We start from the raw sequence: 56,795 nt of genomic DNA, 5'->3' as shown, positions 1-56,795 counted from the left end.
CTCCTTCGGGCCGATTCCCGGCCCGCCTGATTAAGTGAAGACTCTCCCTTTCGGAATATCACTTAAAATTTTTTAAATAAATTTTTCGAAGCAAATCATATCACATCCTGCGCGGCTGTCAAGCATTATATCGGAATCTCCTCCTCTCTTTCCCGCAGTTTTTATCAGGCCGGAGCATGATTCCGCCGCCCGGGACAAAGCCTCCCGCATCGGAGGCCGGCCATAAGATGGGCGCCGGCCTCATTCCGCGGCATCCGTTGTATCACGCTTGATTAAAACGGGAGTTATCACCGTATGGATCGGCTTCCTGCTGCCGGATCGTTTTCCTCTTTTTTGTTCGCTGATCTGCTCCACAAGCATCTCTACAGCGGTTTTTGCAATCTTATCAATTTGCTGTCCGACCGTACTGGTTGGAATGACGGCTTCCTCCGAGATCGGAGAATTATCGAATCCGATAATGCGGTAGTCCTCCGGCAAAAAACCATGTAAGCGAATCAATCGGTTTAAAAATATATTGGCATAGGTGTCATTAGCGAGAAAGATTCCCTTCCGTTTTCCCTCATATTTCTCGTTCAGATAAACTGCAATTTTCCAAAGAGCCTCCCGATTGGCCGCGTAACTGTCTCCCAGATCCCTCAGAATCAATTCATGGGGAAGACCATGCTCGATGCAGGCATCGAGGAAGCCCTGAATACGCCCGTGGGCGGGAACCGCCTCAGGGACATCGACATTGATATGGATCAAAATATCGCAGTGGCATTTCCCGAGTAAGCTGGCGGCCTGCACGCCCCCCATATAATTATCGGTATTGACGCTGCTCGTATATTCATCCTCGCGCTCGATCGTCACGATGGGAATGCCGTAAGAAGCCAATTCCCCGGAGGAAATCGTGTGGCTCAGCACGATCATTCCCTCAATATTGTAAGCCAGCAGCTCCTGAATGCACCTCCGCTCGATCGCCTCATTGGAATTCCCCGCAAAGACTAAAAATTTATAGCCAAATCTCTCGTAGGAGGAAAGGATCTGGTTTAATATTTCAGAGTAATAATGCAGATACAAATTCGGAACGATAACGCCGATAAATTCACTCCTTCCGTTTGCCAGTATTTTAGCGACCTTATTCTGTCTGTAATTCAGGTCTATCAATGCCTGTGCTATGATTTCCTGGTTTTTTGAAGTCAGGGAATCCGGATTGTTAAAATAGCGGGAAATCGTGGTTTTGGAAAAATTGGTATACTGCGCGATATCATCAAAGGTGACTTTTTTGCAATTCATAATGGAATGCTCCTCCGTTTTCGTTCTTACCCTCCCAAAGCAAAAATCCCGCGTGGTCCCGCCGCCCCGCATTTCCCGCCGTGCCGCGGTCGATTTGCATCTTTTGCAAATTATCTCAGACAGCAGCTCGAAAGGCGGACCGGGAAAATGAGAGCGGACGGAGCGGCCGATAGGAAGAGGCCGGGCGATATCCCGGTCCGCGGGCAGCGGACGGCGGGTTTTTGAAGCCGGAGCCATTATAACAAAGCCCCGACAGCTCCGCAAGAAATGCCAGGCGCCGCCGTGTTTTTCCCTATGCATTCTCCACAAAAAAGCTTCCACGATCTTATAGAGAATCACGAAAAGAAAAATCGACTTGACATCTCCATACCGCAAAAGATAAGATAAAAAAAATCATAAAGTAACCGGTTACTTTATCGTCCGTGATCTTGAAGCAAAAGGAAAGCATACCAAGAGGAGGGATTACTGAAATGGAGGCAAAAGCAAGCTCAGGCAGCAGAAAACGAAGCACGGGGCAAAAGCTTCTCTATGTCAAAAGAAATTGGCAGCTCTATATCTTCTTCCTGATGCCGGCATTACTCTTGACCGCTGTCTTCAAATATCTGCCCATGGGCGGGATTCTGATGGCATTTGAAGACTACAATGTACGTCTTGGACTTCTGGGAAGCGAGTGGGTGGGGCTGGATTATTTCAGGAGGTTTTTATCTTCCCCGGATTTTATTTCCTATCTCTTAAACACCCTGAAGCTGAGTCTCTATGGTCTCTTATGGGGATTTCCCGTCCCCATTATCCTGGCGCTTTTGTTAAATCAGATACGAAGTGTCGGCATTAAGAAAAAAATTCAGCTCCTGATTTATGCGCCCAATTTCATTTCGGTCATTGTTTTATGCGGAATGATCAGGATGTTCCTGTCTCCTATCGGGCCGCTGAATCAGGTCCTGGGAACAGAGACAAACTGGATGACCATGCCGGGGGCATTCAGAACCATTTATATCGCCAGCGGCATATGGCAGGGTGCGGGATGGGCGTCCATTATGTACACGGCGGCCCTGTCGAATGTAAGTAAAGAGCTGGAGGAAGCGGCGACGATAGATGGCGCAAATATTTTGGAGCAGGTATGGTATGTGCAGCTTCCCGCCATAAAGAATATCATTGTGATTCAATTCATCCTGTCTGCCGGCAATATCATGAGTGTGGGCTTTGAAAAGGCGTATGCGCTGCAAACGGGCATGAATCTCCCGACATCGGAAATCATCTCCACCTATGTATACAAGATCGGTCTCTTAAATGGAGATTATGGATATTCCACGGCAGTGGGCATTTTTAATTCTCTTATCAACGTGATCTTGCTGCTTTTTGTCAACGGAATTGTGTCAAAGCTGAATGACGGGGAAGGCTTATAGAAGAAGGACAGGAGAAAAGAGATGAGAATGCAGAAAATCGGTGTAAAGAGAAGTTTGTCGGACAGAGTGATCCTATTTGTCGGCTTCAGCCTCCTGGCGCTGTTCACAGTGTCCATCCTTGTTCCTCTCGCCTATGTTGTAATCGCATCCTTCATGGATCCGAATGTACTGAACAACCAGGGGATCAGCTTCCGTTTAAAGGACTGGTCCTTGGAGGCCTACAGAAGAGTATTCGCGGATGCCATGATATGGAGAGGATTCGCAAACTCCTTCTTTTACTCTGTGACGGCGACCGCGATATCGGTATTCGTCACGCTTCTTGCGGCTTATCCGATGTCAAAAAAAGATCTGGTCGGGAGAAGGTTCTTCAATGCCCTCTTCCTGATCACGATGTTCTTCGGAGGCGGTCTGATTCCCACCTTTATCTTGATGAACCGGCTTCGCCTGGTAAATACGATTTGGGCGCTTCTCCTGCCGGGGGCCTTCAATGTTTGGAATATGATCCTGGCAAGAACCTATTATCAGTCAATTTCCAAGGAATTATGGGAAGCAGCACAGATTGACGGGGCAACCGAGATCCAATACTTTTTAAAAATATTGATTCCTCTGTGCAAACCGATTATCGCGGTTCTCGCGCTGTGGGGATTTGTGGGGATGTGGAACAGTTATTTCGATGCCATGATTTACTTAAATGATGCAAAGTTGCAGCCGCTGCAGCTGGTACTTCGTTCCATCCTGGTGCAGAACACTCCGCAGTCGGGCATGATCGCGGATATTCAGAGCACGGCGGAAATGGCCAAGATGGCCGAGCTGCTGAAATATTCCACCATTGTTGTCTCCAGTATTCCGCTCCTTGTCATGTATCCCTTCTTTCAAAAATACTTTGATAAGGGCATTATGGCAGGTTCCATCAAGGGCTGAAAAAACGACCGGAAGGAGAAGGCAAATGAAAAACAAGGCAAAAATATGGGTCTGCATGCTGCTGGCGCTTAGCTGCCTGTCCTCTGCCGCCTGCGGCAAAACCGCGGTGGGGCAGGCCGACAGCGACCCTCAGACCCCCGTCGAGGAAGTGACTCTCCCCCTGAAAAAGACGGAAGAGCTGTCCTTTATCACCAATGCACCGGCCAGAACGGAGCAGGATCCCAATAAGAAGACGATATTTATCAGATTGGAGGAGCAGACAAACGTACATATTGATTGGACCTGCTATGTCTCTGATCAATTCAGCGATAAGAAAAATCTTGCTCTTGCGCAGTTCGGCGCCCTGCCGGACGGTCTCTTCGTCGCGGGGATGAGCGACTACGATCTGCTTCGATATGCAAAGCAGGGGATTATTATTCCCCTGGAGAAGCTTATTGATAAGTATATGCCCCATTTGCAGTCCGTCTTCGAGAAGTACCCGGAATACCGGGTAATGTGCACCGCACCGGACGGTCATATTTATTCCTTCCCATGGATTGAACAGCTTGGATCTGGAAAGGAGGCCATTCAGGCCATCGGCAATATCCCTTATATCAATAAGAAATGGATGGATTATCTCGGACTTGAAATGCCCAAAACGACAGCTGAGCTGGAGGCCGTGCTGATCGCCTTCCGCGATCATGCCGGGGAGCTGGAGAAGAAATTTGACATTACGGGCGATGTGGTACCGATGTCCTTTATCATCAATAACGGAGATCAGGATCCGTCGATTTTAATCAATGGCTTCGGAGAGGGCTACGGAGATACCGCGGATCACTTTGCGGTCAGCGATGATGGAAAGGTCCTCTATACTTCCGTGCAGGAGGGCTATAAGGAGGGAATCCTCTGGCTGCATCATTTGGAGGAGGAAAATCTGATCGATCCGGAGGCCTTCACGCAGGATTGGTCCACTTACGTGGCAAAGGGGAAAAATCACAGATATGGACTCTGCTTTTCCTGGGACATTGCGAACATCGATAACTATGATGATTATGTAATGCTCCCGGCTCTCGCGGGACCGGACGGGCTTGTGAATATTACAAGGCAAAACGGAAGCGAAACCAGCGGATTTGACAGAGGGCGCTGTGTGCTGACCTCAAATTGCAGAAATACAGCCCTGGCGGCCTCATGGATCGATCAGATGTATATTCCGATTCAGTCGGCACAGAATAACTGGGGAACCTATGGTGAAAAAAACAAGGCCAATATTTTTGAGATGAGCAGGAATGCCATGGGAGAGCCCATGCTCAAACACATGGATCTCGGAGATCAGTCCCCCGTGGAAATCCGCGAAAATCAATCGGTCAATGGACCTCTTGCGATCCTGAACGATTACTATAATGTGTATGTAACGGAGCCCGACGACGCCAAGTGGCGCCTGGACAATATGCATGAAACCTATCTTTCCGCCATGAACAGCAAATATGTATTCCCGAATGTATTTATGAGCATGGAGGATACCAATAGAGTCTCACAGCTTGACATTGATATCAAAAAATATGCCGAGCAGATGAAAGCAAGCTGGATTTTGAACGGAGGAATCGAAAAGGAGTGGAATGACTATCTTCAGAAGATGAACGATTACGGACTGCCGGAGTATCTGGAAATCAAGCAGAAGTACTTTGATGCCTATCTGCGCTCTGTACCGGGTAGATGATCCGCGGCCCCCGCATCCGTGAGAGCTTCGCAGCCGCTTGAGGATTCAGGCTTGAGCAGGCGGCCCGGATAAAGCCCTGCGCGCCCCGCTGCACCGGGCCGCAGGGCGCTCCTATCCCGGTATCTGCAAAAATCTCACAGCAATCGTCACAGCAAAGGAGAATCAATAATCACATGAGTAAGATCCTGGAAGAAGCCAGAGCCTATGAAAGAGCAGAAAACGCCGGAATCTCAGAAGAAGGAAGGCCGATATTTCATTTTTCCAATCCGGTGGGCTGGATGAATGATCCCAATGGATTCTCCGAATACAGGGGAGAGCACCATTTGTTTTTTCAATATCATCCCTATGCGACCCGCTGGGGTTCTGTACACTGGGGACATGCGAAAAGCAAGGATTTTATCAAGTGGGAATATCTCCCGGCCGCTTTGGCGCCGGACCGCAGCTACGACAGCTCCGGCGTGTTTTCCGGAAGCGCCCTGGAGGATGAGGGGCAGCAGCTGCTGATTTACACCGGTGTGGAAGAAAGAGTCCTGGAAAATGGCGAAAAGTCCATCCGTCAGCATCAATGCATTGCGCTTGGAGATGGTCTGGACTATAAAAAGCACGAGAGAAATCCTGTTGTAAGCGCGGCTATGCTGCCAAAGGGAAGCAGCATGGAGGATTTCAGAGATCCGAAGATATGGAAGGAGGACGGCAAATACTACATGGTTGTCGGAAGCCGCTCCGCCGACGGAAGCGGACAGATCGCACTGTTTTGTGCGGACAGCCTCGACAACTGGAGCTTCGCGGGCATTTTGGACCAAAGTAAAAATCAAATTGGGAAAATGTGGGAATGTCCGGATTTTTTCTCCCTGGATGAAAAGCAGGTATTGATGATTTCCTTTCAGGAAATGGAAGCGGAGGAACTGGAATTTCACAATGGAAATAATGCGGCGTTTCTGATCGGGAGCTATGAGAAGGAGGGGATGCGCTTTACAAGAGAAAAGCTGCAGAATGTGGACTATGGACTCGACTTCTATGCCCCTCAGACGATGCTGACAGAAGACGGCCGAAGAATCATGATCGGGTGGATGCAGTCGTGGGACAATCCGATGTATCCCGATACGCAGTCCTGGTCAGGGATAATGTCAATCCCGAGGGAATTATCACTGCGAGACGGAAGAATCTGCCAATGGCCGGTGCACGAGCTGGAAGCTTATCGAAGGAATCTCATCTCTTATACGGGGCTTTGCATGGAGAAGGAGCGGAAATTGGACGGCATCCGGGGGAGAAATATTGACCTGGAGCTCGTTCTCAGAGGAAAGGAGTACAAAAATTTCAAAATCAAGCTGGCAGCGGACGAAAGGCGGTATACGGAAATTATCTATGACAGGGAAGCGGAAATCCTCAGCTTCGACCGCACTTATTCCGGGCTGCGGAGAGATCTCCTATGCACGCGCAGTATGCGTGTGAAGAGCAAAGAGGATGTCTTAAGGCTTCGCATCCTGGTGGATTCCTATTCTGTGGAGATCTTCGTGAATAACGGGGAGCAGGCAATGAGCTCTTTGATCTATACCCCTCTGGATGCTTCCGAAATTCGTTTTTCGAGCAGTGGAAGAGCTCTTATGGATATAAGAAAATATGAGATCAATTCCCTTTTAGCGTAAAAGCCGAAATTGAAACAGGGCCGGGAAGGCCGATCTGTATCAGCGAAAAGCGGATGCCCGGGGCATCCGCTCACAGCGGGAGTATCTCCCCCGTGACGAGATTCCTCCGCTCCCGCAATGCGAATTCCCCGTTTCGAAGCTCCAGTATCGTGGCCCCGCAGTTCGGGGAAACCTTTCCGTTCCAAAAGTCCTTGTCCGAGAGGTCCAAAAGGACGGAGAGAAAGGCCCGGATCATGCCTCCGTGGGAGACCAGCATGAGGCGCTCCTCCATCCCCTCTCTCGGCAGGATCTCCTCCTCGAGAAAGGATGCGGCCCGCTCCTTGATCTCAGCGATCGATTCCGCGCCCTCGACCGGAATATAGTTTCCGGGATCCTCGAAAAAGCCGAGCATGCGTTCCCGAAGCTCCTTCTTATCCTGCCAGTCCCGTTCCTCCGCCTCCGATCTCTCAAACTTCTCCCCGGGCAGTCCCCGCTTCGTCTCGTAGAGCTGAATCCCCTCTCCGATCCCGAAGGAAAGCTCCGTCAGAAGCCGATTCGCCTCGATGGGACAGCTCCGCTCTCCCCGGAGAATCTCCGCCGTCCGCTTCGCGCGAAGAAGAGGGCTGTGGATGATCCGGTCAAAGGAAAGCTCCCGGATATTCCTCTCCGCCTTCCTCGCCTCCGCAAGTCCGGTATCATTGAGAGGGATGTCAGACCTCCCCTGCAGACGCCTCCTCCGGTTCCACTCCGTCTCCCCATGCCGTATCAGATAGATTTCCATCCCTTCCGACTCCGTTTCTATATCCCTTCGCTCCGTATCGGCGTAAAGCTCCCGATCGGACCATCTGATATCCGACGGCTCTACCTCGGATCCAGCGCCTCGAAGATGCCGTTTCGCCCTCCCCAGAGATAGACGATATAGCAGTCCCCTCCGGAGATATCCGTCTTGAAATGATGCTTCCTCCCGGGGAGGATCGCAAGCTCTCTCCCCGTCTGCGCGGCGACATTGTACTGCTCCCCCGTCTTTGAGAGAGCAGCGTAATAGAGCTTCAGCTCCTCTTCGCTCTGCGCGCTTCTGAGAAGGATGAGGCCGAGATACTGCATGCCGTTGCCCCTCCCAAGAAGATGGCCGGAGGCGCTGTAGCTCTCCAGCCTCTCCGCCCCCTCCGGGAGCGGAAGCGCCTCCACCTTCCGGAGATTCCGCCTCGCCGCCCCGTCATTTGCGAGGGGACAGATCAGGAAAAAGAAAAGAAGCAGGAGGAGCGCCGCGGCAATCCCCCCGAAAATAAGGCGCATAAGGCGCTTGGGAACCCGTATCATGCCTTCCTCCTAGCTAATTGATATCCTCCAGCTTTTCCACGCGCCCCTCTTTCGAGAGAACGGCGCGGATTCGCTTTCCGATCACAATACCCTCTGAGAGAGCGCTCCTGTCCGTATCATCATCCAGCGATAGATTATAGCTTTTTCCATCCTCGCCGTCGATCACGACGCTGTTCATGGAGCCGTCCCGCACCGTGCCGCTGATGCTCTTCCCCTTCGGCAGATCCTTTGGCTTTCGGCTCTCCTCCGCGGAGCTTGACGCATCCTTTGGCTTCCGGCTCTCCTCCGCGGGAACGGACGCCCTTTCCCCGCCCGCAGAGGATTTCTCTCCCCCGCTTTCGGACGAAACGCTCTCTCCTCCTTCCTTCGAAGCTTCTGTCACAGAAGAAGAGGCCGTCTCATCCTTCCCCGGCTCCCGTTTCCCGCAGGAAAGGGAGCAAAGCAAAAGGGAGGATGCGGCCAGGACAGATAAAAACCGGAATATGGACCGTCTCTTTCTCATGATGATTCTCCTTCCCCGTCTGAAGCGGGCTCCCCCGGGATCCCTGTCTTCCCCGCCATAGAGGTCTCCCCCGGGTCCCAGCACACAATCCGCCCCTCCGCAAGGGATTTTCTCACATCGATCGTCCTTTGATTGGAGGAGCCCTTAAAGAGGAGGGAGAGATCCTTTTTCGCAAGGATAAAGGGCCCGTCCACCAGCACATCGATCGCCCGGAGGAGCTCCTTTGTCTCCGGCAGCTCCTTCCACATCCAGCCGAGAATATCCCGATCGTAGAGGTAGCCCGTAAAGCACCAAAGATCCTTCTCCGGGAAGCGTCTCTTAAAGTCCCGGACGAGCGGAAGAAGCCCCGTCTGGTTTTTGGGATAGAGAGGCTCTCCCCCGAGGAGCGTGAGACCCTGATAGACCGGATTTTCGAGGGCAGTCAGGATATGCTCCCTTGTCTTTTCCGTAAAGGGCTTCCCGAAGTTCTCATCCCAGGTCTCCTCGTTGAAGCAGCCGGGGCAGTGATGCGGGCAGCCCGAGACGAAGAGACTGAGCCGGACTCCCGGCCCGTCCGCGATATCAAACTCCTTGATCCCCGCGTAATTCATCCCTCCTCCGGTCTCACTCCTCTCCCCTTGATTCTATCCATTTTTCCGGATTTTATCAAGGGAAAACGGCCTGATTCGGCCCGATTTTGCTCACAGGTGCAGCACCCTGTCCTTGATCTCCTGGGTCCTCCCCTGATTCCAGAACTGTGTCCCAATATAGCCGCAGGTCCTCCTCGCGACGGACATCCTCTCCTGATCCCGGTTTCCGCAGTTCGGGCACTCCCAGATCAGCTTCCCGTAGCTGTCCTCGATGATCCGGATCTCACCGTCATAGCCGCAGCAGGCGCAGTAGTCCGACTTGGTATTGAGCTCCGCATACATGATGTTTTCGTAGATAAATCTCATGAGCGAGAGCACCGCCGGGATATTGTTCTGCATATTCGGGACCTCGACATAGCTGATCGCGCCGCCCGGGGAGAGCTTCTGGAAATCCGCCTCGAATTTAAGCTTCGAGAAGGCGTCGATCTTCTCCGAGACATGGACATGATAGCTGTTCGTAATATAGTTTTTGTCGGTGACGCCCGGAATATGTCCAAAGCGCTTCTGCAATGCCTTTGCGAACTTATAGGTCGTGGACTCCATCGGCGTGCCGTAGACCGAGTAGCTGATGTTCTCCGCCTCTCTCCATTCGCTGCACTTGTCATTGAGCCTCTGCATGACCTTAAGCCCGAACTCTCTCCCCTCCTCCGTGGTGTGGGATTTTCCGAGCATGCGGACGCACATCTCATAGAGCCCCGCGTAGCCAAGAGAGATTGTGGAATAATTTCCGAAGAGGAGTCTGTCGATCGTCTCCCCCTTCTTCAGTCTCGCGAGCGCGCCGTGCTGCCAGAGGATCGGCGCGACATCGGAGAGGGTCCCGAGCAGTCTCTCGTGGCGGAGGCGGAGTGCCCGGTGGCAAAGCTCCAGGCGCTCATCCAGAAGCTCCCAGAAGCGCTCCATCTCGCCCTGGGCGGAGCAGGCGACATCCACGAGGTTCAGGGTGACGACGCCCTGGTTGAATCTCCCGTAATACTTGTGCTTTCCGTCCTTTCCGAGCCCCTCCGTATCCGGTGTCAGGAAGGAGCGGCAGCCCATGCAGGGATAGACATCGCCTCCCTTGTACTCCTTCATCTTCTTCGCCGAGATATAATCCGGCACCATGCGCTTTGCCGTGCAGCGGGCGGCGAGCCGGGTCAGCTCCCAGTAGGGGGAGCTCTCGGAGATATTGTCCTCGTCCAGCACATAGATGAGCTTCGGGAAGGCCGGCGTGATCCAGACCCCCCTCTCGTTCTTTACGCCCTGCATCCTCTGTAAAAGCACCTCCCGGATGATGAGAGCGAGATCATCCCTGGTCTTTCCCTCCGGCGCCTCATCCAGATACATAAACATCGTGACAAACGGCGCCTGGCCGTTGCAGGTCATCAATGTGATCAGCTGATACTGGATGGTCTGAATCCCGCTCTTGATCTCCTCGGAGAGCCTCCGCTCCACGATCTTTTCGATGATGCTCTCCGTCAGGGGCTCCCCGCATTCCGTCCGCTCGGCGATCACCGAGGCGCGGATCTTCCTGCGGGAGACATCGACAAAGGGCGCAAGATGCGCGAGCGTGAAGGATTGCCCGCCGTACTGATTTGAAGCGACCTGGGCGACGATCTGCGTCGTCACATTGCAGGCCGTGAAGAAGCTGTGGGGCTTCTCGATCATGGTCTCGCTGATCACCGTTCCGTTCTGCAGCATATCCTCCAGGTCGATGAGGTCGCAGTTATGCTCCTTCTGCGCGTAGTAATCGGAGTCGTGGAAGTGAATCACGCCCTCCTCGTGCGCCTTTACGATATCCTCCGGAAGCAGGAGCCGCTTCGTGAGATCCCGGGAGACCTCCCCCGCCATATAATCTCTCTGCGTGGAATTGATGACCGGATTTTTGTTCGAATTCTCCTGCTTCAGCTCCTCATTGGCCTGATCGATCAGGGATAGGATCTCATCGTCCGTCGTGTTGGACTTTCTCGCAAGCTCCCTCTTATAGCGGTAGCGGACATACTTCTGCGCGACCTCATAGCCGCGCATCTCCATAATGGCGGTCTCCACCATATCCTGGATGTCCTCGACATTCACGGCGTGCTTCGAGCTTCCGATCTGCCTCGCGACCTTCTCTGCGGCGCCGCGGATCTGGTACTCGTTCATCTGATAGACCAAAGCTACCTCGTGATTCGCCTTCTGAATCGCATTCACGATCTTTTGGATATCGAATTTGACCTCCTGCCCGTTTCTCTTGATGACATTTGTCCTGATCAAAAGCTCCGCTGCCATTTGCCCTTTCCCTCCTGATTCTTTCCTGCTCTGTCTCTTTTTCCCTTTTCCTCCGGGAATGTTCCGAAGCGGCAAAGAGCCCGAAATCCCGCGTCCCCGCAGGATTTCGAGCCCTCATCTTTACAAAATATAGTGATATTTCTGTCAATCCGCTCTATATATTGTGTTTCTCTCCTGCCTCCCTACTATACGACAAAGCCGGCAAAAAGGAAAGCCCCCGGCGTTCTAAAACTTTCCTATGGCGAAATTCGGCGGAGCAGGTATCTTCCTCTTCACGGCTTTGTCCTCCGAAGGTTCGTCTCCAGAAAGCGATTGTAGCCGATCCAGCCCCCGCCCTCCGTGCTCTTTCCGGACTTTTCCGCCGCATCCAGCGCCTCCCGCATGGTCTCCAGCTTCGCATCCGCATTATCGGCGAAGGAGAGCGCGAGCGCCTCCATGAGCGCGGGCTTTTTGGGAGAGCCATAGGCGAGCTCCCCGTGGTGAGAGAGGATGCAGTGTCCGAGCTCCGTCAGAAGGGGCTCCGGGAAATCCTCTATGCTCCGGGCGGCCCGCATCACCATCTCATAGCCGATGACGATGTGCCCGAGCAGCTGCCCCTCGTCGGAGTAATCATTTCTGGGGAAGGGCGTGAGCTCCCGCACCTTTCCGATGTCGTGGCAGAGCGCCGCGCTCACGAGGAGGTCCCGGTTCAGATCCGGATAATGCCCCGCGTAGAAGTCGCAGATGGAGGCGACGGAGAGCGTGTGCTCAATGAGCCCTCCCACATAGCCGTGGTGCACCGCCTTCGCCGCAGAATGCAGCGTGAATTCCCGGAGAAAGGCCGCATCCTTCAAAAAAAGTGTCTCCAGAAGCTCCCGGAGTCTGGGCTCCCGGAGAGAGTGAATGTATCGGATCAGCTCCTGCTGCATCTCCTTCAGCCCCCTCCCGGAGACCGGGAGATAGTCCCTCGGGTCGTACTGTCCCTCCTCTGCGACGGAGAGCCTTTGGATGCTGAGCTGATTCACGCCGTTATAGATGGTGACATTTCCCTCTACATGCACATAGTCCATGATCTCAAACTCATGGATCCCGGGGGAATTCGGCTCCCAGATCTTCGCGTCGATCGTCCCGCTCCGGTCCTGGAGCGTCACGTTCAGATACTCCCTCCCGCTCTTTGTCAGGGCCGCATTCCGCGCCTTCACCAGGTAGATATCGGAGACACGGAGTCCATCGTGAAAGTTCTCAATCCATCTCATTTCTTATCCTCTTCCCTAACGGCTCATCCGCTTCAGCGCTCCCCGAGAGAGAGCTGAAAGGAAATCTCGCGGTAGCCCTGCCCCTTCTGGCGGAGTACGGTGAGCTCCGCATTCTCTCCCGGGTGAAGCTCCTTCATCATCTTCTGGAGGTCCTGCGGGGATTCGATCCCTCCCCCATTCAGCTTCGAGAGAATATCGCCCGACTGTATCCCGGCGAGGAAGGCGGGGGAGCCCTCCTCGCAGCTTCTGATATAAATCCCCTTCGGGATCCCCCTTTGCTCCATCTCCGGCGTCACCTTCTGGAGCTTCAGTCCGAGGTAGGGGAGCTGCTCTCCGTTGCTGAGACGCTCCAGGCTTCCCACAAGATCCGAGATTCCGAGGATCTCATGATAGCCGCCTCCTCCCTCTCCCTCCGGGAAGAGGATCCCCACGAGCTCTCCGGAGCTGTTTAGGAGATAGGTCCCGAGCTTCTCCTCCTGTTCCAGATTGAGCTGAATGTTCTCCACCGTCCTGTCTGTCGAGGGATAGTCGTAGGAGAGGTAGGAGACCAGGCCCCTGGCGGAGGAATAGAGGAAGCCGGAGGGCGCTCCGATGGCGAGGAGAGTGTCCCCCCTTTGCAGGAGCCTGGAGTTTCCGAGGGGGATCGCCTTGGTCTCCTCCCGTTCCTTTTCGCTCAGAGAAGCGATCGGAACAGAGAGGATCGCGAGACGATCTGTCCTGTCCCTCGCCTTTACGGAGGCCTCGTGCCCCTCCTCCCGGAGCACGGAGATGCTCAGATTTCCTCCTTCCCGCACCGCATCGATCGGGCAGAGGACCAGGAGCTCATCCCCGGTCTTTGCGAGGATGATGCCGGCCCAGCTGTTCTCCGAATCCATGCTCTCTCCGAGGAAATCCGTCCCGCTCTCCCTCCTTCGGACCTCTGCCAGGGATTTCTCGGCATCCGAGGAGACCTTTTTCAGGTTGGAAATCATCCTCTCATAGGCGGAGACCGGGAAATCATAGCTTTCGATCTCCGTGCGTATCCTCTTCTCCAGAGCTTCCGATTCCGTCTCCTCCCTGCTCTCCTCGCTCGACTCCTCCCTGCTCTCCTCACTCGACTCCTCCGACTGCAGCTCTACGGACTCCGGAGTCTCCGTTCGAAAGAGCTTTGCGAGGCGGGGCTCCGAGAGCGCAAAGGCCAGGGCCGCGACAAAGCCGAACAGAAGGGCCGAGCAAAGGAGCATGAGAAGGCGGAGAAGGCGCTTTCCCCGCCCCGCTCTCCGACCCACGATTTTCTCCCTGATGAAGTCTTTCTCTTTCATGATTCTCCGTCCTCATGGTCCGCCGCCGTCAGCGTGAAGGTGAATTCCGTCCCGACTCCCTCCGTAGAGACACAGTCGATATTCTCGCCGTGCGCGTGAATGATGGACTTTACGATGGAAAGTCCGAGCCCCGTGCCCTGCTTGTCCCTTCCCCGGGAGAGATCTGTCTTATAAAAACGATCCCAGATCTTCGTCAGATCCTTCTTCGGAATCCCGATCCCACTGTCCTTCACGGAGACGAAGACCTTTGTGCCCCGAAGCCCGCTCCGAATCCCGATCACGGAGTTCTCCCCGGAGAACTTCAGCGCGTTGTCGATCAGATTATAGAGCACCTGCTGTATCCTGGCGTGATCCGCATAGACCGGCTCCCGCTTCTCCGAGAAGGTGAGCTCGAAGGTGATCCTCTTCTTCTGACAGCTCATCTCAAAGCTCTCGCAGACCGACTTTATGACCTGATTGACATCGAAGCTGCTCCGAATCAGAAAGCCCTTCTGCTCCACGGAATTCAGAGAGAGGAGGGAGCCTGTGAGCTTCTCCAGTCTCTCCGTCTCCACGATCAGGCGCTGCAGATATTTCCGCTCCATCTCCGGCGGGATGGTTCCGTCGAGAATCGCCTCCAGATAGCCCTTGATGGAGGTGAGCGGAGAGCGGAAGTCATGGCTCACATTGGCGATAAACTGCCTCTGGTACTCATCCGCCTTTCCGATCTCCTCCGACATAAAGTTCAGTGTCTCCGCGAGGTATCCCATCTCGTCCCGGGACTTCACCTCGATCCGATAGGCGTAATCCCCCGCGGCGTATTTCATGGCTCCCGTGGTGATGGAGCGGAGCGGGCGGAATACGATGAAGTAAAAGACGAGGAGGATGAGGAGAGAGAGCAGAAAGAGAATCAGACTGGTCCGGTAGATGATCGCGAGAATCTCCGATTCCGAGCGCCGAAGCTCCCGGGAGGGAAGGTGGATGAGCACATAGCCTCCGGTGAAATATTCCCTCGTGATCGGGGCCGCCACACTGAGCACCTCCTCGGAAAACATCCCCCGGTAATCGCCGATGGTCCAGCGCCTCCCTCCGGGGATCGCCTCATCGAAATCCGGAATCTGCTGATCCTTCCGCTTCTCCGAGTCAGAGTCTGAGATGATCCGTCCCTTCCTGTCCACAAGCCAGATGTCCACCCGGAGAAAGGCCGCGACCGCCCTCATCTGCTCATTGATGAGCTCCTCGGAGAGCCCCGCCTTGTTCTGATCCGAATAGGCGGTCGCGATCAGCGTCGCCTCCGAGTAGAGATTGTTCGCCTGCTCCCGGAAGAGATAGCGCTTCGTCATCGGGGAGGCCGCGAGCGCGCTGATCAGGAAGCTCAGAAGCCCGAAGACCAGGTAGGTGAGCAGAAACTTGAGGTAGAAGGATCTCTTCATGCCTGCGCTGTCCTGAATTTGTAGCCGATCCCCCAGACCGTCGCGATCTCCCAGGCACCGTTTCCGGAGATCTTCTCCCGGAGGCGCTTGATGTGGACATCCACCGTGCGGGAATCCCCGGCGAACTCATAGCCCCAGATATGGTCCAGGAGCTGTTCCCTCGTAAAGACCTGGTTCGGAGAGCTCGCGAGAAAGTAGAGGAGCTCCAGCTCCTTCGGAGGCATCTCCACCGGCTTTCCCCGGTAGAATACGGAATAATTGCTCTGATTGATAATGAGCTCGGGGTACTCGATATAATTTCCGCTCCGAAGCCCTCCCTCCGGCTCCGCCCTTCGGACAGTCTCCGCGCTCTCCCCGGGGAGAGCGGCGTCTCCTCTTTTCTTCGGGCAGCGCCGAAGCACTGCCTTCACCCTGGCCACCAGCTCCTTGGAGTCAAAGGGCTTTATCATATAGTCGTCCGCCCCGAGCTCAAGCCCCAGAACCTTGTCGAAGGTCTCCCCCTTGGCGGAGAGCATGATGACCGGCACAGAGGACCTCATGCGAAGCCTCCTGCAGACCTCGTATCCGTCGATGCCGGGCAGCATCAGATCCAAAATGATGAGGTCCGGCCGGTACTCGGGAACGATCCGGAGCGCTTCCTCCCCATCCTCCACCATGCGGGTGTCGAAGCACTCCTTCTCCAGATAGAGAGAGATCAGCTCCGAAATAGAGCTGTCATCATCCACGATCAATATCCTCTGCTTCTCCGTCAAGCTTCTCTCCTCTCTCGCAAAAAGCGCGCCTCCGATCCTCCCTACTTCTTAAAATAGGCGATCGTCACCCCGTCCGAGCCCTCCCCGTACTCCCCGAGGCGGAAGGATTCGATATGCGGATCCTTCCGGAGCATTCCGTGCACCATATTCCGAAGGGCGCCCGTCCCCCTCCCATGGACGATGCGGACCTCCGGGAGATGGGCGAGGCAGGCATCGTCCAGATACTTAGAGAGCTCCGGCATGGCCTCCGCCGTCATTTTCCCGATCAGCTTGATCTCCGGAGAGATCCGAAGGGCCTTCTGCACCCTCATCCCTCCGGAGGATTTCTGTCCTCCTCTCTGTCCGGACTCCGTCTGCAGGGCCGGGGCCCGCTGCAAAAGCTCCAGATCCTTCAGGGCGACCTTCGTCCGGATGATGCCCGCCGTCACAAAGAGCATCTCATCCCGGTCCGGGAGGGTGGAGACCCGCGCCGTCAGATTCAGGGGCAGCACCCGCACGATGTCACCGATCCTGATCTTATTTTTGGAGAGCGGCCTCGCCGGCCCCCTCGCCCTCTCCGTCTTCCCGAGCTCCCCCTGCAGCTCCCGAAGCTCCTGCTTCAGTCCGGAGCGGAGCTTCTCCGCTTCCAGCGTGGAGCCGCCGCTTTGCTCTCTCTTCCTGAGCTCCTTCACGATGGAGTCCGCCGTCTCCTTCGCCTCCGCGAGGATCGAAGCGGCCTCCTCCCTCGCGCGGTTTAAGATCTTGTCCCGGCCCTTTTCGACACCCTTTGAGGACTCTCTCGCCCTCCGCTTGTACTCCGCGATCTCCTCGCGATAGCGCTCGATCTCCTGCCTCTCCCGCTCTGCGGTGATGCGGCTCTCCTCCAGGCTCGCGATCACATCCTCAAGCTTCACATCCCCCGCTTCCAGGCGCCTCCCGGCGTCTTCGATGATCTCCTCCGGGAGTCCGAGCTTCCGGGAAATCGCAAAGGCATTGGATTTTCCCGGCACACCGATCAGGAGCCGGTAGGTAGGGCTCAGACTGTTTAAGTCAAACTCGCAGCCTGCATTTTCCACGCCGGGCGTAGAGAGGGCGTAGACCTTGATCTCCGCGTAGTGCGTCGTCGCAATGCTCCGGATCCCTCTCTCATGAAGAGTGTGGAGGATCGCCATCGCAAGCGCCGCCCCCTCTGTGGGATCCGTCCCCGCGCCGAGCTCATCGAAGAGACAGAGGCTCTCCTCATCCGCCTCCCGCAGGATGCGGACCGTATTGCTCATATGGGCGGAAAAGGTGGACAGACTCTGCTCAATGCTCTGCTCATCTCCGATATCGGCGAAGATTTCCCGGAAAAGCGCGAGCTCCGAGCCCTCCGCCGCCGGGATGAAAAGTCCCGCCTGCCCCATGAGCTGGAGAAGCCCTGCCGTCTTTAAGCAGACCGTCTTTCCTCCCGTATTCGGTCCCGTGATCACAAGCATCGTGAAGTCCGAGCCCAGTCGGATCGTAATCGGCACGACCCTGTCCCCCGGGATCAAAGGATGTCTCGCCTCCCGGAGGGAGAGCGCGCGCTTTTCGGAAAAGCGCGGCCTCACGGCCTTCATCCCCAGAGAAAGCTTTGCCTTTGCGAATACGAAGTCGAGATGCGAGAGAAGCCGGATATTCTCCGAAAGCCCCTCCGTATGCGGGCTTAAAGAGGCGGAGAGCCTCTCCAGCAGCTTCTCGATCTCCCTCTTCTCCTCCGCCCTCAGCTCACGGATCTCATTATTCCGCCTCACGATGCTCTGAGGCTCGATGAAAAGCGTCGCGCCGGTCGAGCTCTGATCGTGGATCATGCCGGGAAAGGAGCTCTTGTATTCCGCCTTCACCGGAAGGCAGTATCTTCCGTCCCGCATCGTAATGACGGAATCCTGAAGCATCTTCTGCGAGCTCGCAAGGAGGGAGGAAAGCTGAGAATGAATCTGCTCCTCCAAGGAGCGGATCCGTCTCCTCACGGAGGAAAGTCCCGCGCTGGCGTCATCTGCGATCTGCTCCTCCGAGAGGATGCATCTCTTGAGCTCCCGATTCTCCGGAGAAAGCGGCAAAAGGGCCCGGAAATATCCGATCAGGCTGTCCTCCCGCTGTCTCTTCTCCCTCTCCTCCGCCGCTCTCTCTGCGGCATTTCTCGTATAATGTCCCCTGCCCCCGCTTCTCTTCTCTTCCCCCTTCTCTTCCGCCTTCTCCTCTGCTCTGCCGTAGCTCCTCGCCCTTTCCGTAAGATCCAAAAGCGCGGAAAACTGCAAAAGCTCCGGGATCGAGAGAGAGGACGCGATCTCCAGGCGCTTAAGAGAGGCGGAGAGCTCTCTGAGTCCGGAGAAGCGGAAAGGGCCATAGAGCCGGATCCGATCCAGCGCGTCCTCCGTCTCCTGCAGCCTTCTCTCGATCTCCGAAGACTCCGAAGCGGGGCGAAGTCCCTCCGCAAGCCTCTTTCCCTCCCCGGAGTCCGCCCTTTCCGAGAGAGCCGAGAGAATCTTATGAAATTCCAGTGTCCGATATACCTTTTCGTTCATTCCGCTCTTTCCGGCGATATCCCTTCTCCCAATATCTCTTCTCCTTTAAAGAAGCCGGAGAAGTCTGTTCAAACAAACAAAAGCCGCGGGGCAAAGCCCAATTCTCTAATCGTTTTCCAGCATCAGGCGGGCACAGCCATAGATTCCGGCGTCGTTTCCGAGCGTCGCCAGCATGATCTCCGCCTTCTGCTCGGGCTTCAGAATCGGCGTATACTCCTCGTAATACTTTCTGAGCATCTCGAGCAGGAAATTCCCCGCCTTCGAGACGCCGCCTCCGATGACATAGACCTCGGGGTCCGCGATCATCGAGACCTGGGCGAGGACGATGCCGAGGTAGCGCATGCTGCACTCCACCGTCTCCCGGGCGATGATGTCCCCTTCCTTTGCGCAGTCGAAGACATCCTTCGCGCTGAGCGCCTTCCCGTAGACCCGGAGCTTTGAATGATCCTTCCGGCGGGAAAGCCTCCGCTGGGCCTCATGGACGATGCCTGTCGCACTCGCGACCTGTTCCAGACAGCCCCGTCCCCCGCAGTTGCAGCTCTCCTCTTCTTCCTCTCTCACATGGATATGGCCGATCTCTCCCCCGGCGCCGTGCGCCCCGGTCACGATGCGGCCGTTCATGATAAGTCCCCCTCCGACACCGGTTCCGAGCGTCACCATGAGCAGGTTCTCGTGCCCTCTGCCGCCGCCCTGCCACATCTCCCCGAGCGCCGCCACATTGGCGTCATTCCCGCAGGCGCAGGGAATCCTCCCGCCCATGAGCTCCCTGAGCTCCTTCGCGGGCCAGCGGTCCTCCCAGCCCAGATTCACGCAGATATGCACATATCCGTTTGGCTCGACCGGCCCCGGCACACCGATCCCGATCCCCGCGATATCTTCTTCCTCGATGGTCTTCTCCGAGAGATGCTTCTTCAGCTCATCCGCCACATCTGGGAGGATATAGCGGCCGTTCTCCGCCTTTCGGCTGGGCACCTCCCACTTATCCAGAAGAAGCCCGTTATAGGTAAAAATCCCGCACTTTACCGTGGTCCCCCCCACATCGATACCGACACAATACTGATTCATAGGCCCTCTCCGATCTGCTCGAAATGCTCCGCCTCTCTCATACTCTTTCTCCGCTCCCTCTCTCCCGAAAAGCCGTCAGCGGAGCCGAACGCTTTTCAGGATTCCGTCGCTCCCCACTAAAATGCTGCCTCCAAAGGGGCCGAAGGAGGATGTCGCGCGCACGCTCTCGATCGGGAGATCCAGCTCTCCCCGGAAGCGCAGCCTGCCGTGGATATCATAGATCAAAAGCGCCGTGTCATGGTAGAGAAAGACCTTGTCCCCGTCTATGGAGAGCCCCTCGGCGCCGAGGGAAACGCCCCGGTCCAAAAGCTCCCTGCCCTCGAGATCATAGACCTTCAGGCGGTAGGGCTCCGTCTTTTTCTTCTTTTCCTTTTCTTTCTCTTTTTCCTTTTCCTTCGTCTTTCCCTCTGTCTCCGCCGCGCTGCTTTCCTCTCCCTGCGGGGTCCCGCTCTCCTCCCGAGAGGGATCCGTGCTCTCCTCACTGCTCTCCGCTTCGGATCTTCCGCTGTCCGTGATCAGCGCAAGCGCCCTGTCCCCCCAGGCAATCGCCCGGATCGTGGATTTCTCCTGCACCGATAGCTTCTCCACCGGACTGGACGGCTGCTTTGTCGAGTAGAAGAGGATGCCGCCGTCGTGGAAGGCCTCCGCATGTCCCGCATCGGAGAAATGAACCCTCCCCGCAAGGTGTCCCTCGAGGCCGTTCGTAAAGCCTCCGACCACACGGCTTGCGCCGGCGTCCCTCCCGGTCTCCGAGAGATTATAAAAGACGATCTTATTTTTCAGGCTGCCGTTTTCCAGGAAAACATAGGAAACCATGAGCTCCGTACCGTCCGGCGAGACCGAGAGATCCAGAGGATAGCCGTCCCCCTTCAATACGGACTTGATGCTGATATCGAGAGCTCTCCCCTCCTTCGTAAAGACGCTGATATAGCTTGCGTTCCGGTCCTCCAGGACCGCGTAGACCACTCCCTTCCCGGAGACCGTCAGCTTTGTGATCGGAAGGCTCGTCTTCGCGGAGCCCGTGGGGCCGGACTTGGCCATGATATAAATGGCATTTCCACCCTGCTCCGCCACTGCCGCAAAATCACCGTTTACCGAGACAAAGGGCTGATTCATTTCGAAGGCCTGATTCCAATGCTGCTTCCCCTTTAGTCCGAGATAGCTTGCTCCATCCCTCGTGATCCGGAGCATCCCCTCTCCATAGGGCAGATAGCTCTCATAATTATTGTCCGTATCCCGGCGCTCCGCCCGGAAATCCCTGCTCCAGTTTACAGAGCTTCGGCGGTAGCAGCGGTAGAGGAGAAAGTGGAGAAAAAGCAGCAGGATAAGAAAAAGGACAAGTCCCAGAAAGAAAAAGCATATCGCGCGAAGCCTCCGCTCCCCGGCGGCCAGCTGCCTCCGCTTCTCCTTATCCCTGGACTCCTTCTGCCGGTCTCTCTCCTCCAGCGCCGCAAAGTCCAGCATCCTCCTGCGAAGCTCCTGCTTTCTCCTCTCCCTGTTCGTCTCCGCCATAGGCGATTCTTCCCCCGCTTAGTTCTGATACAGCGCTCTCGGATATACTCCGGCCTCTACCAGCTCCCGGATCGAGCGCTCAACCAGCGCCTTGTCCTCCGCGTAGGTCACGCCGAACCAGCGGTCGTGGTCCTCCAGCACGCGGACTCTCGCCTTCCCCTCTCTCATCAGCCTGTCGATCTCCTGCGGGAGGAGATACTCCGACTTCATCTCCTGCCCGTGCTCCCGGAGCCAGTTCGGGAAGTTTTGGATCAAAGTATCCAGGAATTTCTCCGGCAGTCCGAACATATTCATCGATACGATGGCCTTCTCCGGAACGAGGACCTCCTTCCCCGAAAGATCAATGCCCCGGATCACGCCGTCCTCTCCCTTTTTGATGTCATAGGTCTCCTGAATCTCGGAGAGATAAGAGCCCTCCCCCATTTTGCAGATGCCGCGGTTTACGCTTCCGTTGTCAGAGAGCGTATTTCCGATGATATAGCCCGCCATGCAGATATCCGCATAGGGCTTCGTCTCATCCATCTCCTCCACGAGATAATCATGAATCAGGCGAAAGCCCTCTCTGCCGTAGAAGTCATCCGCGTTGATCACGGCAAAGGGACAGTCGATCTGCTCCCGGACCTGGATCAGGGCGTGCGCGGTTCCCCAGGGCTTCGTCCTCCCCTCCGGGAGGGAAAAGCCCTCGGGAAGCATCGTCGTCTCCTGAAAGGCATAGCTGCAGTCCGCTGCCTTCGCGATCCTGTCCCCTATGATCTCCCGGAAGTCCTTCTCAATCTCCTTTCGGATGATAAAGATGATCCTGTCAAAGCCCGCCTCCAGAGCGTCATGCACAGAGTAGTCCATGATGATCTCCCCCGAGGGGCCCAGTCTGGCAAGCTGCTTGATTCCGCCTCCGAAACGGGAGCCGATCCCCGCCGCCATAATAACAAGTGCTGTCTTCTTCATCCTATCCTCCTTGAAAGACCTTCCGATAACTCCCTGTGCTCTGCCGGGAAGCAGTTTGTATTCGAGAAAAGTATAGCTGAATTCAGCGGATTTGTCCATCTGACGAAAGCGCCGAAGAGGCATGAGGCCGGATCCCCGCTCTCTGTTTTAACCAGCAAAAAGCCTCCCCGCTCCGGGGAGGCTTTCCCTGTATGCTCTTTCTTCTCCTTCTGTCTTCTTCCCCTGCCTTTTCCGACTTCCGATTCCTCCGCTTGCTTCGGTCTCTTCGAGCGCCGCAGTCAGAAGAGGATAGGCTCGGGATCGGGCGTCCCTTTATCGGAAGGTCCAGTCGCCGTCCGCCATGACGAAGTTCTGCTCCACGGAGAGCTTATTCATCCAGTGGCGGGTCAACGCGATGGTATAGGTCTGCTGGTCCTCCGTAAAGGCCTCGTCCCTCTTATCCCAGAGGGACTGCGGCGTCGGCCAGAGGGCGTACTTTGCTCCCACTGCGCTGTAGAAGGCGAAGGAGCCGCCGTGCTGCCCGTGATGAGCCAGCTGCACGACATCGGCCTTCAAAGCTGCGGCCCCGCGGTCCTTCAGAAGCTGCTCCGCCGCCTCATAGGGGAGGTCTCCGGTGATGAGAATCTTCTTCCCGTTGATCGTGAGCATATAGCAGATCGAGCTGTTGTTCCCGGTATCAATATCAAAGAGATAGGGCTGATTCAGGATCTGGACATTGACATTTCCGATATCGAAGCTTGTGCCGGCGGGAGAATTGTAGTGGACCTTGCTCTGGTCATAAGCCGCGATATCGTCATAGCTCTCCTGGATAACCGGAAGCCGGTACTGCTGCTCATGTGCCTTATAGAAATCCATTGGCGCGAAGCTGTAGTAGATCTCCCCGAGGTCGATCTTCGCGAAGTCCTTCGGGTTTCCGCTCCTCTGCTGCTCCAGCATGACATCCAGTGCCCCCACATGATCCACATGGGGATGGGTTAAAAGCCAGACGGCGACCTTTCCGCCGTTTGCCTTGATATACTCCCCGAGATAGGGGGCGTTCGTCTTGAAGCCGCCGTCCACGACGATGATCCTCCCGTCATTGGACTTCACCACGATGGCGAGCTGCTGTCCGCTCTCCTTTCCCTTAATCATGGTGACGGTAGCTCCCCCGAGACCGAGCTCGTAACTGTTCTGCCGAACCCCCTGATTCATGATGATCGGAGCGGACTTCTTCTCCGCCGTTCCCTCCGATGCGCTCCCTCCCGAGCCCGCCTGGGCGCTCTGAGCGCTCTCCGGCACGGAGCTTGCAGAGACGATATTCGCGCTGCCCTGCTCCGCAAATGCCGTCACGGAATTTGTGAGGAGAAGGAGCGCTGCGCTGATCGAAAGAAGTCTTCCCGTCATTTTCTTCATCTATTCTTTACCTCCTGCTCTTACTGCCAGACACCGTTCGCGTTCACATGATAGCCGTCCGGAGTCTGCGTATCCGCATACATCGCCCCGAAGGGAAGAGAGGAACCCCTCTCAGGATTCAGATAATACCAGCTCCCGCCGATATTTCTCCAGCCGCTGAGCATCCTGCCCAGCTTCTGCGTCGCGTCCGTATCAAGATAATACCATTTGCCGTCGATCTGATTCCAGCCGGTGAGCATCTTTCCGTTTTGGTCCAGGAGGTACCAGTCATCCCCCTCCGGATTGATCCAGCCGGTCTGCTTCTGATTTCCCTTCAGATAGCTCCAGTCCTCACCGACCTTTTTCCAGCCGTCTCCGCTCGCAGGACCCGCTGCGGAAGAATTCGCGCTCGTCCCGTCGCTCGATACGGCGGCCCCATTGGAGCGGGCCGTGACCAGGTCAAAGCGGATCGTGTCATCGAAGTTCGCGTCCGTACTGCCGTCGCTCTCCACATACTGGCTGTTTGCGACATAATGCCCCTGCTTGTCCCCGCCGTGCTTTGCGCGGACGGAGATATGATCGACCTCCTTGCCGCCGTTTTGATAGGATGAGACCGAGATCTTCGGCGTCGTCACATTCTTCTTCGCCGTCTTCTCGTCCCCGTCCTTCGAAGCGTAGTAGATGACGACATCATAGCTCGCCGCATTGTCCACCTTGCTCCACTTATAGCTCTTGCCGCTCTGCTCGATCCCGCTCACATTCTTCAGCACATAGAAGGGATAGGCCTTCGCCTTGATCTTCAGCTTATCCGGAGCCTTCGACTCGATGCTGACCTCATAGGAGCCCTTCACCTCCGCGACCACATTGTCGGAGAAGCTGTTTCCCTCCGTCGGAGTGAGCTCGATCGTATAGGTAAAGGGCGTCTTCAGATTCTGGTTCTTCTGATTTTTCTTCCCACTCTTTTGCTGCGTGCCTCCGACGGTGCTGCTGTTCTCCTTCACATTCTCTGTGCCATAGCTTGCGACCTTATAGCTCGCATCCAGCGGCTTCGGCTCCTGCCTCCCATAGGACTGCCCCGGCTGGATATCCTCATCCCCCGAGGGGCTCACGTCAAGCTTTACCATCTCAATATTCTCCGCGAAGGCGGGCATCGCGGAAAAAACTCCGAGCATCGCCGCCGCGATCAAAACCTTTCCGAACTTCATAAACTCTCCCTTCCGAGTTCCGCTCATCTCTCTCAAAAACAGCTTTCCTCTCCGATGTCGGTTCAGGCGAGCCAGACACCGGACTTATCAAAGCGGTAATTTGCGCCGTCGATCTTTTTCGTGCCGTCTGCGGCCATCACGCCGTCATCCCCCAGGTAGTACCAGTTTCCGGATATCGTCTTCCAGCCGGTCGCCATCGCGCCGTCATCCCCCAGATAGTACCACTTCTTATCGAGCTTGGTCCAGCCGCTCACCATCCGCCCGTCGGAGCCAAGGTAAAACCACCTGCCCCCGACATTGGCCCAGTTCGTCGCCATCACGCCGTTTGGCTTCAGAAAATACCAGTTTCCACCGTCTCTGACCCAGCCCGTCTGCATCACGCCGTCCCCGTCCATATAGTACCAAAGCTTCGAGACCTGCTTCCAGCCGCTCACCTTTTTTCGCTTCTCATAATAATACCACTTGCCGTTTTTCTGCGTCCAGCCGTCGGAGACTCCATTGCCGTCCGCCTTATTATTCATGTTGGCGGCGCTTCCTCCCCCGGAATTCCCGGAGACCTTGCCCGATCCGCTGTTGCTCCCCGTGGCCGGAAGGCTCCCCTTCTTCGCGGAGCCGCCGCTCCCCGCGTTCTTTCTCGAGGGACTGCCCCCTCCGTAGGCCTTCCAGGAAAACTCCGTCGTGACATTTCCCTTGATGCCCTTGACCGTCCCCGCCTCTCCGGACTGCCAGATCGTTGTATTCGATCCCTTCACCGGGCGGTAGACCCTGTCCTGCGGATAAGCCGCAAACCAGATATCATAGGGGATATCCGCGATATTCATATACTCCGTGAGCCAGGTCCGGTTCGCATAGACGATGGGCGTATAGCCCGCTGCCTTCACCATCGCGCAGTACTTGTTCGCCATGGCGGTGAGGATCTCCGGCGTCGCCCCCTCGGAGAGCATATCATTGACCTCCGCGTCATAGGCGACCGGATACTGCAGCTTATACTTTTTAATCTTCCGGATCGTGAGATTCGCCTCAGCCACCGCTTCGTCCATATTTTTCGCCGTGGAGCAGAGATAGGCACCGACCTTCAGACCGGCTGCCTGAGCCCCCTTCACGTTCTGATCGAAATAGGGGTCCTCCTTCAGGCCGTAGGCCAGACGGACAATGACGAAGTCCAGACCGTCCGCCTTTGCCGCCTCCCAGTCGATCGCGCCATTGTCATTTTGAAACTTCGAAACCTCTGTGCCCTTCTCCAGATAGATGAGATCCGAACCGTCCTCATTGCTGTAGCCAAGCCACGGGTTCGAAAAGGCATCCGCATCCGACTTCGTGCTCCCGCCCCCGTTCGTCCCGGAGGGGACGCCCTCGGCAGAAGGAGCCGCCGCATCGGGGGTGCCCTGAGCGGAAATCGCGCCGCTCTGATCCGATGCCGCGCCCTGGCTCTGGGGAGGCGACACACTGCTCTGAACGGATGCGCCATCCTGAGGCGGAGAAGCACTGCTCTGAACGGATGCTCCGCTCTGAGGCGGTGACGCGCTGCTCTGATCCGATGCCGCGCCGCCCTCTGCGGGGATTGCCGCATTCTCACTCCCCTGCGTCGGTCCCATCAAAACCCCCGGCCCGCCGGAAGGCGAAGGACCGTCCGCAAAGCCTCTTCCGGGAAATGCCGCGCTCAAGCAAAGCCCCAGGGAAAGGAGGCAGAGCGCTCTTTGATTTCTTCGCATGGTTTATCCTCTCTTCTTCTTTGTACAGGAGGAGCTTATCAGCTAAAATATGCCGAATCAATAGGCTTTCCCCAACTGTAATGAATCGTCAGAAAAAAGAAAGCACTCTTCCTCTTCCCCTGAAAAACGGATCAGAGCAGCTTCCTTCCATCGCTTGCACCAAGCCGATCCGCTCCTGCATCGATCAGCTCCCGCGCAAACCTCGGATCACGGATTCCCCCCGAGGCCTTCACCTTGAGCCGGCCTCCTACAGCGGCCTTCATAAGCTTCACATCCTCTATCGTCGCCCCGCCTCCGGAAAATCCCGTCGAGGTCTTCACAAAAGCCGCCCCCGCCTCCTCGGACAGGCGGCAGGCCCGCCTCTTTTCCTCCTCAGAGAGAAGGCAGGTCTCAAGAATCACCTTCACGATTCCGGGCCTCGCGGCCTCCACCACGCCCCGGATATCCTCTCTTACAGAATCGTCTCTTCCGTCCTTCAGCGCCCCGACATTCAGGACCATATCGATCTCCGCCGCGCCGGCCTCCACCGCTCTCTTCGCCTCAAGGGCCTTCGCCTCCGGGAGCGCCGCTCCGAGCGGAAAGCCCACGACGCAGCAGCAGAGCACGCCGCTTCCCTTGAGCTCCTTCGAGACCAGCGCCGCATGGCAGGAATTCACACAGACCGAGTGAAAATGAAAGTCCCTCGCCTCCCTGCAGCAGCGCCTCACATCCTCCTCCCGGGCGTCCGCCCTCAAAATAGTATGATCGATCCGATCCGCGATGCTCTCTTCCATCTCTCTTTTCTTCCTTTCCCTTTCCCTATCCTATGCCCTGTCCTATGCCCTTTTATCTCATTTCTCAGGATCCTGATTTTTGCGCCGCCGAAAGGGGCGGCTGCTGTGCAGCCGCCCCTTTCCTCCTAAAAGCCGCGGGAGATGACGAAATCAAACCACTCTCCGAATCGCCCGGATCGGCTTATATGTCGCGGAAACCACCGTGATTCCTCTCTTGGTACTGAGCGCACTCAGCATCCTCCCGTTTCCGAGGTAGATTCCGACATGGCCGGAATACGCGAGGATATCGCCCGGGACCGCCTGCGCGAGACTTTCCACCTTCTTCCCCACACCGGCGAGCGCACCGGAATAATGCGGAAGGGAGATCCCGAAATGCCCGTATACCGCCATGACAAAGCCGGAGCAGTCCGCACCGTTTTGGAGGCTCGCCCCGCCGTAGCGGTAGGGACGCCCGATATACTGGGAGGCAAAGCTCACGATCTGGCTCGCAAGCGGAGCATTGCTGTCATAGTTCTGCGTATCCGCGGCGGAGCCGTCCTCATTATAGAACATCCCATTGTCGGAAAAGATCAGAAGCGGCTCCGTGCTCGCCTGAATGACATTTCCCTCCTGCGCCGTATGAGAAAGCGGGTCCGCATTCTCAAAGGAAAGAAGATCTCCCTGCTTTGCCGCAGTGCTCTGTGCATTTGCAGTGCTCTGTGCATTTGCGCTGCCCTGCGCGTTCGCGCTGTCGATCGACATCGGATCAGAATCCGCCTCATATACCAGGGCGGCTGCGTTATCCTCCGCAGTGTCTGCATAGGCAGGCATAACCGCGGCAAAAAGCGCGCCCGCTCCGATCATCGCGGAAACTGCACTGCGATAGATCCTCTTCCATACTCTGCTCCGCTTTCCGGCATCCCTTCCTGCGAAAAGCAGGTGTATCGTTTTCTTCATCGACAACCTCTTTCTCCTGAAACCATGCTTATCCTTCCTTTCCGCGCAGAAAACGCACTGCAGCTGTCCAGTGGATGGGATAAAGGATATGGCGCAAATATGGCCAAAATAAAAACTCGATCTAAAAACAATCTAAAGTTTCTTACGGAATAAATCTGATTCTTTTAAGATTTCAGGATATCAATTCTCCTCCTCCTTGATCCTCACAAAGCGCGCGCCGACGCCGTAGACCGTGACGATGGGAGAGACCTCCATAAATACATCCGGATGAGAGCCCGCGAGATAGTTCCGGAAAACGGCGGACTGACTGGGAGAGCAGATCGTGGTGAGCATCTGCTTCTCCTCCTTCGTATAGGCGCCGACCACCTTGTGTACCGTCACTCCCCTGCCCTTTGACATGATGAAATCCGCGATCTCTCCGCTGCTCTTCGGGTCCTTGCTGATGATGGAGACCTTGTAGAGCTTCTGGCGGAATCCAAAGAGCATGTAGTCCATAATATAAATGGAGATCACATGATTTACAAGAGCGTAGAGCGCCACATCCTTTCCGAAGACCAGCCCAAGCATAATGATGATGCAGCCGTCCAGAACCAGCATAATGCGGCTGAGCGGCAGCTTCCGAAGGACTCTCCGGTTCAGGATGCGGGCAATGGTATCGGTCCCCCCGAAGGTGACGCCCGCCCGGAGCACAAGTCCGGAGCCAAAGCCGTAGAAGAGCGAAAAATAGATGCAGACCAGAAACATCTCGCCCTCCACGAAGACGAAATGCAGCTGCCTCGTCGCGATCAGAAGCGCCGGGTACAGGATCGAAACAAAGATGATCTTCGCAAACTCCGCCCGCTTCAGGGTCAGGAACGCGACCAGAAGGATCGTCAGGCTGAAGACATAGTAGATATAGCTGTAATTGATCCCGGTGAATTTCTCGATCATCTGCGAGATTCCGGTCACTCCGCTTGTGGAGAGCTGATTCGGAATCAGGATGCAGTTGATGGCAAAAGACGTGATCAGGCAGCCCGCGATGATTTGCAGAATATTGATCAGCCCGTGATACTTCTTAAAAAACTCTTCCATATTGATGTCCCGTACTTCCCGGGCTCCCTCTCCTTCAGAGACAGATCCCGCAAATTCCCCGCCGCCGGAAAAGAGGAAATGCCGCTGCAGCGACATTTCCTCTCTCAGATTCCCCTGTCCGGGAAAATCCTGCTCCTATCTTATACTCTCTTTACTTCTTTTCGTCAATGACCAGACTGTTCAATTTATGATCCAGGACCCAGAGAATCGCCGCGAGGACGATCAGGAGCGCCGCGATGCCGAAGTTCGCACCCGCGAAGGGAAACTTTGAGATCAGGTTGTAGAGCGGACCATAGGAGAGTCCCGCGATGAAGATCGCGAGCGTCCAGACCGCCATCATGGCGGAGAGCATCCTCGCCGGGGCAAACTTCGAGATGAAGGAGTTCCCCAGCGGAGAGAAGGTCATCTCACCGGTGGAAAGCGCGATGCCGAAGAGCACGACCCAGATCAGGCTCGCCTGTCCCCCGCCCCTCGTCACATCCGCGAGGGCAAAGATCGCAAAGGCGATGCCGAGGATTCCCATGCCGAGCGCCGTATGCTTGAAAATGCTCAGGCCGCCGCCCGGTCTCCTCGCATCCTTCGCCCAGATGGAGCCGAGCACCGGTCCCAGAAGGATACAGAGCAGTCCGTTCTCCGAGTCGAAGAAGGAGGTCGGGATCTTATAGCCAAAGAGCATCCAGTTCATGCGGACCTCGTCCGCGCTCGCCCAGTAATCGTAGACGGGGAGGTAGGCCAGGTACCAGAAGATCCAGAAGATGGCGGAGAAAGCGGAGACCGCGATGATCGCCGCGACCCTCTGCTTCTCGATCCTGGTAAGAGGACGCGCCTCTCCCGCTTCCTTCTTCTCCGTCTGGGCAGCCTTGGCACTGTTCTCCGTAAGCTTAAAGGGCTTCGCACCGGCCTCTCCCAGCACGCCCCAGCCCGAGAAGAACATCACGGCATCAATGAACATCGCGACCGCACAGACCAGGAAGCAGATCCGGTAGCCCTGCGTTCCCGCGAGGATGCCGATAAAGGTGGTTCCGAGGAAGGAGCCGATATTGACCATGGAATACTGCGTGGAAAACGCCTTGTCGAGATCCCTGGGATCCGAGAAGAGACGCCCCGTGATGGAGTTTGTCTGCGGCTTGAAGAGGCCGGTACCCACGGAGACAAGAGCGATCATGATCGCAACACCGGTGAGGCTGTGTGCCTGCCAGCCGAGGAGGTAGCCGATCCCCATCAGAACCATTCCGACCGGAACCAGATACTTGGCGCCGATCAGGTGATCCGAGATATAGGAGCCCAGCAGCGGCGCAAGATAAGTGAAGGCGACAAAAAAGGACTGATAGCTGGCCGCGGCATCCTTATGGGCTCCGAGCCCGCCCTCCATCGCCGTTGCGACAATGAACTGAAAGATCAGCCACTTCGCCGCGTAATAGGCGAAGCGCTCAAATGTGAACGCGAAATTGCAGACCCAGAATCCCGCGCCCCCCTTTCTCTTTGTGACAGTAGTTTCCATGAACCCCCCTTCTCGCCGCGCAAGGCGGCCTTTCGAAAAGCTGTTTCCTCCGGATCAGCGTCTGCGGAAAGGACAGAAAGCCCGACACAGACCTGACTCATCGCCTTTCCCACTCTAGCACAAAGTCTATGTTTCTTCAATATTTTATTTCGATATAATTTATATTTTATGGGCAGATTGTACTAGCCCGATGGAAAAGACTTTTTCTCTTCCATGTGCTTTCACAAGAACGCTTGTCGTATCTCTCTCCCTACTTCCCGAAGACCTGCTTCCGAAGCCGGATCCCGGTGGGACTCGCCGCAAGGCCGCCGAGCGCCGTCTCCTTCAACGCCGGAGCCATGCTGTCCCCCACCGCCTTCATCGCCGCGATGCACTCATCGACCGGAATCTTCAGATCAATGCCGGAGAGCGCCATGTCCGCGGAGGAGAAGGCAATCATGACACCGGAGGCATTCCTCTTGATGCAGGGGATTTCCACGAGCCCCGCCACCGGATCGCAGACCAGCCCCAGCTGATTCACGATCGCCATGCCAAGCGCATAGCCGCACTGTGTCGGCGTCCCTCCGGAAAGCTCCACAAGAGCCGCTGCCGCCATACCGGAGGCGGAGCCGCACTCCGCCTGACAGCCCCCCGACGCCCCGGCGATGGACGCCGTATTCGCGATGACCATGCCGAAGGCCCCCGCCGTGAAGATGGACATGACGACCTCCCTCTTCGGGATATCCCTGTCCTCGTACATGGAGACCAGGCAGCCGGGGAGGATGCCGCAGCTTCCCGCGGTCGGAGTCGCCACGATCCGCCCCATCGCCGCGTTGCAGTTCGAGACAGACAGCGCCCTTCCGAGAGCTCTCGTGAGAAAGCTTCCGCACAGTCCGCCTCTCCGCTCCTCCGCATAGCGGAGCATCCTCTCTCCCTCTCCGCCGGTCAGGCCCGAGGTGGAGCGAAGTCCCGCTGTACTGCCCTTTCGAACGGACTCGCACATCACATCAAAGCTTTCCTCCATCCTGGCGTAAAGTTCTTCCTCCGGCTTCTCCAGCTCCTCCGCCTGATCCCTCAGGCAAAGCTCGCTGAGCCTTATCCCATCCCGCTCCGCGGCATCGATCAGGCTCTGAATGGAATCATATCGAAGCATATCCCTCCCCCTAGCTCGCCCGGATCAAAAGCGCCTTCTCCACATCCCGAAGGTTCTGGATCGCCTCTACCATCTGATCGGGAGGGACCTGGTCGATCTCGATCGTCATGAGCGCAAGCCCCCCTCTCTCCCGGCGGCTCAGGCGGAAATTCCCGATATTGATATCCCGATATTCCTCATAGATCAGATTCGTGACGGAGGCGATGAGACCGGGGCGGTCCCGATGCAGAACCAGGATCGTATTATTCTCCCCCGTAAAGTCCACCCGGAGCCCATTCACGAAATCCACCCGGATATTTCCCCCTCCGATGCTGGCTCCCTGCACGCTCCCCTCGGCGCCGTCCCTTGTGAGAAAATGAATTCTCGCGGTATTCGGATGCGCATCCGGGATATCCGTCTCGACGAAGCGGTAGGGAATGCCGCGTTTTTTCGCGATATCCAGCGCGTCACGAATCTCTTCCGAATAGCTGTGAAATCCCATGATCCCCGCAAGGAGCGCTCGATCCGTGCCGTGCCCCCGGTAGGTGCGGGCGAAGGAGCCGGAGAGCTCGATCGTGAGCTCCTGAAAATCCGCTCCGCCGGAAAGCTTGTTCACCACTCTTCCGAGCCGCACCGCGCCGGCTGTATGAGAGCTGGAAGGGCCGATCATGATCGGCCCGATAATATTAAAGACGTTCATATTTCTCTTCTCCCGCGTCACAGTATAGCGAAAAATCCGGGCCTTGTAAAACAAAAGATGGCGCGGCTTTACCTCCGCTTAAAAGCGGAGAACGCCCCGCGTAAGGGCATTCTCCGCTTGATGATTCCCGAGCGGCGGCGCAGCTTTATAGTATTCCGCCGAGGGAGAGGAAGAGGGGGGCGAAGACGAGGGAGATAACGGTCATCAGCTTGATGAGGATGTTGATGGAGGGGCCGGAGGTATCCTTAAAGGGGTCCCCCACGGTGTCTCCCACTACCGCCGCCTTGTGCGCTTCACTTCCCTTTCCGCCGTTATGTCCGCCCTCGATATATTTCTTCGCATTGTCCCAGGCGCCGCCGGAGTTGGACATAAAGATCGCCATCATGACGCCGGAGGCCAGAGCTCCCGCTAGCAGCCCGCCGAGAGCCTCCGCTCCGAGGACCAGACCGACCGCGAGCGGCGCCGCCACCGCGAGAAGCCCCGGGACGATCATTTCCTTCAGAGCGGCATTGGTGGAGATCGCGACGCAGCTCTTATAATCCGGTCTCTCCGTGCCCTGCATAATGCCGGGCTTCTCCCGGAACTGCCGGCGGACCTCCTCGATCATCGCAAAGGCCGCGCGGCTGACGGAGCTCATCGTAAAGGCGGAGAAAAGGAAGGGAAGCATCGCCCCGAGCAAAAGCCCGATCGTGACGCGGCTGTCCAGGACATTGATGCTCTGCAGCTGCACTGCCTCCGCATAGGCCGCAAAAAGCGCAAGGGCCGTGAGCGCCGCGCTCCCGATCGCAAAGCCCTTTCCCATGGCGGCCGTCGTATTCCCCACCGCGTCGAGCTTATCCGTGATGCCGCGGACCGACTCCTCGAGTCCCGACATCTCCGCGATGCCGCCCGCATTGTCCGCGATCGGACCATAGGCGTCGACGGCGACCGTCACGGCCGTGGTGGAGAGCATTCCGACCGCGGAGAGCGCGATCCCGTAGAGGCCGAGCTCCCGATACGCGATAAAGATCGCGACTGCGATCAGAAGGATCGGGATCGCCGTGGAGCGCATGCCGACCGCGATGCCGGAGATGATATTGGTGCCGGCCCCGGTCTCCGACTGGCGCGCAATCTCCTGCACCGGCTTATAATCTCCGGAGGTGTAAAACTCCGTCACCGCTCCGATCAAAAGTCCCGCCACAAGGCCGGATACCACCGCGAGCGCCGCCTGGAAGTTCCCGAAGAGAAAATTGCTGAAAAAGAAGGCCGCGACGATTACGCCAAGGGCAGAGACATAGCTTGCAAGCTTCAGGGCCTTCTGAGGCTCATTCCCCCCGCGGATGAAAAAGCTTCCGATAATACAGGCGAGCAGACCGAAGGCCGCAAGAAGCAGAGGATAGAGCACCCCCGCATCCTGAAAGTAAACCGCCCCCAGCGTCAAGGCAGAGACCAGCGCTCCGACATAGGACTCGAAAAGATCCGCTCCCATGCCGGCGACATCGCCGACATTATCGCCGACATTATCCGCGATCACAGCGGGATTTCTCGGATCATCCTCCGGAATCCCCGCCTCGACCTTTCCGACCAGGTCCGCTCCGACATCGGCGGCCTTGGTATAGATTCCTCCGCCAACCCTCGCAAAGAGCGCGATGGAGGAAGCTCCGAGGGAGAAGCCGGAGAGCACATTCACATCCTTTGTGATGAGGAAGACCAGGCTGACTCCCAAAACGCCGAAGCCCGCGACGCACATTCCCATGACAGAGCCGCCCGCAAATGCAAGCTGCAGGGCCTGATTCATCCCGCTCCTCTCGGCCGCCGCAGCCGTGCGGACATTGGCCTTCGTCGCGGTGCTCATGCCGAAGTATCCCGCCAGGGTGGACAGAAGCGCTCCAAACACAAAGGCGAGCGCACTCACCCAGCTCCGGCTCCCCGTTCCGATCCCGATCAGAAGGAAAAGAATCGCCACGAAGAGAAGAAGAATCCGATATTCCGAGAAAAGGAAGGCATGAGCGCCCTCGGAAATCGCGCTCGCGATCTCCTGCATCCGCTCATTGCCTGTCTGAGCACCGATAACCCGCTGCGCCTGAAAAAACGCGAAAGCGAGAGCCGCGGCCCCGAAGAGCGGAACCAAGTAAAGTAAAGAATTCATAAATGACCTCCCGGAAGCAGCGGACTCCCCGTCCTGCAAGCCCCCCTCCCCGCTCTTCGGCGAGGCAAGCGCACGGTAAAATCCATGGATTTTTACCGTTCGTGCCGACTCATCTTAAATGAAGTGTTTCCATTTCGCTACAGTGTAGCACAGATTTCGGAATTTTTTTACTCTTTTTTTGTAAAAAAGGGAAAGTTTTCACTTCGCAGCTCTTCCCCGCACGGCCGGGACGAAAAATGCCCGCACAGGCAAAGCTGTCTGCGCGGGCACCGGAATCTCTCTATGCTTTTTTCGAGGTATCGGCTCTTCCACTGCAAGGGCAGGCGGCTCTGCAGGCCGTCCACTGCCCCGCCGCCCGGCGGTCCGTCCTTTTGCAGTCGCCGGAGAACCGTCGGTTTATAGATAGAGCCTTACTTTCTGTTGAACGCAGCCTTTCCCGGGTACTGAGCGGCATTCCCGAGCTCCTCCTCGATCCGGAGGAGCTGATTGTACTTCGCGACCCGCTCGGAACGGCTCGGTGCACCGGTCTTGATCTGGCAGGTGTTCAGCGCCACCGCGAGATCCGCGATCGTGGTGTCCTCCGTCTCTCCGGAGCGGTGGGAAGCGATCGCCGTGTAGCCGGCCTTGTGCGCCATCTTGATGGCCTCCAGTGTCTCCGACACAGAGCCGATCTGGTTCAGCTTGATGAGGATGGAGTTCGCGCAGCCATTGTCGATCCCCTTCTTCAGCCTCTCTGTATTGGTCACAAAAAGGTCATCTCCGACGAGCTGCACTCTGTCTCCGAGCTCCTTCGTCATCTTCTTCCAGCCCTCCCAATCCTCTTCATCGAGGCCGTCCTCGATGGAGTAGATCGGATACTTATCGATCAGGGATCTCCAGTGCTCGATCAGCTGATCGGAGGTGAAGTCCCGGCCGGACTTCGGCTGATGATAGAAGCCCTTGCCCTTCTCGCTCTTCCACTCGGAGGAGGCGGCGTCCATCGCGAGGACGAAATCCTTCCCCGGCTCGTATCCCGCCTCCCGGATCGCCTTCAGGATATGCTCGATGGTATCCTCATCGGAGTCCAGATTCGGAGCGAATCCGCCCTCATCTCCGACCGCGGTGGTATTCCCCTCCGCCTTCAGAAGCTTCTGGAGAGCGTGGAAGACCTCCGTGCACCAGCGGAGTCCCTCGCGGAAGGAAGGAGCTCCCGCCGGCATAATCATAAATTCCTGCGTATCCACGGAGTTTGTCGCGTGCGCGCCGCCATTCAGAATATTCATCATCGGAACCGGGAGGCGGTTTCCGTTCACGCCGCCCAGAAAGCGGTAGAGCGGGATGCCGAGCGCCTTCGCCGCGGCATTTGCGCTGGCAATGGAGACCGCGAGAATCGCATTGGCCCCGAGCTTCGACTTATCCTTCGTCCCATCCGCCGCGAGCATCGCCCCATCCACCGCGTAGACATCCTGGGGATCCATGCCTCTTACTGCCGCGTTGATGACGGTATTGATATTCTCGACAGCCTTCAGAACACCCTTCCCGCCGTAGCGGCTCTTGTCTCCGTCCCGAAGCTCCAGCGCCTCAAATTCCCCGGTGGACGCTCCACTGGGGGCGGCCCCCCGCCCCACCGTGCCGTCGCTGAGATAGACCTCTGCCTCCACTGTCGGATTTCCCCTGGAATCGACGATCTCTCTTCCGATTACCTTCTCGATCTCAAGATGCTTCATCGCGTAACCCCTTTCCTCTCCGTGAATTTGGAAATGCAGCAAGATAATAATATAAGATTCCGGCGCCGAAAGTGATTCAGACTCCCGTTTGAGCGCCGGATCCCCGCCGCTCAAAGCATAATCGGCACAGGAAAAGTCCACTGACCTATAGTAAATCACAAAATCTGACCCGTCAACCGGGAAAGGCGGAAATCCGCGGCGGATTGAGCATAAATGATAAAGTCCTGACAAAGAAAAATTAAAAAGCCCCGGGCGAAGCGCATTTTGCCTTGCACTTCGCCCGGGACCTTAAGCATCAGATATGACCGTTCCGCGGCAAATCAATAATTCTCTTCCACTCTCTCGAAGAAGGCCTTCGGATGATCACAGCAGGGGCACTTCTCCGGCGCCTCCTCAGCCTCATAGAGAAATCCGCAGTTTCTGCATCTCCAGATCGTCGGCTTTTCCTCCTTAAAGACAGTCTCGCTCTCTACTCTTTTGAGCAGCTTCTGGTATCTCTCATCGTGAGACTTCTCGACCTCCGCGACCAGCCGAAACTTTGCGGCGAGGGCGGAAAAGCCCTCCTCCTCCGCGTCCTCGGCCATCTGCTTATACATCGTCGTCCACTCGTAATTCTCGCCGGCAGCAGCTGCCTTCAGATTCGCCGCGGTATCACCGACTCCGCCGCCGAGTCCCGCGAGCTCCTTAAACCACATCTTCCCATGGGCCTTCTCGTTGTTCGCCGTCTCCATAAAAAGCGCCGCGATCTGCTGATAGCCCTCCTTCTGTGCCTGAGAGGCGAAGAATTCATACTTATTCCTTGCCTGAGACTCCCCCGCAAACGCGGTCCAGAGGTTTTTCTCTGTCTTGCTTCCCTTGTAATCTGCCATAATCCTGTCCTCCTGAAATTTTATTTTCCCCACCTAAGACCATCGGTCCCCATAAGCACTTCTACTCTATACCCATTCTATAGGCCTGTCATGATCTTTAAAAATACAATCATGACAGGCCATTCTGCTCTACTCTATACTGTTTTCGTTTTCCCCAAAAGCGCCCGGGGATTCTCCCGCCCCATGGACGCTCCCCCGATCATCAGGCGCGAAGTATCAGGCGTTGAAATATCTCTTCAGAAGACCCTGGAAGGCCTTTCCGTGTCTTGCCTCATCTCTTGCCATCTCGTGAACCGTGTCGTGGATCGCATCGAGGTTCAGAGCCTTCGCTCTCTTTGCCAGATCGGTCTTCCCGGCCGTTGCGCCGTTCTCCGCCTTGACACGGACCGTGAGATTCTCCTTTGTGGACGGAGAGACGACCTCACCGAGAAGCTCCGCAAAGCGGGAGGCATGATCCGCTTCCTCAAATGCGGCGATCTTGTAGTAGTCTCCGATCTCCGGATAGCCCTCCCGGTAGGCGGCTCTGGACATCGCAAGGTACATCCCCACCTCGCTGCACTCTCCCTCGAAATTGGCGCGAAGATCATTCTTGATGTCCTCCGGGACATCCTTTGCGACGCCGATCACATGCTCCGCTGCCCAGCTGAGCTCTCCGGTCTGCTCCACGAACTTCGATGCCGGGGCCTTGCACACCGGGCACTTCTCGGGCGGCTGCTCTCCCTCAAAGACATAACCACAGACAGAACAAACCCATGTTTTCATAAGCTAATCTCCTTTTCCGCCGTCCTCTCGGCTTATAATATAGATAGACTCAACAAAGCTCTCTCAGCTCTTCTCCTGCCCGGGGGACAGATCCCTCTTCTCCTCCGCGCTGCACTGCCCGCAGACTCCCCGGAAGACGAGATCATGTCCCGTCACCCTGCCGCTGACAAAATCCTGCGCCTCCGCGTCCAGTCCTTCCGCCACCTGCATCGGCAGATCCAGCACCCTGCCGCAGCGCTCACACACGAAATGATAATGCGGACTGACCGTAGGATCAAAGCGATCCGCCCCCGAAACAAAGGAGAGTTTCCTGATCTCTCCCAGCTCTGAGAGAAGCTTCAGGTTCCGATAAACTGTTGCGAGGCTGATGCTTGGGTCGCGGCCCCGGAGCTCCGAGAAGATCACATCCGCTGTGGGATGATCCTTATGCATCCGGAGCTGATCCAGCACCTCTTCCCGCTGTCTCGAATAATTCATCGTATTTCCTTTCCGGCTTGGATTTGTTTTTCGGTCCTCCTGCAGCTCCAAAAAACAAAATTGATAATTACTATCAACATGGCAGATCATAGCGCAGTAATCCTGATAAGTCAAGCCCTTTTTTGTTCTTCCGGAGAAACAGTCCCGCACCCCGGCAAGGAAAAGCCCCTACTCCGAAAAGCCAAAATAAGATATACTGATTCCGGTGCCAAAAATCCGGCTCCACTTCGAAGCCGGAATGCGAAAGGAGGAACAGGATGAGGGAGTATAAGGCCGTCAGAGCGGGGAAAGTGAGGGAAATCTATGAGCTTTCCGAGACAAGGCTCATCATGGTCGCGACAGACCGGATCTCTGCCTTTGATATCATTCTCCAAAATGAGATTCCGGGGAAGGGAAGGATTCTGACCCAGATGTCCAGGTTCTGGTTCGACTATACAAAGGAGCTTCTTCCCAATGATTTCATCTCCGTCGATCCGAAGGATATGCCGGAGTTTTTCCAGGCTCAGTACTTTCAGGGGCGCTCCACCCTCTGTGAGAAGCTCCGGATGATTCCGATCGAATGCATCGTCCGGGGCTATATCACGGGCTCCGGCTGGGAGAATTACAAAAAAGACGGCACAATCTGCGGCAGAAAACTGCCTGAAGGCCTGAGGGAATGCGAAAAGCTCCCGGAGCCTCTCTACACGCCATCCACAAAGGCGGAGCTCGGGGAGCACGACGAAAACATCAGCTATGAGGAGAGCATCCCTCATTTAGAGAAGAGCTTTCCGGGACAGGGGCAGAGGATCGCGGAAAAGATCCGGGACGCCTCCCTCTCCATCTACCAAAAATGTGCGGACTACGCCTTAAGCCGCGGCATCATCATCGCGGACACGAAATTCGAATTCGGCCTGGACCCGGAGGGAAATGTCGTTCTCGCAGACGAGCTGCTCACGCCGGATTCCAGCCGCTTCTGGCGCCTCTCGGAATATGAGCCGGGTAGAGGGCAGTCCTCCTTTGACAAGCAGTATGTCCGAAACTGGCTGAAAGAAAATCCGGAAAACCACGGCGTACTCCCGGAGGAGGTCGTCACCAAAACCGCAGCGCTCTATGCAGAAGCATATGAGATGCTTACGGGAGGAAGAATCTGAGAAAAACCGCGGCGCTCAGCGATCCCAAAAAAGGATCACTGAGCGCCGGGGCAACAGATAACCCGTACCCGCCCACAAGGCGGCCAAGCGCCGGGGAAGCAAACGTCCCGCTCATGATGCGGCAAATGACCCACCCCCGCCTGCAAGGCGGCGGAGGGATGAGGCGGCAAAGCACCGGGGCGGAAGATGCCTCCCGTCCATAGGCGCAGAGGCTCAGATTCATGATAGGATGCCTTCAGAAATACAGCGCAGCCGTTTAAGGCTCGGAGCGGATGAAGTTCGTCTTCGGCTTCGGCCCGCTCTCCGGCGCCGTCACCCCCTCTTTCCTTCCGAGCTCGATCAGACGGAGAAGCCAGGAGAGGTTACGGGCAAGCGTCCTCATAACGAAGATTCCCTCCTCATCCTTCCTGACCTCCTCCGGGCTGTTGCCATGGACCATCGGCCAGTAGCAGGAGGAGACCAGAGGCATCTCATTGATGAGAAAATACTTATTCAGGACATCGAGGGAGGCCGTAGTGCCTGCCCTTCTCGCACTGGTGACAGCGGCGCCCGGCTTATGCTTCAGCACCGCTCCTCCGAGCTGGAAAAAGCGGTCCAGGAAGCTTAGGACCTCGCCGCTCGGGGAAGCATAGTAGACCGGGGATCCGACGATCAGAGCATCGGCCTCCATCGCCTTCTCCGCTGCCTCTCTCACCAGCTCGTCGATCTCCCCATTGACCGCGCGCTTTCCGATATAGAGGATCTCCGAGTCGATCTTCTCCTCCGAAAGGACCTTCCCGATCTCCGTCAGGGCCGTGTACGTGCAGCCCTTTTCCCTCCGACTTCCATTGATCATCAAAACCTTCATTGTATCACCCGTCCTTTCTCTCTCATGCACGGGGCACTTCAGCTCCTCCGCTAAAGCCCCTTCACCAAAGCCTCTTCAGCAAGGCCTCTTCTATGCAGTGCGCTCCGCTTCCCCCCGGGAAGGCCTCTTATCTTCTATATTATATCCCAATTCTATCCCGATTCACTCAGCGCTGCACTCTGGCTCCCGCTCCTCCCATGACGGCCTCCACCTCTTTCCTTCTCGCCATGCTGGTGTCTCCCGGCGTGGTCATGGCCAGGGCGCCGTGCGCCGCCCCGTAATTTACGGCAAGCTCCGCGTCTCCGCTCGTCATAAGGCCGTAGATAAGACCGGAGGCAAAGGAATCCCCTCCGCCGACGCGATCCATGATCTCCAATCCCTTATAGTCCTTTGCCTTATAGATTTTGCCCTCCGCCCAGCAAAGCGCAGACCAGTCATTGACCGTCGCCGTTCGGACCGTGCGGAGCGTCGTCGCGACCGCCTTGAAATTCGGATAGCTCTTCGCCGCCTCAGAGATCATCTTCCGGTAGCCCTCGATATTGAGCTCCTTTAAGGACTCGTCCTGCCCCTCGATCCGGAATCCGAGGCAGGCCGTGAAATCCTCTTCGTTTCCGATCATGACATCGACATACTTCGCGACCTCGCGGTTCACCTCCTGCGCCTTTTCCTGCCCTCCGATCGCGGACCACATGGAGGGACGATAGTTCAGGTCATAGGATACGATGGTCCCATATTTTTTCGCCGCCTTGATCGCGGCGATGACGGTCTCCGAGGCCTGCTCGGAGAGAGCCGCATAGATCCCGCCCGTGTGGAACCAGCGCACACCGAGCTCTCCGAAAATGTGATCAAAGTCAAAATCCTCCGGCTTTGCCTTGGAAATCGCGGTGTTTGCGCGGTCAGAGCAGCCCTTCGCGCCGCGGATCCCGAAGCCTCTCTCCGTAAAATTCAGCCCGTTTCTGCAAACCCGCCCTATGCCGTCCGTCGGCATCCAGCGAAGCAAAGAGGTGTCCACGCCGCCCTGTAATATGAAGTCCTCCACGAGATAACCGATCTCGTTCTCCGCAAGAGCGGTGATCACCGCGGTCTTAAGACCGAAGCACCTGCGGAGGCCGCGGACGACATTGTACTCTCCTCCCCCCTCCCAGGCCCGGAAGGAACGGGCCGTGCGGATCCTGCCCTCTCCCGGGTCCAGGCGGAGCATTACCTCCCCCAGTGAAACCGCATCGAATTTACAATCCTTCGCATCTCTCAGGTCCAGCTTCATTCTTCCCTCCATTTATGCTTTCTCAGTCTCCGCGTCCCGCGCTCCCGGCCCGGAAAAGGTCCCTATATGAAGCGGCAAATGCCGTTTCCGTAAGCGCTTACATCCGTGGAGATATTATAGCACAGGAAGGGCAGAGAGTCCACCGGAGCGGATATCACTTGGCTCCAGCGTCATAGTGACTCTTGTTGTGTCAGGATGCAATTTTATCTGTCCTTTTCCAGTTCAGTTACTCGAATAGTCCTCATGCCTTACCCCTTTCCGGTGCACATGCGTCTATCACATTCTGGTAGCACTGGCGCGTCTTTTCATCATAGCAACTCATTACCACAGTCATTCCGTAATCGGGGTTATCAGACAGCCAGTTTGATACCGTCGTAAGAGCGATAGCTGCGGCTTCCTGCTTGGGATAGCCATAAGCGCCTGTTGATATCGCAGGAAAAGCAATAGTGTGGAGATCGTGTTCCTTCGCCAGTTCCAGAGAATTGTAATAGCAGTTCTTAAGCAGTCTCTCACAATCCGGCTTTTTCTTCGGGTTATACCTCGGGCCGACTGTATGGATAACATAATTGGCTTTCAGAAGCCAGCCTCCCGTAATCTTTGCCTCGCCGACTTCGCATCCGTTCAACTTCCTGCATTCCTCGAGAAGTCCGGGGCCAGCCGCCCTGTGTATAGCTCCGTCCACACCGCCTCCGCCGAGGAGTGATTTATTGGCAGCGTTTACAATTGCCTCCACATCAATTTTTGTAATATCGCCGACATCAAAATAGATGTGATTTTCCGGTTTGTTCGCTTCAAGAATGACATTGATCAGCTGTTTCGTAAGCTGGAAGGAAGTACCCCAGGGGTTAATGATTATCCCTTCCTCGCTCATGTCCCTGCAGCCCTTGAGCATTGAGCCGATAAAGTTTGAGATAATTGAACTGCTTTCACCCTTTTCGTATTCCTCCCTGCTCGTGAATACTGCGAGCCACGACTTTCCGTCAGTCGTCTGCACATGCTGCAGCTTGAAATGCAGATCTTCCTCGCTGGTGACGGTATCTCCAACCTTAACGCTGTCAATGTCTATCATGTCTATGGCAGCCTGTGGAGGGATGACCGGGATCATAAAATGTCCGTCCTCCTGCATCCTCCTGCGGATTGCTTCCAGAACACCTACCAGATTTTTCTTTGTCTGCTCCTCTCTAAATTGCTCAATCGCTTCTTCAATAATTACATTTCCATCAAGATACGGATCTTGTGAATCGTCTTGTCTTCCCCTTGTCACATCAAAACGATTTAACACGGTGAGCATATCCTCGGGCAGCCTTGCAGTGCATTCTGTCTCAAACCATACCGGAATGCCGTAAAAAGCTTCCGCAATCCCTCCGGCGATGCAGGTCAGGGTATCGGAGTCACCGCCAAGGGAAACAACCGTTCGAATAACATCCTCAAAGTTTTCTCCCTCGAGGAAAGCTGTTATCGCTTCCGGCACAGTCTGCTGGCAAGTCTCTACGTGATGATATGTCAGCCTTATCTTATCGCAGGTGCGGGACAGGTCGTAGTCAAATTCCCTGACAATATAATCCTTTATTTCATCTTTCGGGCTGCCGTTCCTCGCAAGGAAGATAGCGACCGCAGTCGCCTCGGCTCCTTTTATCCCTTCTGGATGGTTGTGCGTAACTTCAGCCGTCAGCCTCGCATAATGTCTTGTTTCTTCAATAGTTTCATAGAGCCACCCGGCAGAGGACACTCTCATCGCGGAGCCGTTTCCAAAACTCCCGTAAGGCTGTGGATCGTCACTATGAAGCCAGCCTATGAACATCCCGCCATAACCGGCATAGGGATATTTCCTTCCCCATTTCTGCATGGAATGCACAAGGGCATTCTTCACCTCGTCATCGGACTTTCCTTCAGAATCCATAAGGGCTTCCGCCACAGCTATGGTCATTACTGAATCATCCGTGAACTGAGTCCCCTCTGAAAAGAGCGGGAAGTCCTTCGTCTTGTTTCCTCTGTCAAATTCGTATGGCGCACCTATCATGTCGCCCAGTATAGCTCCGTACATTTTGCTTCCTCCTTTTCCTTTGATACCGCAAGTATAAAGAAGTCTGGATCGCGGAAACCTTGAAGCCCTGCTTGTCTCCGGTGTCCACACAGTAGATGTTCTTTGTGATGAAGATGGATGTCCCATCAAACAATAGTGTTGAACCGGGCATAACCTGATCGCGCATAAACGCATCCAGCCTGTCCTGCTTTGAACCGAGCTCAGACACAAACCTTCTTACGGAGTTCTCCGAAACTGCGATGTCTGCACAGATGTCGCTCATGTAGGAATATTGCGGTCAAGCATCCTCACATTCCAGTTTTCATGGGCGGCTTCGTTCATATACCAAACTCTGGCATCCTCATCCGGAACTCGCAAAAGACTGCGAAAATGCGTCCAGGTCAGATTGTGAACGCACGAGTTCACAATCTCAATATCCGGAAAACACTGATAAAACTTGCGAAAATACTGAAGATTTCTTTTGGAGTAACTTTTTCCGTATTCTTTGGTCAGTTCTGCCGCCAGTGCATCCATCATGGCTGCACCGTATTCGGCTCGCTGATTGCCGTTCTGCTCCTGTTCTACAATGCGTCTTCCCACATTCCAGTATGTTATTACCATTGCACAGCTAGTGGCATTGTATGCACTTTCCATGCCGGAGGAAATAATGCCCTTTACATCATCAATAACCGATCGGTAAATTGTAAGCTTATCAGAAGGATTGAAACTCTTATATCCGCGTAATGCCAAGCTTTAAACTTCATACTTAAAATATATGCTCAAGGCCTCGGGAATTCAAGCTGATCTAAAACGATGCAGGCGAGATTTCCGTTGAGAGAGGGCTGCAGCACAGAGTAAAAAGAAATTGTTTTTTTGCCGGAAACGAAGTATGCTGAAAACACGCTTTATTTCAGGCATTTTTCGTTTAAAAGTCGATCTCACGCGCTGAGTTTCGGATGTAGAGAATGATGAGATTTTCGCAGAGAATAATGAGATTTCACCGAAGGAAATCGAAGGAACAGGGATAAGAAATGACACCGCTCAAGATTATGAAGACCGTATCTGCCGCCAGCTTTATCGCTCTGGCAAGTGCATTGCTGCTGTATCATTTGACGATGAGCGATATCTTCAGAACACTGGCCATCGTCTTTGGCACTATCTTTTACCACTTCTTCGTGCGGCTCGTTCTTGGGATCTTCATCGATAAGGCCAAGCAAAACCGCGCGAATATCATGCGAAGCTGGTACCGGATTCGCCCGTGGGAACGAAGGTTTTACCGGTGTATCGGCGTCAGGAAATGGAAGGACAAGATGCCCACTTCCTTCCCGGAGTACTTCAATCTGCGAAAGCACAGCCTGGAGGAGCTCGCCCAGGTGACGTGCCAGGCGGAAATCATCCACGAGAGCAATGTACTGATCAGCGTGAGCGCGCTCCTCGGTGCGATACCGTTTGGCATGCTCTGGTTCTTTGTCTTAAGTTCGCTTGCCTCCGGCTGCTTTGACATGATTTTTGTTGTGATGCAGCGCTACAACCGGAGCCGGCTGATATCGCTCCTTGAGAGACAGCGCGCCCTCCCTATTCCGCCGAAAAAAATCGATTGACTCTGCCCGTGTTTTCCTTCGTCCATGCTCCACTCCAGGAAAGTCTTCCCTTATCCAGAAAAAGCAGATAATTGCAGCACTCCCGCAGGAGCTCGGGATCATGGGTAATGAGAAACACAGTCTTTCCCTCCCTGCCCAGGCGCTTCAGGAGTTCTGAGACCTCCAGCATGTGCAGATAGTCCAGCCCGCTCGTCGGCTCGTCGAAAAGCAGCAGATCCCTGTCAGCCGCAATCGCGCTGCCGATCGCCACCCTCTGCTTCTGTCCGCCGGACAGGGACATAGGATGCAGCTCCTGAAGCTCCGTGAGGTTCAGATCGCGAAGAATTTCCTCTGCCCTCTGCTTCGCAGCTTCCCCCTCTTCTTTCATGCTGAGAAGGATTTCCTCCAGCACACTCTCCGTAAAAAGCTGATGATTCACATCCTGCATCACCATATAACTGCATTTCCGCCGCTTCTTCGAAGAGAATTCCTTTCCCTTATAATGGAGGCTTCCCCTCACCCCTTTTTCGAGTCCGCAGATCACATTTGCGAGAGTCGACTTCCCCGCGCCGTTATATCCTAAGACTCCGACGATCGCACCATAGGGAATCTGCATTTCCGGAATGTCCAGAAACTCGTTTTTCCCATAGGAAAAGGAGAGTCCGGTAAAGCGAAGGGCATCTTCCTCGCACAGCTTATCCTCTTTCACCTCGAAGTGAATCGGCTTCTGGGAGCGAAGTCCCTTCTGATGCAGTTCTCTCTCATCCATATTCCGGAATTCTTCTACAGACAGGTCCCGGATGATTCTTCCCTTCTCCATGTAAATCACCCGATCGATGAGATCCATGAGATAATACAGGCGATGTTCGGCAATGATAACGGTCTTCCCCTGCGTTTTCCACTGCCGGATCACCTCCTTCAGATCGGCGATCGTACGAAGATCCAGATTGGAGGAGGGCTCATCTAGGATAAAGATTTCCGGCTGCATCGCTGCGACAGAAGCGCAGGCGATCCTCTGCTTCTCTCCGCCGGACAGCGCGAAGAGATTCCGATCCAGCAGCGATTCCATGTGCAGATCCCTCGCGACCCGCCCGATCCGCCGATACATCTCTTCTCGCTCTACCCCGGTATTTTCACAGCCGAAGGCGATTTCACTGCTGGAATCCACGCTGAAAAACTGAGAGCGCGGATTTTGAAAAACAGAACCGATTTTCTGTGAAAGCTCATATAGGCTGAGACCGGAAGAGTCTGTACCGTCAATCAAGAGCTTCCCCCGCAGATCCCCGGGATAGTATGCCGGCGCCAGCCCGTTTATCAGCCGTGTGATCGTCGTCTTTCCACAGCCGGAGGCACCGCAGAGCATGAGAACTTGTCCCGATGGAATCTCCAGATTGATATCATAGACCCCGGCGCTTCGCTCTATGCTATTGTATTCAAAGGAGACATCCTTTAATGCAATCATATCTCTACACTCTTTCCATCAGCGTCCATAGAATCAAAACACCCGTCAGAACCGCAATTCCCGCGTCGCAAATCCCAAAATGAGGCTTCAAAAGACAAGTTCTTTTCTTGGGTCCCCCAAGTCCTCTTGAGAGGGCTGCCGCAGAAAGTTCATCTCCGATCTTCGCCACGGACATCATCAGCGGGATTACTCTGTATTCCAGAATCATCGTCGGGTTTTTCCAGAATTTTGCCGCTCCGAAACGAATTCCCCGCATCCGCATGGCGTTTCCGATCGAACGGTTTTCCTCTCTCAGGGTCGGGACGAAGCGGAAGACGACGGAAACCGGAATGATGAATGATTCCGGGATATGCCAGAGCTCCATTGCGGATATAAATTCATTCGGCTTTGTCGACTTGATGATGTAATAGCCGAACATAAATACCGGAAAGAAGCGAAAGATCAGTTCACTGAGCAGTCCCAGAAGCATGGCAGGCAGATACGGAAATCCCATCCTTCTGTCAAATTCTTTTGCCAGTACTGCCGCGATGAACAGCCCGCCATAGATCCATGCCGGGCGATACTGACGATCGGACAGAAGCAATAGAATCGGAATGAGAACAAGGATGGAGTTCAGCGGAAGATTCTCATGAAGCAGGAAGAGCAGAGTGGCGAGCACAAACAGAAAGAGAAGCTTCGTGCGCGGATCAAGATACAGACCCCTGTGCTTTGGCGGCCGATACAGCAGATTCTCTTCCATTTATGCAATCCCCGCTCTTTCAAAGTGTTTTTTCAGCATTTTTCTGCCAAGCAGTGCGCCAAGGCTCGAGGAGACGAGAATGATGCCGATTCCCGCAATCCCCATCCAGGACGGCATATACTTTTGAAGCCCCGCCACGTATTCGTCTCCCATAGCATCCCGAACTTGCTCCATATAAGTCGCCGTCAAAAGCCACATAGGCGCAGCGCAGCCGATCATTCCGCAGGAAAAGATCCAATATCCTATTATGTCAAACTGAAAGCTCTTGTATTTCCCCAATCGGAACAGCAGATCTGCCAGCAATCCTGCCGCAATATATGTCAGCGCAGGGATCCAGGTATAGCCCATCAGATACCAGAATACGGCGAGAATGACTCCCATGATCGAAACCATCCCGAACTTCTCCACCTTGGTCAGGAAGAGCATAAACGGAATCCCGGTTAAGATAGGGGACAAGAGGTATTCCAGCGGGTACAGAAACGGTATCGCGTTCAGCATTCCAACCGCGAAGAATACAACGAGGTACATCGCGGTATAGATCCCGACATGAATCAGATCCTTCGCATTTAAGTTTTTGCTTTGCATTCCAGCTGCCTCCTTGAGTTGATATTGTTTGCCTGTGTCCATGCCATGGCTTACGCCCATACCATAGTGCCATTCACAAAGGCACACAAAAGATAACATTGATTGCACACTTAGTTATCAATGTCTCAAAAAATATGCCGCCCCAAGCGGCAAGATCAAATTCGAAGGATTCTCCTCCAGCCCGCGGAAAAAAATTCCGACAGACTTCGTGCCGAATCCAATGCCTCTTCCCGGCTGAAGTCATGTAAAACCATTTCGAAAAGACAGGCATAGTATGCATGCAGAATCATGTGCAGCTCCTGCCCGGCAATGCGATGATATGGAACGGACTTCTGATCCAGCAGATCAAACATACGATAAGTGCTTCTGAGCTCGCGCTCAACCAGCCAGTCGATATAATCGCTGTACTTCGTTCCGCCGGAACAGCAGAGAATCAGCTTGAATTCCTCGAAATGCGCATAAATATAGCGAATGAAGGCCGTAATGGTTTCGGAAGATACCCTCCAGACCTCCTCTGTATTTCCTGCGTCGATAAAATCAAAACATTCCTCCTCTGCCCTGTCGAATTTCGTAAGGAGACCGTTCGCCGCTTCTTCTACCAGCGCAGCAAAAATGGAGGCTTTATCCTCAAAATGCCGGTAAAAAGCGCCCGTAGTGACACCGGCAGCCTTGCAAAGATCCCGAAGATTCGTCCGTTCATAGCCATTTTTTAAAAACAGCTTCTTTCCGCTTTCCAGTATCCTCTTATCTGTGATTTCATAGCTTCCACTTGCCATTCGTCTGCCTTCCGCTCCATGATTACTTTGTTATCATTTTAGTATTCAAAAAGTTAGCTGTCAATAACTAATTTTCTTACATCCCCGCGGACGCACAGCATCCGCAGTCCGGCCTCAAGTCTCTTATGTTGCTGATGCAACACAAGCTTTCCGGAAGCTGTGCTATAGTTTTATCGTCCGAAATCCCGCGTCGGAAAACGCGGCGGAGCGGACAATATCCGTATTGTTATCAATTTCAGGAGGAGGGAGCCCGCATTTCGGAGCTCTTCCGGAATTAGGAATGGAGGAATCTCTATGGCTAAAGTTTCCAAGGACATGCTGGTGGGGGAGCTCGTCAATACGCACCCCGAGCTGATCGATACCCTTTTGGATGTGGGGATGCACTGCCTCGGCTGCCCGAGCTCTCAGATGGAGTCTCTCGAGGACGCCTGTCTCGTGCACGGTCTCAATCCGAATGAGGTTCTCTCTTCCCTTAACAATAAGCTCGCAGAGCTGGAGGCATAAAATGAGCGCTTTTCTGGGGCCGATTCACTACTGGCTTTACCGAAAGATCCAGCTTCAGGAGGAGCTGATCGAAGCGCTCGCGGAGCTTTCGGAGAAGGATCACTGGGAGGAGATCTCGAAGGATGGGCTCAGGGAGCGCACGGTGCGAAGGGAGCTCCGTCCCCTGAACGAGCTCATCGATATCACAAATATTCACGGCTGGCTTCAGGAGCGGATCCAGGATGTGGAGGGACGCTATGCCCTCCTTGTCACGGCGCTGCTCAAAGCGGATCCCTCCCGGATCACGGCTTTGGAGGAGGAGGCCTTTCGCTTCGGAAAAGCCCATCAGCTCCCGGAGTCCTCGGACTTATCCGACGCCTACCGCGCCCTGGAGGACAGCCTTTTAAACGGCATGCCCTGCGACAGGGTCAATGTCCTGACAGAGCAAAGCGATGCATGCTTTTCCTGGGAGCAGACGGAGGATATCCACGCGGAATACTGGAAAGCGGTCGGGGGAGATCCGGAAAACTACTACCGCCTCCGCGAAAAGCTCATGGAGGGGATGCTGGACGGCTCCGGCATCCGCGTCCGGAGCGAGGATCAGATCCACTACAGCCTCACAAGAAGCGCATAAGGAGAGAGCATGTCCCACTACAGTATTGAACTCATGGTCAAGGAGCACAGCGAGATCGAGAGGATGCTCTTTGTCATCCGAAGGATCTGCCTGAAGCTCATGGACGGCGGGGAGGTCCCCGTCTCGGATCTCCGGGAGATCATCGACTTTGTCCGAAATTATGCGGATAAGCATCACCACGGCAAGGAGGAGAAGTTTCTCTTCCCTCTCATGGTGGAGAAGATGGGGAGGATCGCCGATAATCTCGTGACCCACGGCATGCTGGTCGAGCACGACCTCGGAAGGGGGGATATCCTCTGTCTGGAGAATGCTCTCCGGGAATACGAGGAAAAGCAAAGTCCGGAGCTGAAGCTGGACATCCTCTCCTATGCCATGGCCTATGCGCATCTCCTGCAGCTCCATGTCGAGAAGGAAAACAGCGTCGTCTACCCCTTTGCGGAGCGCCAGCTCTCGGAGGAGGATCTTTGCACAGTCGATGAGAAGAGCCGCGCCTTTGAGGAGGAGCAGGAAAAGCTCGGCGTACAGGAGCGCTTCCTCTCCCTTCTTGACCGCATGGAGGAGCGCTACGGTATCCTGAAAAAAGACTGATTCCTATCTCTTCAGCACAAAGGTATTCCGGTCGAAGTCGATGACGCCCTCCTTTCGCAGGGCGGAGAGCTCCCTCGTCATTGCGCTTCGATTGGTGCAGAGGAACTGCGCCATATCCGTGCGGCTCAGCTCCAGCGTGATATACTTTGATTTTTGCTTCTGCGCCTGCAGGGAGAGATAGGTCAGGATTTTCTCCCGGAGACTTCCCTGCGAGGTGACTTCGATCTTTTCCATGAGCTGCGTATTCTTTCTTCCGATCAGATCAAAGAGGTTTTCGATCAGTCGGTAGTGAAAGCTGCATTGATTCTTGCACACATGGATCGCCCTCTCATAGGCGAGAAAGAGCACCTCCGCATTGCTTCCCGCAAGGAAGCTCACATATTCCTCCTCATTTCCCGCCCGCACGCCGGTGGATTCCCCGAAGATATCCCCCATGGACATATAGGTGAGCAGGGTCTCATTTCCCCAGACATCTGTCTTCAGCATATGGATATTTCCTTTAAGGACGACACCGACATAATGCGTCTCCCCCTGCCCGAGCCGGATTTGTTCCCCCTTTCGATAGGAGCGGACATAGCTTTTCATACAATAGAGGAGAGCATCCATATTTTCCGGTTCGATCCCCTCAAAGAGGGGAATGTCCCGATAGGGGATCCCCCTGTGCTCCTTCTTTTCTTCCATAACGCAACTCTCCTTTCCGGCGGAGTGCGCCCCATGCGCTTCCCTCCGCAAAAGCTCTCTGCATAAAGCGATCCCCGGAATTCCTCCCTGTCCGGAGAAGTCGATAGCCTCCATGCCTTAATTCCTAAATTCCTTAATGCCTCGATGTCTCATTGTCCCATCGTCTCATTGTCTCGATATCTCAATGTCTCAATATCTCAAGCAAGATTTTTTCAAAAAGTTTAACATGATTCTGTTGCTTCTGCAACGCATCCGCCGCTTTGGATCTTATATGATGGATAAGTCCCGTCAGGAGCCAAATGCGGAGCGGAGCGGCAGGCAGGCATGCGAATGCCCCTTTAGTCGTGAGCTTTTGTTCCCGCGAATGGGAGCTCCCCTTTGGCAGCGGATTATTTATTTCAGGAGAATCAGGAGGACAAGTATGGATCAGAAAATGTTTTGTTTCCAGTGTCAGGAGACAGCGGGCGGCAAGGGCTGTACCGTTCAGGGCGTCTGCGGCAAGAAATTCGATGTGGCCGCCATGCAGGATCTCCTCATCTATGCGACCAAGGGGCTCAGCGCTGTGACAACTGCCCTCCGCGCCGCGGGGGAGGAGATCCCCGCCGAGGTCAATCACATCGTGACGATGAATCTCTTCATCACGATCACCAACGCAAACTTCGATAAGGAGATGATCCGTTCCAGGGTCCGGGAGACGCTTTCCCAGAGGGACAGGCTTCGCGCAAAGCTCGCCGATCCCTCCCGTCTCCCCGCGGCCGCGAGGGAAGAGATCGGAGAGAACGAGTATGAGGAGAAGGCGAAGGAGGTCGGCGTCCTCTCCACAAAGGATGAGGACATCCGTTCTCTCCGCGAGCTCATCACCTATGGTCTGAAGGGGCTTTCCGCCTATACCAAGCACGCGAACGCGCTCCTCAAGGAGGACCCGGAGCTGGATGCCTTCCTGCAGAGCGCCCTCGCGAAGACTCTGGATGACAGCCTCTCTGTCGATGATCTCGTATCTCTCACACTGGAGACCGGAAAGTACGGCGTGCAGGGCATGGCCGATCTCGACAGCGCAAATACCGGCGCCTACGGAAATCCCGAGATCACGGAGGTCAATATCGGAGTCAGAAAGAACCCGGGTATCCTGATCTCCGGCCACGATCTCCGGGACCTCGAGATGCTGCTCGAGCAGACGGAGGGGACGGGAATCGATGTCTATACCCATTCCGAGATGCTTCCGGCCCATTACTATCCCTTCTTCAAGAAGTATAAGCACTTCGCGGGCAACTACGGCAATGCCTGGTGGAAGCAGAAGGAGGAGTTCGAGAGCTTCAACGGCCCGATCCTCATGACCACAAACTGTCTCGTCCCGCCGAAGGACAGCTATAAGGACAGGGTATGGACGACCGGCTGCGTCGGCTTCCCCGGCTTAAAGCACATCGACGCCCCCTACGGCGAGAAGAAGGACTTCTCCCCGATCATCGAGCAGGCCAGGCACTGCGCCGCTCCGACTGAGATCGAGCACGGCACGATCGTCGGCGGCTTCGCGCATGAGCAGGTCTTCGCGCTCGCGGACAAGGTCGTGGAGGCTGTGAAGTCCGGCGCGATCCGGAAGTTCTTCGTCATGGCGGGCTGCGACGGCCGCATGAAGTCGAGAGACTACTATACGGAGTTCGCAAAGGCACTTCCGAAGGACGCCGTGATCCTGACCGCCGGCTGCGCGAAGTATAAGTACAACAAGCTTCCCCTCGGGGATATCGGCGGGATTCCGAGGGTCCTGGATGCGGGCCAGTGCAACGATTCCTATTCTCTCGCCCTGATCGCTCTGAAGCTCAAGGAGGTCTTCGGCCTTAACAGCGTAAACGAGCTTCCGATCGCCTACAACATCGCCTGGTACGAGCAAAAGGCCGTCATCGTACTGCTCGCGCTCCTCTACCTCGGTGTGAAGAATATCCACCTCGGACCGACGCTCCCCGCCTTCCTCTCTCCGAATGTCGCGAAGGTGCTGGTCGAGAACTTCGGCATCGCGGGAATCGGATCGGTGGATGAGGACCTCCGCCTCTTCCTGGGAGAAAGCGCCTGAGAAGCTCTCATCCGATAGCTCCATCCTCCGGAAAGCGCCTAAAGGAAAGGCAGAATCCCCGCCGGGAAAAGGGCGGCTGCAGCCTCTGAGGGATCAAAGACAGCGATAGCCCGTGGGGGATGAGAGGAGAGAGTGCGATAGACAAAATTCAAAGGGGAGAGAGGCGGAATCCGCCCTCTCCCCTTGTGGAATTAAAAGCCCTTAATGATTGACGGAGCAAAAAGGCCGCTCGGCAGAGCTTTGAAACTGTGATTTTAATGTCCGGATGCCGCGCGGCGGGGAGGTATTTATGCTGTATGATCCAAAAAGCTGTCCCTGCCGGCGGAGGGGCTGCCCCAGATACCGGAACTGCGAGGCCTGCCTCTCCCATCACCGCGCGGATGCCCGCTTTCCCCTGACCGCCTGCGAACGTCTTGAGAGAAAGAAAAAGGGGAAAGGAAAAGAAGAAAAAGCAGAGATCCCTACCGGAAAGATCCTTACAGGAAAACGGAATGAGAGAAGAAAGAAGGGAGAACAGCGATGAAGCATAGCCTGAAAATCAAGAGAATCTATGAAGAGGCCTCGCCCGAGGATGGCTTTCGGATTCTGACGGACCGGCTCTGGCCGCGGGGCATCAGCAAGGAGAGAGCGGAAATCGATCTCTGGGCAAAGGAGATCACCCCTTCTACTCCACTCCGGAAGTGGTTCGGACACAAGGCGGAAAACTTCGAGGACTTCGGTAAGTCCTACCGGAGGGAGCTCGACGAAAATCCCTCCTCAGAGCCCTTTGTGAGGAGGGTCGCCGCGGAGCTCGAAAAGGGAAATGTGACGCTCCTCTATGCGGCAAAGGATCCAAGCTGTAATCACGCCCTGATCCTGCAATCCTGGCTGGAAGGAAGGCTCAGCATATAAGCTCCCGCTCTCTTCCCATCAGGCGCTGAGCTCCGCCGATCCGTCCCTTTCGGCGGAGAGCGGCTGAAATCCCAGCTCCCGGAAAAGCTCCGGCACGGTATACATCCGTTTTAACCTGCCGACATTGGAGCCCGTGAAAAAGAGCCCTTCCTCATAATTTCCCTTCACCGCTTCAATGAGCGCCTTTGTGATGCAGTAGGGCACGACCCCGGGATCACAGCTTTTGATGCAGCGGGAGCAGCGCTTCGGCGCGACCCTCCCCTCTCTTTCGATCCTTCGAAGGAGCGGCGAATCCACCGCTCTCCCGGGCATCCCCACCGGGCTGTGGATGATGCGGAGATCCGAGGCCTCCGCCCGGAGCAAAACCTCCTTATAGGCCCGGCTCGCATCGCACTCCTCCGTCGCGATGAAGCGGGTGGCCATCTGAACTCCGGCCGCACCCAGAGAGAGGAAGTGCCGGATATCCTTCCCGTCCCAGATCCCTCCCGCGCAAAAGATCGGGATGCTCCGGCCCGCCCTCTCCTCATAGGGGCGGATCGCCTCTCTCACCTCCGGAAGGATTTCCTCCAGCTTCCTGCAGCTCCCGGAGAGGAGCTCTTTTTCTTTGAAGCCGAGATGTCCTCCCGCCTCCGATCCCTCGATCACGATAAAATCCGCTCTTCTTCCGTATTTTTGTTCCCAGACCTTCGAGATGAGAGCCGCTGCCCTGCCGCTCGACACGATCGGAGCGATGAGCGCTGATCCCTCCTCCACAAGCTCCGGGAGATTCAGGGGGAGTCCGGCGCCGGAGATCACCGCGTCGATGCCGGCCTCCACCGCACTTCGCACCGCCCGGTCGTACTGCTGCGTCGCAACCATCGCATTGACCGCGAGGAGTCCCCTTCCTCCGGATCTCTCTCTCGCTTCCCGGATCTCTTTTTGCAAAGCCCGGAGATTAGCTTCCTCCGGATGCCGGAAAAAGTCCGCCTCCCGATAGCCGCAGTCCGCTGTGCTGATGCAGCCCATCCCGCCGCAGGACGCCACTGCGCCGGAGAGGCGCTCCAGAGAAACGCCGACGCCCATCCCCCCCTGAATGAGAGGAATCGTAAGTTCTCTTCCGTGAATGGAAAGGAGTCCTGTCTCTGCCATTGTTCTGCCTCCTCGCTCTCTCCCCGTTTTCATTCCTTAAAAATTTTTAAGTACTTTTCGAGAGCCATATTACTCCATCCCGGAATCTGTGTCAAGTAGTTTTAAAAACTATATACTGGTCCCGCCCGGCCGCTGTTCCGTCTGAAGACAGTCCGACTGCCGCTCCGGTGCTCAGTGACTCAGTGATTTACGAAACCATGTCGCTAAGTGCCAAAGCCGCAGCCCCTATAGCAGCAGCATTCTATTTTGCATCAGACAGACAAATACAGGGACAGAAAAAATCAGTGGAACTCTCAGAAAGCTCCAGGACAGAAAGCGGCAAAGCAGAAACGGAAAGGCAAAAACGAAAAGGGCAGAAATGAAAGGACAGAAACGAAAGGAGGCTGTCGCAATAGAGTGTTGCGACAGCCCTCACGAATCGGTGAAAATCCGGCCTTGATGGCCGGATTTTTCCGATTTCAGGTATGTTTTTTACATGTTTCTTGATTCGGCAAACGTCAACTAAAGCCGCTCATTGAATAAGCGCCTTCTCCTGATCTGTGTTTTGAATGGCCTTGATTATGAAGCTTTCAGTTCGGTCAAGAACTGGCCTGTCCGGCCTCCCTGGATCTTAAAATGAAGCTTGTTGATGTTGTAGGCAATGGCCAAAAGAACGCTCTGGGCCAGCACATTTTCTTTCCCCCGGTAAAGATACCGCCGGAAGTTCATATCTTCTTTTATAACGGCAAAGCTGCCTTCAGCCTGAATGCTCCGGTTCATTCGGAGCTGAGTCCCGTATTCCGTTGTGATCCTCTCCAGCGTTTCCTGTCGCTTTTGCTTCATCACTTTGGAGATACTAAGACGCTTGTTCCGCTCCTCCATTGGAGTCTTGCAGTTGTTGCCGTGGATGCATTTATCTTTATAAGGACATCTCTGACAGCTTTCACATTCGTATACAGTCACAGTACTGACATAGCCGTTACGGTTCTTACTGTGCCGGTCATAGATCGCTTTGAGCTTCCTTCCGTTTGAACATAGATATTCATCCGTCTCAGAATCATACGTCATGTTCTCTCTGCGGCTGATATCCTGGCGGTATTTCCGTGTCTTTGAGATCTCATAATTCTGCGGCTTCAAATAGGATTCCTGCCCATTCTGTTCCAGAAAAACATAGGCTTCTTCACTTTCATATCCGGCGTCCGCAACGATTTCCTTGTATTGAAACGAAAGATGGCTCTCCATGTCTTTTAAGAACG

Annotated in this window: 50 protein-coding genes and 1 pseudogene; 11 read left to right on the top strand and 40 right to left on the bottom strand. The window is 55.4% G+C overall.

The genetic code is table 11. The features are described 5' to 3' along the window. Nucleotides 1–240: 240 nt before the first annotated feature. Nucleotides 241–1,275 carry a LacI family DNA-binding transcriptional regulator gene (locus tag GCWU000341_RS01380; protein WP_040653187.1) on the bottom strand — a complete coding sequence of 345 codons (1,035 nt, stop codon included), beginning with the start codon at nucleotides 1,273–1,275 and terminating at the stop codon, nucleotides 241–243. A gap of 470 nt (nucleotides 1,276–1,745) precedes the next feature. Here GCWU000341_RS01380 and GCWU000341_RS01375 point away from each other — a divergent pair, with 470 nt between their 5' ends. The 4 genes from GCWU000341_RS01375 to GCWU000341_RS01360 all read left to right on the top strand — a co-directional run bounded on the left by GCWU000341_RS01375 (nucleotide 1,746) and on the right by GCWU000341_RS01360 (nucleotide 6,941). Beyond that, on the top strand, nucleotides 1,746–2,678 hold the full coding sequence (locus tag GCWU000341_RS01375; protein ID WP_040652870.1) for an ABC transporter permease: 933 nt from the start codon (nucleotides 1,746–1,748) through the stop codon (nucleotides 2,676–2,678). A 27-nt stretch (nucleotides 2,679–2,705) separates the two neighbouring features. Next, a complete protein-coding gene (locus GCWU000341_RS01370; RefSeq protein ID WP_040653184.1) occupies nucleotides 2,706–3,599 on the top strand; it encodes a carbohydrate ABC transporter permease in 894 nt (297 codons plus the stop codon). A gap of 25 nt (nucleotides 3,600–3,624) precedes the next feature. Continuing rightward, complete coding sequence (locus GCWU000341_RS01365; RefSeq protein ID WP_009213877.1) at nucleotides 3,625–5,295, top strand: ABC transporter substrate-binding protein; 1,671 nt, start codon at nucleotides 3,625–3,627, stop codon at nucleotides 5,293–5,295. A 173-nt stretch (nucleotides 5,296–5,468) separates the two neighbouring features. Further along, nucleotides 5,469–6,941 carry a glycoside hydrolase family 32 protein gene (locus GCWU000341_RS01360; protein ID WP_009213876.1) on the top strand — a complete coding sequence of 491 codons (1,473 nt, stop codon included), beginning with the start codon at nucleotides 5,469–5,471 and terminating at the stop codon, nucleotides 6,939–6,941. Between the two features lie 70 nt (nucleotides 6,942–7,011). On the opposite strand, the gene GCWU000341_RS01355 is transcribed toward GCWU000341_RS01360, so the two are convergent. From GCWU000341_RS01355 to GCWU000341_RS01225, 27 genes are all read right to left on the bottom strand, one after another. Beyond that, entirely contained in the window at nucleotides 7,012–7,701 is a 690-nt protein-coding gene (locus GCWU000341_RS01355; RefSeq protein ID WP_009213875.1) for a histidine phosphatase family protein, read from the bottom strand. Between the two features lie 80 nt (nucleotides 7,702–7,781). Further along, on the bottom strand, nucleotides 7,782–8,240 hold the full coding sequence (locus GCWU000341_RS12525) for a hypothetical protein (protein ID WP_009213874.1): 459 nt from the start codon (nucleotides 8,238–8,240) through the stop codon (nucleotides 7,782–7,784). Between the two features lie 13 nt (nucleotides 8,241–8,253). Next, nucleotides 8,254–8,742, bottom strand: coding sequence for a hypothetical protein (locus GCWU000341_RS01345; protein ID WP_009213873.1), 489 nt, complete (start codon nucleotides 8,740–8,742; stop codon nucleotides 8,254–8,256). Further along, nucleotides 8,739–9,332, bottom strand: a complete 594-nt coding sequence (nrdG, locus tag GCWU000341_RS01340) for an anaerobic ribonucleoside-triphosphate reductase activating protein (RefSeq protein WP_009213872.1) — start codon at nucleotides 9,330–9,332, stop codon at nucleotides 8,739–8,741. Before nrdG ends, GCWU000341_RS01345 begins: the two co-directional genes overlap by 4 nt. 90 nt (nucleotides 9,333–9,422) lie before the next feature. Continuing rightward, nucleotides 9,423–11,618 (bottom strand): anaerobic ribonucleoside-triphosphate reductase, encoded by a 2,196-nt coding sequence (nrdD, locus tag GCWU000341_RS01335; protein WP_009213871.1) that lies wholly within the window; start codon nucleotides 11,616–11,618, stop codon nucleotides 9,423–9,425. Between the two features lie 272 nt (nucleotides 11,619–11,890). Next, nucleotides 11,891–12,853: a 3'-5' exoribonuclease YhaM family protein gene (locus GCWU000341_RS01330; RefSeq protein ID WP_009213870.1), complete on the bottom strand. Its 963-nt coding sequence runs from the start codon at nucleotides 12,851–12,853 to the stop codon at nucleotides 11,891–11,893. Between the two features lie 32 nt (nucleotides 12,854–12,885). Beyond that, nucleotides 12,886–14,154, bottom strand: a complete 1,269-nt coding sequence (locus GCWU000341_RS01325) for a S1C family serine protease (protein WP_009213869.1) — start codon at nucleotides 14,152–14,154, stop codon at nucleotides 12,886–12,888. Further along, on the bottom strand, nucleotides 14,151–15,566 hold the full coding sequence (locus tag GCWU000341_RS01320) for an ATP-binding protein (protein WP_009213868.1): 1,416 nt from the start codon (nucleotides 15,564–15,566) through the stop codon (nucleotides 14,151–14,153). Before GCWU000341_RS01320 ends, GCWU000341_RS01325 begins: the two co-directional genes overlap by 4 nt. After that, on the bottom strand, nucleotides 15,563–16,318 hold the full coding sequence (locus tag GCWU000341_RS01315; RefSeq protein ID WP_009213867.1) for a response regulator transcription factor: 756 nt from the start codon (nucleotides 16,316–16,318) through the stop codon (nucleotides 15,563–15,565). Before GCWU000341_RS01315 ends, GCWU000341_RS01320 begins: the two co-directional genes overlap by 4 nt. A gap of 41 nt (nucleotides 16,319–16,359) precedes the next feature. Then, entirely contained in the window at nucleotides 16,360–18,840 is a 2,481-nt protein-coding gene (locus tag GCWU000341_RS01310; RefSeq protein ID WP_009213866.1) for an endonuclease MutS2, read from the bottom strand. A 105-nt stretch (nucleotides 18,841–18,945) separates the two neighbouring features. Beyond that, nucleotides 18,946–19,905, bottom strand: a complete 960-nt coding sequence (locus GCWU000341_RS01305) for an ROK family glucokinase (protein WP_009213865.1) — start codon at nucleotides 19,903–19,905, stop codon at nucleotides 18,946–18,948. Between the two features lie 75 nt (nucleotides 19,906–19,980). Continuing rightward, the gene (locus GCWU000341_RS01300) at nucleotides 19,981–21,417 is read right to left on the bottom strand and encodes a DUF5711 family protein (RefSeq protein ID WP_009213864.1); all 1,437 of its coding nucleotides are present in this window, start codon (nucleotides 21,415–21,417) and stop codon (nucleotides 19,981–19,983) included. 18 nt (nucleotides 21,418–21,435) lie between these two features. Continuing rightward, nucleotides 21,436–22,362: a sugar phosphate nucleotidyltransferase gene (locus GCWU000341_RS01295; RefSeq protein ID WP_040653170.1), complete on the bottom strand. Its 927-nt coding sequence runs from the start codon at nucleotides 22,360–22,362 to the stop codon at nucleotides 21,436–21,438. Nucleotides 22,363–22,674: 312 nt separating this feature from the next. After that, nucleotides 22,675–23,754 (bottom strand): ComEC/Rec2 family competence protein, encoded by a 1,080-nt coding sequence (locus GCWU000341_RS01290; RefSeq protein ID WP_009213862.1) that lies wholly within the window; start codon nucleotides 23,752–23,754, stop codon nucleotides 22,675–22,677. A 20-nt stretch (nucleotides 23,755–23,774) separates the two neighbouring features. Then, the gene (locus tag GCWU000341_RS01285) at nucleotides 23,775–24,938 is read right to left on the bottom strand and encodes a hypothetical protein (protein WP_242651590.1); all 1,164 of its coding nucleotides are present in this window, start codon (nucleotides 24,936–24,938) and stop codon (nucleotides 23,775–23,777) included. A 62-nt stretch (nucleotides 24,939–25,000) separates the two neighbouring features. Next, complete coding sequence (locus GCWU000341_RS01280) at nucleotides 25,001–26,650, bottom strand: glycoside hydrolase family 25 protein (protein ID WP_242651589.1); 1,650 nt, start codon at nucleotides 26,648–26,650, stop codon at nucleotides 25,001–25,003. Between the two features lie 131 nt (nucleotides 26,651–26,781). After that, nucleotides 26,782–27,423 carry a deoxyribose-phosphate aldolase gene (gene deoC / locus GCWU000341_RS01275; RefSeq protein WP_009213858.1) on the bottom strand — a complete coding sequence of 214 codons (642 nt, stop codon included), beginning with the start codon at nucleotides 27,421–27,423 and terminating at the stop codon, nucleotides 26,782–26,784. 150 nt (nucleotides 27,424–27,573) lie between these two features. After that, nucleotides 27,574–28,359 carry a C40 family peptidase gene (locus GCWU000341_RS12520; protein WP_009213856.1) on the bottom strand — a complete coding sequence of 262 codons (786 nt, stop codon included), beginning with the start codon at nucleotides 28,357–28,359 and terminating at the stop codon, nucleotides 27,574–27,576. A gap of 180 nt (nucleotides 28,360–28,539) precedes the next feature. Then, nucleotides 28,540–29,430 (bottom strand): YitT family protein, encoded by an 891-nt coding sequence (locus tag GCWU000341_RS01265; protein ID WP_040653166.1) that lies wholly within the window; start codon nucleotides 29,428–29,430, stop codon nucleotides 28,540–28,542. Nucleotides 29,431–29,581: 151 nt separating this feature from the next. Continuing rightward, complete coding sequence (locus tag GCWU000341_RS01260; protein WP_009213853.1) at nucleotides 29,582–30,931, bottom strand: peptide MFS transporter; 1,350 nt, start codon at nucleotides 30,929–30,931, stop codon at nucleotides 29,582–29,584. Between the two features lie 250 nt (nucleotides 30,932–31,181). Then, nucleotides 31,182–32,063 (bottom strand): L-serine ammonia-lyase, iron-sulfur-dependent, subunit alpha, encoded by an 882-nt coding sequence (gene sdaAA, locus GCWU000341_RS01255; protein WP_009213852.1) that lies wholly within the window; start codon nucleotides 32,061–32,063, stop codon nucleotides 31,182–31,184. A gap of 10 nt (nucleotides 32,064–32,073) precedes the next feature. After that, on the bottom strand, nucleotides 32,074–32,742 hold the full coding sequence (gene sdaAB, locus GCWU000341_RS01250) for an L-serine ammonia-lyase, iron-sulfur-dependent subunit beta (RefSeq protein WP_040653163.1): 669 nt from the start codon (nucleotides 32,740–32,742) through the stop codon (nucleotides 32,074–32,076). Between the two features lie 145 nt (nucleotides 32,743–32,887). After that, nucleotides 32,888–34,870 (bottom strand): sodium-translocating pyrophosphatase, encoded by a 1,983-nt coding sequence (locus GCWU000341_RS01245; RefSeq protein ID WP_009213850.1) that lies wholly within the window; start codon nucleotides 34,868–34,870, stop codon nucleotides 32,888–32,890. A gap of 410 nt (nucleotides 34,871–35,280) precedes the next feature. Beyond that, nucleotides 35,281–36,576 carry a phosphopyruvate hydratase gene (eno, locus tag GCWU000341_RS01240; protein WP_040652866.1) on the bottom strand — a complete coding sequence of 432 codons (1,296 nt, stop codon included), beginning with the start codon at nucleotides 36,574–36,576 and terminating at the stop codon, nucleotides 35,281–35,283. A gap of 320 nt (nucleotides 36,577–36,896) precedes the next feature. Beyond that, nucleotides 36,897–37,445 carry a rubrerythrin gene (gene rbr, locus GCWU000341_RS01235; RefSeq protein ID WP_040652863.1) on the bottom strand — a complete coding sequence of 183 codons (549 nt, stop codon included), beginning with the start codon at nucleotides 37,443–37,445 and terminating at the stop codon, nucleotides 36,897–36,899. Between the two features lie 216 nt (nucleotides 37,446–37,661). Further along, nucleotides 37,662–38,207 carry an NADH peroxidase gene (locus tag GCWU000341_RS01230; protein WP_009213845.1) on the bottom strand — a complete coding sequence of 182 codons (546 nt, stop codon included), beginning with the start codon at nucleotides 38,205–38,207 and terminating at the stop codon, nucleotides 37,662–37,664. 63 nt (nucleotides 38,208–38,270) lie between these two features. Beyond that, the gene (locus tag GCWU000341_RS01225) at nucleotides 38,271–38,684 is read right to left on the bottom strand and encodes a Fur family transcriptional regulator (protein WP_040652860.1); all 414 of its coding nucleotides are present in this window, start codon (nucleotides 38,682–38,684) and stop codon (nucleotides 38,271–38,273) included. A 257-nt stretch (nucleotides 38,685–38,941) separates the two neighbouring features. Between GCWU000341_RS01225 and GCWU000341_RS01220 the strand changes: the two genes are divergently transcribed. Beyond that, the gene (locus GCWU000341_RS01220) at nucleotides 38,942–39,814 is read left to right on the top strand and encodes a phosphoribosylaminoimidazolesuccinocarboxamide synthase (RefSeq protein WP_009213842.1); all 873 of its coding nucleotides are present in this window, start codon (nucleotides 38,942–38,944) and stop codon (nucleotides 39,812–39,814) included. Between the two features lie 256 nt (nucleotides 39,815–40,070). On the opposite strand, the gene GCWU000341_RS01215 is transcribed toward GCWU000341_RS01220, so the two are convergent. The 5 genes and pseudogenes from GCWU000341_RS01215 to GCWU000341_RS01200 form a co-directional block, all read right to left on the bottom strand. Next, nucleotides 40,071–40,661: a flavodoxin family protein gene (locus GCWU000341_RS01215; RefSeq protein WP_009213840.1), complete on the bottom strand. Its 591-nt coding sequence runs from the start codon at nucleotides 40,659–40,661 to the stop codon at nucleotides 40,071–40,073. Nucleotides 40,662–40,827: 166 nt separating this feature from the next. Further along, a complete protein-coding gene (locus GCWU000341_RS01210; RefSeq protein WP_040653161.1) occupies nucleotides 40,828–41,925 on the bottom strand; it encodes a sugar kinase in 1,098 nt (365 codons plus the stop codon). 241 nt (nucleotides 41,926–42,166) lie between these two features. Next, on the bottom strand, nucleotides 42,167–42,694 hold the full coding sequence (locus GCWU000341_RS14300; protein WP_242651608.1) for an O-acetyl-ADP-ribose deacetylase: 528 nt from the start codon (nucleotides 42,692–42,694) through the stop codon (nucleotides 42,167–42,169). 48 nt (nucleotides 42,695–42,742) lie between these two features. Beyond that, nucleotides 42,743–43,969: pseudogene (locus GCWU000341_RS13855) on the bottom strand (ADP-ribosylglycohydrolase family protein); the annotation flags it as partial. Nucleotides 43,970–44,227: 258 nt separating this feature from the next. Beyond that, entirely contained in the window at nucleotides 44,228–44,698 is a 471-nt protein-coding gene (locus GCWU000341_RS01200) for a DUF1016 N-terminal domain-containing protein (protein WP_242651588.1), read from the bottom strand. 281 nt (nucleotides 44,699–44,979) lie between these two features. Between GCWU000341_RS01200 and GCWU000341_RS01195 the strand changes: the two genes are divergently transcribed. Next, nucleotides 44,980–45,549: a hypothetical protein gene (locus GCWU000341_RS01195; protein WP_009213833.1), complete on the top strand. Its 570-nt coding sequence runs from the start codon at nucleotides 44,980–44,982 to the stop codon at nucleotides 45,547–45,549. Here GCWU000341_RS01195 and GCWU000341_RS01190 read toward each other — a convergent pair. From GCWU000341_RS01190 to GCWU000341_RS01175, 4 genes are all read right to left on the bottom strand, one after another. Beyond that, nucleotides 45,524–46,990 carry an ABC transporter ATP-binding protein gene (locus GCWU000341_RS01190; protein ID WP_009213832.1) on the bottom strand — a complete coding sequence of 489 codons (1,467 nt, stop codon included), beginning with the start codon at nucleotides 46,988–46,990 and terminating at the stop codon, nucleotides 45,524–45,526. The genes GCWU000341_RS01195 and GCWU000341_RS01190 overlap by 26 nt on opposite strands. A 4-nt stretch (nucleotides 46,991–46,994) precedes the next feature. Further along, a complete protein-coding gene (locus GCWU000341_RS01185; protein WP_009213831.1) occupies nucleotides 46,995–47,729 on the bottom strand; it encodes an energy-coupling factor transporter transmembrane component T in 735 nt (244 codons plus the stop codon). Then, a complete protein-coding gene (locus tag GCWU000341_RS01180) occupies nucleotides 47,730–48,314 on the bottom strand; it encodes an MptD family putative ECF transporter S component (protein WP_036599390.1) in 585 nt (194 codons plus the stop codon). A gap of 155 nt (nucleotides 48,315–48,469) precedes the next feature. Further along, nucleotides 48,470–49,090, bottom strand: a complete 621-nt coding sequence (locus GCWU000341_RS01175) for a TetR/AcrR family transcriptional regulator (RefSeq protein ID WP_009213829.1) — start codon at nucleotides 49,088–49,090, stop codon at nucleotides 48,470–48,472. Between the two features lie 294 nt (nucleotides 49,091–49,384). On the opposite strand from GCWU000341_RS01175, the gene GCWU000341_RS01170 reads away from it, so the two are divergent. From GCWU000341_RS01170 to GCWU000341_RS01160, 3 genes are read left to right on the top strand one after another with little or no spacing between them, the layout of a single operon-like run. After that, nucleotides 49,385–49,594, top strand: coding sequence for a DUF1858 domain-containing protein (locus tag GCWU000341_RS01170; RefSeq protein WP_009213827.1), 210 nt, complete (start codon nucleotides 49,385–49,387; stop codon nucleotides 49,592–49,594). 1 nt (nucleotide 49,595) lies between these two features. After that, nucleotides 49,596–50,207 carry a hypothetical protein gene (locus GCWU000341_RS01165; protein ID WP_009213826.1) on the top strand — a complete coding sequence of 204 codons (612 nt, stop codon included), beginning with the start codon at nucleotides 49,596–49,598 and terminating at the stop codon, nucleotides 50,205–50,207. A gap of 9 nt (nucleotides 50,208–50,216) precedes the next feature. Continuing rightward, nucleotides 50,217–50,795: a hemerythrin domain-containing protein gene (locus GCWU000341_RS01160; protein WP_009213825.1), complete on the top strand. Its 579-nt coding sequence runs from the start codon at nucleotides 50,217–50,219 to the stop codon at nucleotides 50,793–50,795. A gap of 3 nt (nucleotides 50,796–50,798) precedes the next feature. Here the strand turns inward: GCWU000341_RS01160 and GCWU000341_RS01155 are convergent, their stop codons facing one another. Continuing rightward, the gene (locus tag GCWU000341_RS01155) at nucleotides 50,799–51,476 is read right to left on the bottom strand and encodes a Crp/Fnr family transcriptional regulator (RefSeq protein ID WP_155812556.1); all 678 of its coding nucleotides are present in this window, start codon (nucleotides 51,474–51,476) and stop codon (nucleotides 50,799–50,801) included. Between the two features lie 421 nt (nucleotides 51,477–51,897). Between GCWU000341_RS01155 and hcp the strand changes: the two genes are divergently transcribed. Further along, a complete protein-coding gene (hcp, locus tag GCWU000341_RS01150; protein WP_040652857.1) occupies nucleotides 51,898–53,541 on the top strand; it encodes a hydroxylamine reductase in 1,644 nt (547 codons plus the stop codon). Between the two features lie 519 nt (nucleotides 53,542–54,060). Further along, a complete protein-coding gene (locus tag GCWU000341_RS01140; RefSeq protein WP_009213820.1) occupies nucleotides 54,061–54,432 on the top strand; it encodes a DUF488 domain-containing protein in 372 nt (123 codons plus the stop codon). Between the two features lie 18 nt (nucleotides 54,433–54,450). Here the strand turns inward: GCWU000341_RS01140 and GCWU000341_RS01135 are convergent, their stop codons facing one another. Both GCWU000341_RS01135 and GCWU000341_RS01130 read right to left on the bottom strand, forming a co-directional pair. Beyond that, nucleotides 54,451–55,560, bottom strand: coding sequence for an NAD(P)H-dependent flavin oxidoreductase (locus GCWU000341_RS01135; protein ID WP_009213819.1), 1,110 nt, complete (start codon nucleotides 55,558–55,560; stop codon nucleotides 54,451–54,453). Between the two features lie 558 nt (nucleotides 55,561–56,118). Next, nucleotides 56,119–56,795, bottom strand: a 677-nt coding sequence (locus tag GCWU000341_RS01130) for a transposase (protein WP_009213816.1), incomplete at its 5' end; no start/stop codon positions are given.

The organism is Oribacterium sp. oral taxon 078 str. F0262, from assembly GCF_000160135.1.
Classification (GTDB): domain Bacteria; phylum Bacillota; class Clostridia; order Lachnospirales; family Lachnospiraceae; genus Oribacterium.
This window is presented reverse-complemented; position numbering and strand designations above follow the sequence as displayed.

What these genes read in the sequence shown, in the direction of transcription:
- GCWU000341_RS01220 (WP_009213842.1), top strand. Translation starts at nt 38,942, where the DNA reads ATGAGGGAGTATAAGGCCGTCAGAGCGGGGAAAGTGAGGGAAATCTAT.
- GCWU000341_RS01365 (WP_009213877.1), top strand. Translation starts at nt 3,625, where the DNA reads ATGAAAAACAAGGCAAAAATATGGGTCTGCATGCTGCTGGCGCTTAGC.
- GCWU000341_RS01355 (WP_009213875.1), bottom strand. Translation starts at nt 7,701, where the DNA reads ATGGAAATCTATCTGATACGGCATGGGGAGACGGAGTGGAACCGGAGG.
- GCWU000341_RS01325 (WP_009213869.1), bottom strand. Translation starts at nt 14,154, where the DNA reads ATGAAAGAGAAAGACTTCATCAGGGAGAAAATCGTGGGTCGGAGAGCG.
- GCWU000341_RS01320 (WP_009213868.1), bottom strand. Translation starts at nt 15,566, where the DNA reads ATGAAGAGATCCTTCTACCTCAAGTTTCTGCTCACCTACCTGGTCTTC.
- GCWU000341_RS01210 (WP_040653161.1), bottom strand. Translation starts at nt 41,925, where the DNA reads ATGAAGCTGGACCTGAGAGATGCGAAGGATTGTAAATTCGATGCGGTT.
- GCWU000341_RS01300 (WP_009213864.1), bottom strand. Translation starts at nt 21,417, where the DNA reads ATGGCGGAGACGAACAGGGAGAGGAGAAAGCAGGAGCTTCGCAGGAGG.
- sdaAA (WP_009213852.1), bottom strand. Translation starts at nt 32,063, where the DNA reads ATGCTTCGATATGATTCCATTCAGAGCCTGATCGATGCCGCGGAGCGG.
- GCWU000341_RS12525 (WP_009213874.1), bottom strand. Translation starts at nt 8,240, where the DNA reads ATGATACGGGTTCCCAAGCGCCTTATGCGCCTTATTTTCGGGGGGATT.
- GCWU000341_RS01330 (WP_009213870.1), bottom strand. Translation starts at nt 12,853, where the DNA reads ATGAGATGGATTGAGAACTTTCACGATGGACTCCGTGTCTCCGATATC.
- GCWU000341_RS01225 (WP_040652860.1), bottom strand. Translation starts at nt 38,684, where the DNA reads ATGAATTATTCGAGACAGCGGGAAGAGGTGCTGGATCAGCTCCGGATG.
- GCWU000341_RS01285 (WP_242651590.1), bottom strand. Translation starts at nt 24,938, where the DNA reads ATGAAGTTCGGAAAGGTTTTGATCGCGGCGGCGATGCTCGGAGTTTTT.
- nrdD (WP_009213871.1), bottom strand. Translation starts at nt 11,618, where the DNA reads ATGGCAGCGGAGCTTTTGATCAGGACAAATGTCATCAAGAGAAACGGG.
- nrdG (WP_009213872.1), bottom strand. Translation starts at nt 9,332, where the DNA reads ATGAATTACGCGGGGATCAAGGAGTTTGATATCGCGGACGGGCCGGGA.
- GCWU000341_RS01260 (WP_009213853.1), bottom strand. Translation starts at nt 30,931, where the DNA reads ATGGAAACTACTGTCACAAAGAGAAAGGGGGGCGCGGGATTCTGGGTC.
- GCWU000341_RS01360 (WP_009213876.1), top strand. Translation starts at nt 5,469, where the DNA reads ATGAGTAAGATCCTGGAAGAAGCCAGAGCCTATGAAAGAGCAGAAAAC.
- GCWU000341_RS01310 (WP_009213866.1), bottom strand. Translation starts at nt 18,840, where the DNA reads ATGAACGAAAAGGTATATCGGACACTGGAATTTCATAAGATTCTCTCG.
- GCWU000341_RS01345 (WP_009213873.1), bottom strand. Translation starts at nt 8,742, where the DNA reads ATGAGAAAGAGACGGTCCATATTCCGGTTTTTATCTGTCCTGGCCGCA.
- GCWU000341_RS01290 (WP_009213862.1), bottom strand. Translation starts at nt 23,754, where the DNA reads ATGAAGAAAATGACGGGAAGACTTCTTTCGATCAGCGCAGCGCTCCTT.
- GCWU000341_RS01195 (WP_009213833.1), top strand. Translation starts at nt 44,980, where the DNA reads ATGACACCGCTCAAGATTATGAAGACCGTATCTGCCGCCAGCTTTATC.
- deoC (WP_009213858.1), bottom strand. Translation starts at nt 27,423, where the DNA reads ATGGAAGAGAGCATCGCGGATCGGATCGATCATACTATTTTGAGGGCG.
- GCWU000341_RS01135 (WP_009213819.1), bottom strand. Translation starts at nt 55,560, where the DNA reads ATGGCAGAGACAGGACTCCTTTCCATTCACGGAAGAGAACTTACGATT.
- GCWU000341_RS01190 (WP_009213832.1), bottom strand. Translation starts at nt 46,990, where the DNA reads ATGATTGCATTAAAGGATGTCTCCTTTGAATACAATAGCATAGAGCGA.
- GCWU000341_RS01165 (WP_009213826.1), top strand. Translation starts at nt 49,596, where the DNA reads ATGAGCGCTTTTCTGGGGCCGATTCACTACTGGCTTTACCGAAAGATC.
- GCWU000341_RS01180 (WP_036599390.1), bottom strand. Translation starts at nt 48,314, where the DNA reads ATGCAAAGCAAAAACTTAAATGCGAAGGATCTGATTCATGTCGGGATC.
- GCWU000341_RS01380 (WP_040653187.1), bottom strand. Translation starts at nt 1,275, where the DNA reads ATGAATTGCAAAAAAGTCACCTTTGATGATATCGCGCAGTATACCAAT.
- GCWU000341_RS01245 (WP_009213850.1), bottom strand. Translation starts at nt 34,870, where the DNA reads ATGAATTCTTTACTTTACTTGGTTCCGCTCTTCGGGGCCGCGGCTCTC.
- GCWU000341_RS01155 (WP_155812556.1), bottom strand. Translation starts at nt 51,476, where the DNA reads ATGGAAGAAAAGAAGGAGCACAGGGGGATCCCCTATCGGGACATTCCC.
- GCWU000341_RS01280 (WP_242651589.1), bottom strand. Translation starts at nt 26,650, where the DNA reads ATGCGAAGAAATCAAAGAGCGCTCTGCCTCCTTTCCCTGGGGCTTTGC.
- GCWU000341_RS01370 (WP_040653184.1), top strand. Translation starts at nt 2,706, where the DNA reads ATGCAGAAAATCGGTGTAAAGAGAAGTTTGTCGGACAGAGTGATCCTA.
- GCWU000341_RS01265 (WP_040653166.1), bottom strand. Translation starts at nt 29,430, where the DNA reads ATGGAAGAGTTTTTTAAGAAGTATCACGGGCTGATCAATATTCTGCAA.
- hcp (WP_040652857.1), top strand. Translation starts at nt 51,898, where the DNA reads ATGGATCAGAAAATGTTTTGTTTCCAGTGTCAGGAGACAGCGGGCGGC.
- GCWU000341_RS12520 (WP_009213856.1), bottom strand. Translation starts at nt 28,359, where the DNA reads ATGAAGAAAACGATACACCTGCTTTTCGCAGGAAGGGATGCCGGAAAG.
- GCWU000341_RS01215 (WP_009213840.1), bottom strand. Translation starts at nt 40,661, where the DNA reads ATGAAGGTTTTGATGATCAATGGAAGTCGGAGGGAAAAGGGCTGCACG.
- GCWU000341_RS01185 (WP_009213831.1), bottom strand. Translation starts at nt 47,729, where the DNA reads ATGGAAGAGAATCTGCTGTATCGGCCGCCAAAGCACAGGGGTCTGTAT.
- rbr (WP_040652863.1), bottom strand. Translation starts at nt 37,445, where the DNA reads ATGGCAGATTACAAGGGAAGCAAGACAGAGAAAAACCTCTGGACCGCG.
- GCWU000341_RS01230 (WP_009213845.1), bottom strand. Translation starts at nt 38,207, where the DNA reads ATGAAAACATGGGTTTGTTCTGTCTGTGGTTATGTCTTTGAGGGAGAG.
- GCWU000341_RS01160 (WP_009213825.1), top strand. Translation starts at nt 50,217, where the DNA reads ATGTCCCACTACAGTATTGAACTCATGGTCAAGGAGCACAGCGAGATC.
- GCWU000341_RS01170 (WP_009213827.1), top strand. Translation starts at nt 49,385, where the DNA reads ATGGCTAAAGTTTCCAAGGACATGCTGGTGGGGGAGCTCGTCAATACG.
- GCWU000341_RS01295 (WP_040653170.1), bottom strand. Translation starts at nt 22,362, where the DNA reads ATGAAGAAGACAGCACTTGTTATTATGGCGGCGGGGATCGGCTCCCGT.
- GCWU000341_RS01175 (WP_009213829.1), bottom strand. Translation starts at nt 49,090, where the DNA reads ATGGCAAGTGGAAGCTATGAAATCACAGATAAGAGGATACTGGAAAGC.
- eno (WP_040652866.1), bottom strand. Translation starts at nt 36,576, where the DNA reads ATGAAGCATCTTGAGATCGAGAAGGTAATCGGAAGAGAGATCGTCGAT.
- GCWU000341_RS01375 (WP_040652870.1), top strand. Translation starts at nt 1,746, where the DNA reads ATGGAGGCAAAAGCAAGCTCAGGCAGCAGAAAACGAAGCACGGGGCAA.
- GCWU000341_RS01140 (WP_009213820.1), top strand. Translation starts at nt 54,061, where the DNA reads ATGAAGCATAGCCTGAAAATCAAGAGAATCTATGAAGAGGCCTCGCCC.
- GCWU000341_RS01305 (WP_009213865.1), bottom strand. Translation starts at nt 19,905, where the DNA reads ATGAATCAGTATTGTGTCGGTATCGATGTGGGGGGGACCACGGTAAAG.
- sdaAB (WP_040653163.1), bottom strand. Translation starts at nt 32,742, where the DNA reads ATGAACGTCTTTAATATTATCGGGCCGATCATGATCGGCCCTTCCAGC.